The following is a 49,839-nucleotide window of genomic DNA, read 5'->3' as shown; positions in this document are numbered from 1 at the left end:
AAGGTACAAGTATAGATAATTATACTTGATTGAGGGTGTGTGCCACCATGATAGGGGAAGACCCCTTCATAACCACGAATAAATTGCTCAATATCGTAATATTCTCTAATTATACCCCGTATTTTTTTGGCAAATGCCTTACCAAAAGGGGTCAGAGAGAATTGGCACGTCGTGCGATTTATCAGTTTCTTTTCTGTTTCCTGCTACAGGCGCGCTATCTCCTGCGAAAGAAACGCCTGGGAAATATTCAGCATTTTCGCTGCTTTAGTAAAACTGCTAATGCGAATCAGCTCATGATAGTAGACAAGGCGTTTAATATTTATCATTGATGCTTTAATTTATAATTAATAAATATAACTATTATATTAACACACAAAAAAACAAATGTGACAAGAGACACAAATAGCATGTTGCCGAACGTGCTTAAATGAATTCCCCATAACAACACAATATATATTATTTATATGTGAATTCCAGGTTGCATAAATGGCATAGGAAACGTGCATCTCAATAAAACTATGTTAGCAGCATAAAGCTATTTTTCATTATTTACGTTATGCACACGAGTGTAGCGCAAAGACACATTGCCGCATTGCTGCATTCATCTGCGAAAAAGGTATTCGCCTCTTTACGTGAATAGCGCCAACCTCTTTTTTGGATGCGCTATTCGCGCACGCCCTATTTCTGGGGTTACAGGGGTTGGGAAATAATGTTTGTTAATCACTAAGGAATGATGATGTCTACCAACAATAAATCGATGGCGCTGTGCCTGCTTTGTACCTTAGGTTGCTTATCCGCTACTGTCGCTATCGCAGATGCGCCGTTACATACGTTGTCTATAAAGAAGAGTATTCCATCGGTAAAATTGATCTCCAACGTGGTTTTCTCTCAGGTGCAAATGCGCGGCTATTCCAACGTGGCGCTGAAAATGGATATTTTGCAGCCTGAATCGCCCAAAGCCCTGCCCGCCGTGCTGTTTGTCACTGGTGGCGGTTTTATCAACGCCAACAAAGATAACTACGTTCAACAGCTCCTGGCGATGGCCGAGGCAGGCTATGTGGTTGCCAGCATGGAATATCGTGTAGCACCGACAGTGCTGTTTCCCGCACCGCTTGAAGATGTGAAATCGGCAGTGCGTTACCTGCGGGCACAATCAGGTAAATTTGGCATTGATGGCGCGCATATTGCGGTGTTCGGCGCGTAGGCTGGCGGCTATCTGGCTGCCTTTACCGGCACATCGAACGGCGACAAACAGTTTGATAAAGGGGAAAATCTGGATCAAAACAGTCAGGTTCAGGCCGTGATCGATTTCTACGGACTCTCCGATTTGCTACGCGTCGGCGAGGGCTTCCCCGATGATGTGGTACAAAAACACACCTCCGCGTCAGCAACCGAGGCCATTTGGGTGAACGGGACTTCCGTGTTCAACGATGGTGGCCCGATCACCCGCTATCCTGAACGCGCTGCCGCCGCTAACCCCATCAATTACATTAACAGCAATACCCCTCCGTTCCTGATTATGCACGGCACCAAGGACACCATTGTCTCGCCGCGCCAAACGGAAATACTGCATCAGGCATTATTACAAAAGGGCATTGATTCTACTTATTACTCGATAAACAACGCGCAGCACGGCGGTGATTACTGGATGCAGCCAGAAATCATGAAAATTGTGATCCAGTTCTTAGATAAGCATTTAAAGGGCTAATATTCACAATATTTTAACGCATTCCCCACCTGCGCGCCTGAATATTCAGGCGTGCTTTCCCCCGTATACGCTGATACTCGCACATCACAGTTTTCATCATTATTTATAAGCCGATCACACTATTTCCCGTTAATAAAAATGATTCTCAATTGACTCTATTACATTATTTACTTTTCATTCACAGTCGCTCATGATATTTAATTACACGCTATATTTATCTTCCTGAAATTGATAATAAATCTAGATAACTTTTATATTAATCTTCAAACCCGCAAATGTGATTTACTGCACACTCTAATCACTATGAGGTATGGTCAAATAAAACCCATAGGAAGCTCATGGTTTACGTGCGTTTTATATTTTTTATCGATAAAAAATTTCTGATGCCTGCTGGGTACCGATATAAAAAAGTTTTTGTTCACTGTCTCAGGGGAGTTCTTCCACACTGCGTCGCAACGAATCAGACATTACAAAAGCCAATCACCCGACGATTTTTCGGTACCGACATCAGCATGACTACATCAACTAGCATTCAATACTGAAGGTGATGTTATGGAAGATCATTCCCGCCGCCGATTTCTTGCCTACATGGGGAGTGCCATTTTTGTGACTGGCAGTTCCTCATTGGCATTAGCAAATGAGGCTGCACCGCAAAACGCAATACCCGCTACCGGCGCTCCGAAAGGGGTACGTTATGGTATGCTGCACAACGAGTCACTGTGTATCGGCTTTAAAGCCTGTATCGGTGCCTGTAAAGAGACCAACAATGTCCCCGATGGCGTTACCCGCCTCGAGATCCTGACCTCGGTTAATATTCCATGCACTTCGACCAGTCGTGCTGTACGCCAATATTTCCGTAAATCCTGTCAGCATTGTGAAAACCCGCCGTGCATTTCCGTGTGTCCGACCGACGCTTCCTTTAAGGATGCGCTTGCCGGCATCGTCGACGTTAACTACAAGCGCTGCGTGGGCTGCCGCTATTGCATCGCGGCCTGCCCTTACCACGTACGCTTTATCAACCCGGTGACCAATACCGCCGATAAATGTAACTTCTGCCGTGAGACCAATCTGGCCGCAGGCAAAAAACCAGCCTGCGTCGAGATCTGTCCAACCCACGCACTGGTGTTCGGTGATTTGAACAATCCGGCCAGCGATATTTCTCAAATGATCCTAGCGAACCCGACCTATCGTTCCAAGGTGTATCTGGGCACCGAACCGCAGCTCTATCGCATTCCTGGCAAATGCGGGGTAATCGACAATGCTTAATGCTTTCCACTTCGACACGCTGGTATGGGACTGGCCCATTGCCATCTATCTGCTTTTGGTGGGCATTTCCGTTGGCATGATCACCCTGACGATGCTGCTGAAATATTACGTGCCCTCCGAGTACAGCGGCAAAAACCCCATCGTTATCGCGACGGCGATCGTGGCACCGTTGGCCGTGATGGTCGGTCTGATTATTCTGATCTTCCACCTGACGCGCCCGATGACCTTCTGGTATCTGATGGTCTTCTATAACCCTGGCTCCATCATGTCGCTCGGTGTGATGCTGTTTCAGGTCTACTTCGTGTTTATCATCCTATGGCTGGTCAGCCTGTACCGTGATGAACTGCTGACGCTGGTGAGCAAGTTCAACAACGGTGGCCTGCTCTCTCTGGTGCGTAACCTGAGTGCCATTATCCAGAAACGTATCAGTTGGTTTGAAAACACGCTGTTGGTGTTGGCAATCCTGTTGGGCTGCTATACCGGTTTCCTGCTGTCAGCGCTCAAATCCTTCCCGATGTTGAACAACCCGTTGCTGCATATGGAGCTGATTGTTATCTCCTATGTTGTCACCGTGGTGGCTTTCACCCCCGTTAATGGCTGGATGGCAGAGCGACTGGGTGAACGCAACACCTACCTTGTCGCTATCGCCATTTTTATGACCGGCTCGCTGCTGTGTATCACCGCGACGTCTATCGTCAGCCTGAGCGCGTTTCGGTTTATACAAGAGATCGGCGGCGCGTTAATGCTGCCGATAATCAGAACCATCATTTTGAGGACCACGCCAGATACCATGAAACTCCTATTCCTCAACCGCATTACCCTGCTGGGGTTACTGGGCACCATGATTGGCCCAGTAGTGGGGAGTTTGATGGTCAATATGCTGTCGTGGCGTCTGATCTTTGTACTTAATATTCCTCTGTGCCTAATCTGTCTGTGGCTTGCCAGAACGCATATTCCCGCCAGTATGTAGGTTCCGCATTTTCGCGGGGACACCTACAAACTGATGCTGCTGATCGGTATGCTATTCCTGGGCACCTTTCTGCTGACTGCGATGCCGAAAAACATCATCAGCCTGCCACTGAGCGCCGCATTGGCCCTCAGCGGATTCGGCCTGGCATTCCTCTATTTCAAAAGGGATATGCTTACCACGCGGCCTCAACCGCGTGAAAATCTGTTTACCATTAAAACGTTTTCCATCGGCGTGACCAGCGGTATCGTCACGCGCATTTTACTCTCTTCGATTCCGGTAGTGATGTCGCTGATGTTACAAACCCAATTAGCGTATGAGCCCGCCACCGTCAGCTTGATTTTGCTGCTGTTTTCCAGCGGTGCCCTGCTCTCTAAACTGGGCTTTGAGCCACTGATCAAACGGATTGGCTACCGCAAGCTGCTGCTGCACACCACGGTCTTTACCTCACTGTGTATTTTTGCCATGGGTGCCGCAGTGCAGGAGAACGCCACCATCTTCATCGGTATTATTGCCGTGCTGCTCGGGGTTCTGATTTCGACGCTGCATTCCGCAGAGAGTACACTGGCCTTCAGCAACCTGAGTCACCATACCTATAACAACGGCAATAACATTATGACGGTGACTCAGTTGCTCTCCATTATGGTAAGCATGGCGTTAACCTTTCTCATGCTGCGTTTTCTTACCCGCATGGAGAGCGCCATTAATTTAAACAGCTTCAGCTTGTTATTTATTTTACTCGGTATCGGATTACCCATTTGTTGTTTTATATTCATTCATCTCAATGAAGATGACGGCCATCATTTTATTCATGGGAGATAAAGGAGAGCACGCGCAATAATTTTTCCGTTCAATATTACATTGAATATTTATACACTTTTTATTGGAACCGTTGATATGAAAACATTTCAGGGTACGGCAGCTTTTTGTCTGCTGATTGCATCAAGCTTCGCTTTTGCAGACGGCGATTTTAAAGCAGGCACCTATTCTTCCGCTAGCACCGGTATCGGTGGTGACGTAACTGTCACACTCTATGTGTATGCACAAGGAAAAATCAATAAAGCCACGGTTGACGAGCCTTCTGAAACCCCAGAAGTGGGTGGAGAAGCGGCAAAAGTGTTGGCTAAAAGCTTCGTTGAAAAACAGAGCGTCAACATTGATGGCGTGTCTGGCGCTACTTTAACCAGCGAAGCTGCATTAGAAGCGGCAGGCAACGCGTATAATCAAGCAAAAGTCACTAAATAACTGTTATTTATTTCTCGCAGCCTCGCTGCAAAATTAATATTTAAATTAAACATTCCTGCTGAATAATACCGGCAGGATAGCGACTACGCGTTATTTCTTTTTTACCTTAAAAATGATAACGCGAGCATGGCCCCCTTTTACCAAAAACAAGGTGGGGAATAATAAGAGTAAAACCATCGCATCAATATTTTTATTACAACCATTGAGAGTGGAGAGTATATGAAAATAGTCAGGAGAACGCTGATTGTAGCCGCCTGTTTATCCCTGTTGGGTACCGGCACTGTCAATGCAGAAACTATCGTAAAAACAGCTGACGTGGTGATTATCGGTGCCGGGGCTTCAGGCACATCCGCCACCATGGCTGCAGCCGAAAAAGGCGCGAAAGTGATTCTGTTGGAAAAACAAGGTGTGGTCGGCGGCACCGGGAATTTTGCGGAAGGGATCTTCACCGCAAACAGTTCCATGCAAAAACGTCAGGGTATTATCGTTACCCCAGACATGGCGTTCAAAACCATCATGGAATAAAGCCACTGGCTGGCTAACCCGTTCGTGGTTCGCGCGTTTGTTAACCGTTCTGCCGATACCATCGAATGGGTGAAATCCAAGGGTATCAAGTTCGAATACATCGGTCCTGGTGGACCAGGTGGGATGTTGACCTGGCACGTTATTGACGGACCGGGCCACGGTCGTTTCCTGATCAAAACCTTCCATGAGCAGTTTAAAAACATGGATGTCACCACCATGGTGAAAACCGCTGGTAAAGACCTGATCGTGAAAGACGGCAAAGTCACCGGCGTGACGGCGCAAGACGAGCAAGGCAACACCATCCAGATCGATGCCAAAGCGGTTATCGTCGCCACCGGCGGTTATGCCAACAACAAAGAGATGCTGCAAAAATACGTCGCCTTCCCGGATACCATTATGGTGGGCAACGTCGGTAAAGATGGCGACGGGATCAAAATGGCCTGGAAAGCCGGCGCCAAAGATGAAGGCATGGGTGTATGTACTGCAAGCATACCGCCCTGGTCTGCCAGACTACGCGCCAAACTCCCACATGCTGGCCGCTGCGCGCCAACCCTATCTATGGGTAGATACCCATGGCCGTCGTTTTACCGATGAATACAACGTCATCATTTGGCCTCACTCCGGTAATGCGCTTTCCAAAGCGGACGGCATCATGTACTCCATCTTTGATGAAACCTCACGTAAACATTACGTGAACGACGGGATCGACGTACCAATCGGCGAATGGGTGATCGCCAACACCAAGCTCACCAAATTTGACGATGAGTTTGATAAAGAGCTCCAGAAAAACCGCGGTTTTGTCTACAAGGCACAAACGCTGGACGCACTGACTAAAGCCATGGGCGTTGACGCCAGCGTGCTGAAAGAGACTATCGATCAGAACAACGTCTTTGCCGCGCAAAAACGTGATGAAGTGTTCAACAAGAACATGGATTACCTGCGTCCAGTGAAAACCGGGCCGTTCTATGCCGTTAAAATGCAGCCTGCCGCACTCGGCACGCTGGGAGGCGTGAAAATTAACGAGAAGATGCAGGCCATCAACAAGGACGGCAATGCCATCCCAGGTCTGTATGTCACCGGTAATGACGCAGGCGGCATGTACGGCGACACTTACGATCTGCTGTTAGGCGGCGGCACCTTCGGTTTCGCCCTGAACTCAGGCCGTATTGCCGCAGAAAGCGCATTGGATTACATGCACTTCAAAAAACAATAATCCTGCTCGCCAGCAACCTGCGCCTTTAAGGACAGGTTGCTCTTTCACTATCCCGCCTTACGAAACGTCAGATTAAACCGGTAATCTTCCGTTCCTGCTTTGATAGCCTGCACACCGTGAAAACGCAGGCGTGACGGCCCGCCCCACACCAGCACATCACCCTGCGTCAGAGGGATACGCTGCACAGCATCACTGCGCTGCATACCGCCAAACTGAAAGATGGCCGGTAACCCAAGAGACACGGAAACAATCGGCTGCGAGAAATCCCTCTCATTTTTATCCTGATGCAACGACATCCGGCTGCCCACCGCATAGCGGTTCATCAAGCACGCATCGGCAACAAAGTCAGGAAACCCCGCCTCATGCTCGGCCTGTTGCGCCAGTTGAGCAAACAGCAGCGGCATCGCGGGCCAGGGCGATCCCGTGAGGGGATCGTGGCGCGCATAGCGATAACCCTGTGCATCCGTCACCCAGCCCAGTGAGCCGCAATTGCTCATGGCGGCCGACATGACAAAACCGCCCGGCGTGGTCATCTGTCGAAATGGTGTCACGCGCGTCAGTTGGTCAATCATCTGCATTAACGTTGGCGCACTCTCAGCGGCGAACCCGCGCAGCACCACTGCGCCCGGTGCCAGCGTCTGCGTCCAGCGCGGTGTGCCCTCGTGCGCAAACAGATCATCCATCATGGGATCCTTTAGCCTCGTTCTCCAGCAGTTGGCGTTTACGCGCGATGCCCCACCGATAGCCCGACAACGCCCCATCGGTGCGAATCACCCGATGGCAAGGGACAATCACCGCCAGACGGTTGGCGGCACATGCGCCAGCTACCGCGCGCACCGCGTCCGGCTGACCAATTTTTTCAGCAACATCGCGGTAGCTGAGCGTGGTTCCCCGAGGAATGTCTCGCAGAGCCTGCCAGACACGCAGTTGAAACGCCGTGCCACGAATATCGAGCGGTAACGTCAACGGAGCACCCGGTGAATCAATAGCGCGGATGACCAGCGCCGTGCGTTGCTCAAACGCCGCATCGCCTTCAACCAACGTCGCATTGGCAAACAGAGAGTGTAGTTCGTTTATCAATGCAGTGGCATCATCTCCCAGTAAAACGGCGCAGACCCCGCGCTCGCTCTCCGCCACCAGAATAGCCCCCAGCGAGCATGCGCCAATAGCAAAATGAATCGTCATGCCCTGCCCCTTGTGTTTAAAACTGCGCGGCTGCATGCCCAGCAGTTGATGAGATTCCTGATAAAATTGCTCGCTGGAATGAAAACCCGCCGCCAATGCCGCTTGCGTTACCGGCGCATCACCGTTCAGCAAGGCGCGCACACGCTGACCACGCAACGCGGCAGCATAACGTTTTGGCGTCACACCAACCTGGGCTTTAAACAGCCGGTGAAAATGGTAGGGGCTGATACCCACCGCCGTTGCCACCTGCGCCAACGTCAGCGATGTCTTGGCCTGCGCCATCAGTTGGCAGGCGTGCTCAATAGCCGCACATTGCCGTTGCTCACGGGACGGGTTTCCTGGGCAGCAACGTTTACAGGGCCGGAGCCCGGCCTGCTGCGCCGCATCCGCATCCGCAAAGAACTGCACGTTTTCCCGCAGCGGTAATCGGGATGCACAGGAAGGCATACAAAATATCCCCGTGGTTTTAACGCCATAGACAAAGCGACCGTCAGCCTGTTTATCGCGTCGGCACAAGGCATCCCACCATGTATTTTCACGTAGAGTACGTTCTTCCTCAGGAAAAGCGCGTGCGTTTGTCGACATCACTCACCTCGCAGTCTCTGGTCACAACAGAGATCACACCCTACCGGTTACGTCTGATGAATACCTGACTGATTCTTGCTTTCTCATTCCAGAAACGCATCGCAGGGTGACAACCCCGATTCACTCTTTTATGCTGAAAGCCCACCCTTTTTCTTTCACGTTCAGGATCAAGTATGTCACACCCGCAGCCGGTATTATGGAACTCGGCGCAAAGCGTGCATCTGGCATGCGAACATCTGCGCACGCTTGGGCCACGCTGGCAAGCACTGTTGGACCACATCGGCGAATGTCAGCACCAAACGCACCCGCATCGTGAACCCTATGAAGCGCTAATGCGTGCCGTGGCCTACCAACAGCTCACCACTCGAGCGGGTGATGCCATGATCCGCCGCCTGTTGGATGCTTTTAGCCCTGACGGGCAGGTATTCCCTTCCGCAGAGCAGATTGCTGCCAGTGAGAAAGACGCGCTGCGCCAATGCGGCTTCTCAACGCGCAAGGCAGAGACGCTGCACTTAATTGCACAGGGGCACGCGACGGTTTGGTGCCCACCCGAGAACAGGCGCTAACCATGGGCGACGACACGCTCATCGAACGGTTATCGACGTTGAAAGGCATTGGCCGCTGGACGGTCGAAATGTACCTGATTTATGGATTGGAGCGAATGGACATTATGCCGCTGGACGATCTCGGCATCCGCTTAGGGTTATGCTATTTGCATCAGCGCGATGCGATACCCTCGCGCCGTGAATTGGCGGAACTCAGTCTGCCGTGTCAGCCGTTTCGCACCGTCGCCGCCTGGTATTTGTGGCGCAGCCCGATGATGCCAGACTACGCCGATTTCAAAAGCCGCCTGAAAACCAGCAACCGCAAAGGCTGATGGCATTAGTGGGGGAGTGATGCGGCGGGCGACTTCCCGCGTTCGCCGTCTCTGCGCGCCATAAACCGGGCGCGCAGTTTGTCATATACCCAGTTATACACCACGCTATACGGCAGGAAAAACAGGAAAAAGCCGATATCGACCATCAGAGCCTGCCACAGAGTAAGCCCCAGCATCCAGGCCGCAACGGGCAGACCAATCAGGATAAAACCGCCCTCAAAGCCTAATTCGTGCAAGATACGCACCTTAGCACCACGCGCCACGCGTGATACAGGCCACAGGCGATCGAACAAGGCGTTATAGATGATATTCCACACCATGGAGATGCTGGAGAGCATAATCGCCAATGCGCACATGGAAAATAGCGGTTTGTTAAACAGCCAGGCACCAATGGGTGCCATGATCAATAGGGCAACCACTTAATAGCTGACAGCATGAAACACACGCTCACCCACGCTTCGGCGTTGTACCGAGGTTGTTTGTCTCTTTGCTGTGTTAGATTGCATACATCACCACACTTTTATTCATCAATTTGGTATTGGGTCAATTAACAAAACAGGCGGTGGAGAAGGCCTCTCACCGCTTGACGTTAGCAGGATATATCGTTATTACTGGAAGAATAAAATTAATATCCATCGATAAAAGCGATGGACTTAAGAAGAGAGCGGTGATGCGCTATTCTCTCGAATCCCTGATTGCCTTTGTTACCGCAGCGCAAACTGGCTCTTTCTCGGCCGCAGCGCGTCAGCTACGTAAAAGCCAGTCCACCGTGAGCGCGGCCATTGCTAACCTCGAAGCCGATCTCGGACTGGTGCTGTTCGATCGTTCCGGGCACCAGCCGCAACTGACGGATGATGGTCATAAGGTGCGCGTGCACGTAGAGGCCATTCTTGCTGCCAGCGACACGCTGGATGCGCTGGCGGTCCGTCTGGCTAACCGTATTGAGCAACGCCTGACCTTTGTATTGTCGGATATGTGAAAAGCGGCGCATTACGATCCCTTGCTGCACGCGTTCTCTGCCCGTTTTCCTGATATTGAGTTCGAGTGTCTGATCGCCGAAGATGAGGATGCCATCGACCTGCTTAAGGCACAGCGCGCACACATGGGGGTGATTCGCACCCAACCACACTATCCGACAGAAATCAGCGCCTTACGGCTACACGTAAAAACTGAAATGGCCATCTTTGTTGCCGCACAGCATGCATTGGCGCAGCAACAGTCTGTCTCACCGCAACAGTTGACGACGGTACGCCAGCTTTATCTGAATACCTATACGCGCACAGAACGTCAGCCAAAAGAAGGCATTATCTGGTCTGCCCCCTCTTACCTTATGCTGCTGGAAATGGCAGAACAGGGGTTTGGCTGGAGCATCCTGCCACGCTGGTTGGTCGCCCAGTTTGGTCATCAGGTGTTGGTGGAACTCCCGGTGGCAGGTTGGCCGCAACTGATTGAAATGGATGTGGTGTGGTCAAAACAGTATCCGCCAGAACCGGCAGGGTTTTGGATGATTGATAATTTGCTGATGCAAAAAGATCCGACATTGTCTTGAAATAGATGAGACCTTGATAGATCGCTACAGACCCACTATTTTCATATCGGCACGATAAAAAACTACATTATTTAAAGGGAAAATAACTCGATAAATTTACTTATTTTTATTAAACAAGTTACGCAATGTAATAAGCATCAATACCTACGTGGCGCATTATTGCTTTTTTGCCATTTTCACTGCGTTTTTTTATCGCCCAGGATGTAAAAATCCGCCAATTGGATGCAAAAACTGTGATATACCAAAGTGGTACTTGATGCCAGAAACCCCTACCATGGTCAGGATAATTGTGCTACAGCATAACTGAATATTTTCCAATAAAAATGATAACCATATGTAAGACAGAAAGTCTTCCAAGGAATACTGAATCTTTCTTTTAATTTGTTGCAAGTGAGAAAAACATGTCGAATAAACCATTTTATTATCAAGAACCTTTTCCGCTAAGCAAAGATAACACCCAATATCGCCTGATCAGCAGCGATTTTGTTTCCACCGCCCAGTTTGAAGGTGAAGAAATCCTGAAGATCGACCCGCAGGCATTAACCCTGCTGGCACAACAGGCCTTCCATGATGCATCGTTTATGCTGCGTCCGGCTCACCAACAGCAAGTGGCAGATATCCTCCACGACCCTGAGGCGAGTGAAAACGACAAATACGTGGCGCTGCAATTCCTGCGCAACTCGGAAATTGCCGCCAAAGGTATTTTGCCGACCTGCCAGGATACCGGTACGGCGATTATCGTCGGTAAAAAAGGCCAGCAGGTCTGGACGGGCGGCAATGACGCCGAAGCGCTGTCCCGGGGCGTGTATAACACCTTTATTGAATATAACCTGCGCTATTCAAAGAACGCTGCGTTGGATATGTACAAGGAAGTCAATACCGGCACCAACCTGCCGGCCCAAATCGATCTGTACAGTACGGAAGGGGCGGAATACAAATTCCTGTTTGTCACCAAAGGCGGCGGCTCTGCCAACAAAACCTACCTTTATCAGGAAACCAAAGCGCTGCTGACGCCGGAAAAACTGAAAAACTTCCTGGTAGAAAAAATGCGCTCACTGGGCACCGCAGCCTGCCCGCCGTACCACGTTGCCTTTGTTATCGGCGGTACTTCAGCGGAAAGCACGCTGAAAACAGTGAAGCTGGCTTCCACCAAATACTATGACGCGCTGCCGACCAGCGGCAATGAACATGGGCAAGCCTTCCGCGACGTTGAACTGGAAAATGAGCTGCTGAAAGCCGCACAGGATCTGGGGTTAGGCGCGCAGTTCGGCGGTAAGTATTTCGCTCACGATATCCGCATTATACGTCTGCCGCGTCACGGTGCTTCCTGCCCGGTTGGCATGGGTGTTTCCTGTTCCGCTGACCGCAACATCAAGGCCAAAATCAACCGTGACGGCATCTGGCTGGAACAGTTAGAGCAGAATCCTGGCAAATACATTCCTGAGCAGTTGCGTGAGGCAGGAGAAGGTGAAGCGGTCAAGATTGATCTTAACCAACCGATGGAACAAATCCTGAAAACGCTGTCTCAGTATCCGGTTTCCACGCGTCTCTCCCTGTCAGGCACCATCATTGTGGCGCGCGATATTGCTCATGCCAAACTCAAAGAGCTCATCGACAACGGAGAAGGATTGCCGCAATATGTCAAAGATCACCCGATTTACTATGCAGGCCCGGCCAAAACGCCGGAAGGCTATGCTTCGGGTTCACTGGGGCCAACCACCGCAGGACGCATGGATTCCTACGTGGATCTGTTGCAAGCCAACGGCGGCAGCAAAATCATGCTGGCGAAGGGCAACCGCAGCCAGCAGGTGACCGACGCCTGCCATAAACACGGCGGTTTCTATCTCGGCAGCATTGGCGGCCCGGCAGCGATTCTGGCGCAGAACAGCATCAAGAGCCTGACCTGCGTTGAATATCCCGAACTGGGTATGGAAGCGATTTGGAAAATCGAAGTGGAAGACTTCCCGGCGTTCATTCTGGTAGATGACAAGGGGAATGATTTCTTTCAGGTGATCCAGTCCAATAAGTGCACTCGCTGTGCCTGATACTTCTGGTGTTAATCTGCGTTGAATGACGCACACACCAGACATCTGTTGGTGTTAACCCGCGTTGAATGACGTACGCACCAGATATCTTTTGATGTTAACCCGCGTTGAATGACGCAGAGGAAACGGGTATCGCGGGCGGTCCGTCAGCGATACCCGTTTCCGAAGGCATCGCGTAGCGACGTCATTCCGCAAAAAGCGTGGGGTCGAGGGGGTGGGCGACTGCACCCCCTCGTCGGGCGCGTGCTACGCTAGTAGCAAAGAAACGCTGTTAGCTTCGCGCACGAAACCTTACACCAATCTCAACATACTCCCCCTGAGAGTATGCTCTCATCAAAAAAAAGATGTATTTTAAATACGCCTTATAACTATTCTTTGTCAGGCTTTATAAACTACCGGCAACGCGGTAAAACGCGATAAGAATGTATAAGCTCTCCGAGGTGTATGATGCAAAACCTGAGTCTGTTATAAAACCCTGCCGCAGTGGAATGCGCAGACGCTGCCCGCCGCGTTTCAAGAAAAACACAACACGCAAGTGGGCACCTGGGCGAAGTTGACCGTTCTGAAAGGAGAGCTGACCTTCGCCATGCTGCACGAAGATGGCTCGGTGATTGAGACTTATCAGTTTACTGAACAGAATCAGCCACCGTTTGTTGAACCGCAAGCCTGGCATCGTATCGTCAGTGCCTCAGCGGATTTGGAGTGCCAGTTAGCGTTTTACTGCACCGCCGAGGATTATTACGCTAAAAAATACGGCCTAACAGCAACCCACTCCGAAGTAGTGGCCGCACTGGAGCAAATACCGGCTGGCAAAGCGCTCGATCTTGGCTGCGGTGGCGGCAGAAATGCCCTTTATATGAACCTGCGCGGCTTTGACGTTACCGCCTATGACAAAAACCTAAACAGCATATCGTCGCTGAAAGATATCATCAGCAGCGAAAACCTCTCCGGCATTCGCGCCAGACTGTACGATATCAACAAAGCCGCGTTAGACGAACAGTTTGACCTCATCATCTCTACCGTGGTGTTGATGTTTCTGGAACGCGAGCGCATTCCTTTCATCGTACGTAACATGCAGGAGTGCACCGTAAAGGGCGGCTATAACTTGATCGTGGCGGCCATGTCCACCGAGGATTTCCCCTGCCGGCTGCCTTTCTCCTTCACCTTCCAGCACGATGAATTGCGCGAGTATTACGCAGGATGGGACATCCTGAAATACAACGAAGAGGTGGGTGAATTGCATAAAACCGACGAGAATGGCAACCGCATCAAACTGCGCTTCGCCACCTTACTGGCTGCGTTTTTAAGGGCCGGTATCACCGGCCCGAGAAGAGAACGATCAGCTCGCTTTGCGTTCTGCTGCCTGACGGTAGGCGACCAAGTCTTCGATGGTCAGTACCGGCATGCCGTGCTGTTTAGCGAAGGCGATCACTTCCGGCCCACGCGCCATGGAACCGTCATCATTGGTCAGCTCACACAGCACAGCGGCAGGTTTGAAACCTGCCAACGTTGCCAGATCGACAGACGCTTCGGTATGACCACCGCGAGTCAGTACGCCGCCCGGTTGAGCACGCAACGGGAAGACGTGGCCAGGGCGATTCAGATCGCTTGCACGAGCGTCATCAGCAATGGCATCGCGAACGGTTGTCATACGGTCAGACGCAGACACACCGGTCGTTACGCCTTCAGCAGCTTCGATGGTAACGGTAAAGCCGGTTTGATAGTGGCTGGTGTTGTGCTCCACCATCATGGGCAGTTCCAATTGACGGCGACGCTCTTCGGTCAGGCACAGGCAGACGATGCCACTACCGTAGCGAATAGTCATCGCCATTTGCTCAACGGTCATGTTCTCGGCGGCAAATACCATGTCGCCTTCGTTTTCACGGTCTTCGTCGTCCAACACCATAACACCAACGCCTTGACGCAGCGCTTCAAGCGCACGTTCAACGCGTTCAGATGGCGTGCCAAATTCAGAAAGTAATGTCTGATTCATGGTAAAAAACCTCATGTTTATTATGGATTACCAGAACCAGGGCGAGCTTGAGGAGTAACCATTACAACAGATGCGGTTCAATGCGCACCGGGCAATGACTAACAAAATAACGCGAGTGGGCATATGCCCAACAGGATACCGTTACTCTCTCCCATCCGGACTATAACCGTCGGCCCCGGAATTTCACCGGATCTGCTGACCTCGCCACGTACATCGATAATAAATTATTGATAACGTTACGGCGAGCGCTCGCGGGCTTCCAGACGAAAGCACGATGTTTTAGCACCCTGCGCTGTCTGGTTTACCGCCGGTGGGGAATTACACCCCGCCCTGAGAAGTAAGCGTGGTAACTATAACGCTATTGCCTGAGTGGGGCAATTAGCGCAATGGATAAAATGTGACATCTGCTGGCCTATTGATAAAAATTTTCTTTAGGAATCCGACACAAAGCATTACAAGGCGAGTTTTGGTTTATCCCTTTTCATTCACGCATTACACTGACAGTACAGATGACAGAAACCGAGCAGGAAAACGGCATGATTGACCCGAAAAAGATTGAGCAAATTGCACGTCAGGTGCATGAATCCATGCCTAAAGGCATACGTGAACTGGGCGAAGACGCCGAGAAAAAAATTCGCCAGGTACTGCAAGCACAGTTTACCAAGCTGGATCTGGTAAACCGCGAAGAGTTCGATGTACAAACGCAGGTTCTGCTGCGCACCCGTGAAAAACTGGCGCGGCTGGAACAGCGTTTGAGCGAATTGGAAGCCAAGCTGGACGCAGACAAAACGGCTACGTCTGAACAGCAGCCCTCGTAGGCGGTACCCCCTCATCGCGGGCACCGGCCACCCAAGGGCCGGTGCAACGACGATTATTCTGCCGCCAGTTGCTGTGACTTATGCGGTAACCCCCACCACAGCACTGCCAGCATAATCAGTGCATAGAGCGATTTAGCCCCCACCATCACCAACAGTGCGCAGCACAACACACTGCCGATAATCGCCATCAGGCGGGCCCGACCTTTCAACAGCCGACACCCTGCCAGCATGCACAGCAGATAAACAAGAACAAAAATACCGTTAGCGTAAACGATCAACGTCGATAATGGCAGTGACAGCCAGTAAATCAGCAGGCAACAGACCATGCTACAAAGCACCACCGCCAACAGCGCACTCAGGGGAACCTGGGCACGTGAAAGCCGCCCCAAACGACTCCCTGGCGTTGCCTGTGACCACACCAGTCGCGCAAAACCTTGCGTATAAATGTTCACACTGGCAAAGCACGCCAGATAGCCAATCAGGCACGCTCCCCAATAGATCCATTCGTTGCCAAACAAATCTGCGACGATACTCAACAGCTGCGAGGTCGGGGCGATATCACTGCCATAGGCGTTCAACTGCAAAATCGCGACGGTACAGCCCCAATAGACGATGCCAGCAATCAGCATGCCGATCATCAAGGCCCGAGGAAAATCACGCTCTGGGTTACGAAACTCGGTAGAGAGGTGAGCAAACGCTTCCAGTCCAACAAAACACCAAAACATCACGGCAAGTGAATCAAAGGTGTTCGGCCAAGAGAGGGTACTCAGTGCAGGCCAGGCGATATGCGTGGGATTGATCTCTACCCCCCACCAAATGGCGGCGACCAGCAGCACCACCAGCACGGCAATACCCGTTTGAATAGAAGCACTTGAGCCCGCACTGCGTGACCCGAGCAGCCAAATGGCGACCAGCGTCAACATTTGCACCACCAATATACCTACCCTGCTATGGCCGATAAACGGCGCCCAAAACTCAGCGGCAATTTGCAACGCAGCAGGCAACCCCAAGGGGATCACGGAAAGAAACAGCCAGCGGGTCACGCGTGCCAGGCGTGGGCCAAACGCCAGATTGACAAAGTGGGCTGCCCCACTGGCATTGGGAAAATGCTGTCCTAACGCGGCAAAGCCAATGGCAATCGGAAACACCAATACAATCAGCAGCGGCCAAGCCCACAGGCTGTCATTACCCGACAGTTGCGCCACAATAGCTGGCACCGCAAACACACCAGTTCCCAGTAGCGAAGTGGAAAGCAGCCCCACTCCCTGAACCACGCCCAGATCCTGCTTTAACCCATTGCTACTCGCCACGTCAGTCCACCCTATCCCCTAAAAAAACAAAGCCTCCATGTAGGAGGCTTTGCGGTTACAAAATCACGTCTAGCCATTAGCCCGCAGCACATCGCGAATACGGCCTTTGTAAGCCTCAACTTTCTGCGGCGTCATTAAACGACGCTCATCATCCAGTACCACTCCGCCGACGTCGTCAGCAATGCGCTGTGCAGATTGCAGCATCAGTTTGAAATTCTGGCTTGCGTCACCGTAGGAGGGCACCATCATGAAAATGGAGACGCCCGGCGTGGAGAACTCGGCCATGTCGTCGATACTGAAAGAGCCGGGTTTCACCATGTTGGCCAAGCTGAACAGCACCGGTCCTGCACCCGCAGGATTAACATGGCGATGGAAAATATTCATTTCACCGAACTGGAAGCCGGCCTGCAATACGCTCTGCAACAGCACTTCACCGCCAATGATACTGCCTTGATGAGCGGCAACGTGCAGTACCAGCACTGTTTCTTGCGCTGCGCTGCTTGCGCTTTGCACTTGCGGCTGGTCAGCATCTCGCTCAGGCAAGTGTTGCTCCGCGGCCTGCTCTTCAACGTGCACCTCAGGTGCAGATTGCGGCGCGGTGATCGCTCCTAACAGCGGATCGTAATCGGTACGAACGTGTTCGGCAGCAGAAGCGAAAGGCGATGAGGATGCAGGCGGCGGCGCAGGCTCACTGAACCAACCCAATGCAGGTTCTTCCTGCGCACGAGTCCGCGTGACTCTGACTTCGCCGACCCCTTCATCAAGCTCCTCAAGCGGCGCAGTCTCTTCTCGCTTCTGCTTTTGCTTAAGCCGCTTCACCGGACGGTCACGAAAAAGGGACGAGCGCTCTTTACGGCTCGTCCACAAGCCGTGAAGCAGTAGCGCAATTATAGCGATCGCGCCCACAACGATTAATATCAGACGCAAGTCCTGCATCATTGCTATCCCAGTTAATTCAATTTATTGCCACCACGGCAACTTTTTCATACCCCTAACTCTATTTGCCTGCGTACACAAGTGCAAGCCTGAACAGTATTTTATAGGAATAAAGATATACCGGGCGCACTTTTTTGCTTTTTTTCGTCCAAAGGGTCACTGGTCAGCAGAAAATCATCCCGATATGATGCAGATCACACAAACGATCCGGATCACCCCACAATGAGGAACAGGATGTCATGGTAACCCCGTCCCCCGCTACGCCACCGCGTTCAGGCATTTACTATTTCGCACAAGGTTGGCAACTGATGTCGCTGCCGGGCATACGGCGATTTGTCATCGTTCCCCTGCTGCTCAATGTGCTGTTGATGGGCGGTGCCTTTTGGTGGCTGTTTTCCCGCATAGGTGACTGGATTGCCCAACTGATGGGCCACGTGCCAGAGTGGCTGTAATGGTTAAGCTACCTGCTATGGCCGTTCGCAGTCATCTCTATCCTATTGGTATTCCGATATTTTTTCAGCATCATTGCCAATTTTATCGCGGCACCGTTTAACGGCCTGCTGGCCGAGCAGCTTGAAGCGCGACTGACCGGCAAGGCCCTACCGGACAGCAGCGTCATGGGCATGGTCAAAGATATCCCGCGGATCATGAAGCGCGAAGTGCAGAAACTCGCCTATTACCTGCCGCGCGCCATCGTGCTGCTGTTGCTGTATCTTATTCCCGGTATCGGACAAACCGTGGCACCGCTGCTGTGGTTCGGGTTTAGCGCCTGGATGCTGGCCATTCAATATTGCGATTATCCCTTCGATAGTTCAGCAATCCGGCTAACCCGGAAATTCACGAAAAAACCACCGGTCCGGAAATCTGGAAAGATATCGATGGTGAAGTCGACGTGTTTATCTCCGGTGTCGGCACCGGCGGTACGTTGACTGGCGTCAGCCGTTTTATCAAGAAAACCAAAGGCAAAGCTATCACCACTGTCGCGGTTGAACCCGTTGATTCACCGGTGATCACCCAAGCGCTGGCTGGCGAAGAGATCAAGCCTGGTCCGCACAAGATCCAAGGGATCGGCGCCGGTTTCATTCCCGGTAACCTCGATCTGTCTCTGGTGGATCGCGTTGAGCGCATTTCTAACGAGGATGCAATTTCAACCGCGCGTCGCCTGATGGAAGAAGAAAGGTATTCTGGCTGGGATCTCTTCCGGTGCAGTCGTGGCTGCCGCACTGAATTTGCTGAAAGAGCCCGCCTTTGAAGGCAAAACCATCGTGGTGATTCTGCCCTCTTCCGGTGAGCGTTATCTCAGTACTGCGCTGTTTGCCGATCTGTTCACAGAACAAAAATTGCAGCAGTAATACTTCGTTACATTGACAGTATAAAAGCACCTTCACAGGTGCTTTTTTTTGTGGTCAAGTTCAAAGTTTATACCCATCAATAATTGCTTTTTTTGTCCAGGTTTAGTATTTAACCGAACAATTATTTTGATACGCGGAATTAATAACCGTAACATCGTACCCTGTTCCTACTGATGACAATGTCCCCGTTTTTTACCACAGAGGCAGCAAGGCCATCTGACACTGGGCTGGAATACGGTGCTATTTGGCGTATATATTCAGGGGAGGCGTTTCGTCCTTACCTTACCGCATCAAAGGCGACCCCGTAACATAAATGGGGCTGAACTAACAGACTAAAGTTCGGTAAATACACTAAACTTTAGTTCCACAACACGAATCCAAACCATAGTTGGGGAAAACAGAATGTTCCAGCAAGAAGTTACTATCACCGCTCCGAATGGCCTGCACACCCGTCCTGCGGCTCAGTTTGTTAAAGAAGCCAAAGGATTTACCAGCGAAATTACCGTCACCTCCAACGGAAAAAGTGCCAGCGCGAAAAGTTTGTTCAAGCTTCAGACCTTTGGCCTGACGCAAGGCACTGTCGTTACCCTTTCTGCAGAAGGTGAAGACGAGCAAAAAGCCGTTGAACATTTGGTTAAGCTGATGGCCGAACTTGAGTAATCGGCAGGCTTTTCGTGTGAACATCAGTTTCGAGTGAAGGTAGAGTTATGATTTCAGGCATATTAGTATCACCCGGTTTTGCTTTCGGTAACGCGCTGTTATTGAAGGAAGACGAAATCGTCATCAGCCGGAAGAAAATTACTGCTGAAGACGTTGAACAAGAAATCGAACGTTTTCTGAGTGGCCGGGCCAAGGCTTCTGCACAGTTGGAAGCCATCAAGACCAAAGCAGGTGCAACCCTGGGCGCTGAGAAAGAGGCCATCTTCGAAGGGCATATCATGCTGCTTGAAGATGAAGAGTTCGAGCAGGAAATCATAGCCCTGATCAAAAAGGACCATCACTCTGCCGATGCAGCAGCCTACTCGGTTATCGAGAATCAGGCGAAAGCGTTGGAAGAACTGGACGATGAGTACCTGAAAGAGCGCGCAGCGGACATGCGCGATATTGGTAAACGCCTGCTGAGAAACATTCTCGGTATGCCGATTATCGATCTGGGCGATATTCAGGAAGAATCGATCCTGATCGCAACCGATTTGACGCCATCAGAAACCGCACAGCTGAACCTGGACAAGGTGCTGGGCTTTATTACCGATCTCGGCGGCCGGACCTCCCACACCTCCATCATGGCGCGTTCTCTGGAGCTGCCCGCGATTGTCGGCACCACGGATGCCACCCAGCAGGTGAAAAACGGCGATTATCTGATTCTGGATGGCGTGAACAACAAAATTTATCAGAACCCGACGCCGGACGTTATCGAACAACTGAAAGCGCTGGAAGCACAGTACTACGCTGAAAAAGATGCGTTGGCAAAACTGAAAGATTTGCCAGCCATCACGCTCGACGGGCATCAGGTAGAAGTGTGCGCCAACATTGGTACCGTGCGTGATGTTGCAGGTGCCGAGCGCAATGGCGCAGAAGGTGTTGGACTCTATCGTACCGAATTCCTGTTTATGGATCGCGATGCGTTCCCGACAGAAGAAGAGCAGTTCCAAGCCTACAAAGCCGTGGCAGAAGCCGTAGGGGCGCAGGCGGTTATCATGCGCACCATGGATATCGGCGGCGATAAAGATCTGCCTTACATGAACCTGCCAAAGGAAGAGAACCCGTTCCTGGGCTGGCGAGCAATTCGTATCTGTCTCGATCGTAAAGAAATTCTTCATACACAGCTGCGTGCTATTTTGCGTGCGTCGGTGTTTGGCAAGCTGCGCATCATGTTCCCAATGATCATTTCCGTAGAAGAAGTTTGTGCGCTGAAAGCCGAATTGGAACTGCTGAAATCGCAGTTGAGAGCAGAAGGGAAAGCCTTCGATGAGAGCATCGAGGTGGGCGTAATGGTTGAAACACCTGCTGCGACCGCCATTGCCAACCATCTGGCGAAAGAAGTGGACTTTTTTAGTATTGGGACAAATGACTTAACCCAGTATACTCTGGCAGTTGATCGCGGTAATGAGCTTATCTCTCATCTCTATAACCCGATGTCTCCAGCGGTATTGCGTTTGATCAAGCAGGTCATTGACGCATCTCATGCCGAAGGCAAATGGACGGGGATGTGCGGCGAGCTCGCTGGTGACGAACGTGCTACACTGCTATTATTGGGTATGGGTCTGGATGAATTCAGCATGAGTGCAATCTCAATTCCTGGCATCAAGAAGATCATTCGTAATGCAAATTACGACGATGCCAAAGCGTTGGCAGAACAAGCGCTCTCCCAACCCACAGCGCAAGAACTGAGCGATGTAGTGAGCCGATTTATCAAAGAAAAAACGCTCTGCTGATTCTGCTATGCTGACCCAATATTAATGATTAGGAGAAGATCATGGGTTTGTTCGATAAACTGAAATCTCTGGTATCTGATGACAAAAAAGATACTGGCAGCATTGAAATCATTGCACCGCTGTCTGGTGAAATCGTCAATATCGAAGACGTTCCTGACGTTGTTTTTGCTGAAAAAATTGTCGGGGACGGTATTGCCATTAAACCGACTGGCAACAAGATGGTGGCGCCGGTTGATGGCACCATCGGCAAGATTTTTGAAACTAACCATGCTTTCTCTATCGAATCCGACAGCGGTATTGAACTGTTCGTTCACTTCGGCATCGATACCGTTGAGCTGAAAGGTGAAGGCTTCAAACGCATCGCGGAAGAAGGCCAACACGTGAAGAAAGGCGATCTGGTCATTGAATTCGATCTGGCGCTGTTGGAAGAAAAGGCCAAATCAACGTTGACGCCGGTGGTTATCTCCAACATGGACGAAATCAAAGAGCTGACCAAATTGAGCGGCACCGTGGTTGTCGGTGAAACACCGGTTATCCGTATCAAAAAGTAGCGCTTTTCTGAGTACAGCAACTCATACCAGCCCCACGGTCAGGGTCCTGACTGTGGGTTTTTTATTTATTGTCCCACCCTAATCACTGTAAGCGCGGGCGTTTTTCCGCACCGGCAGAGGCCATTTCGAGGGCTGCCAGCACCTTTACCGTCCCACTGTCCAATGCAATCCCCAGCGACAGGGCGACGAGTGTGCACCACTCCCCGTTTTTCACCCGTTCAGCCCCGAAGGTCTCCACAGCAACCATCTCCAGATTATGCATCGCATTATGGCAATGACTAATTCCGTGATCCCACGCTACCAAGTAACAGAGCTCCCCCTGTCGCACTCGCGCTCCGGCAACCGTTTTCACGGCGATGTTTTCCAGCTCGCACATCGCCATAAATAAAGCACTGATGCCATGTTCTCGGGCGACCAGTCGGCAGGATTCACCGTTACGTACCCGTTCTCCGGCACAGGAGTTAACGGCGATCATCTCTAACATATCCATCGCCTCGTACTGCATGCAAATACCATGATCCTGTGCCACTTGCAGGCATGACTCCCCGTTGCGTACCCGTTCCCCTGCCCGCCCCATCACCGCACGCTTTTGCAACTCGTTGAAGGCGAAGCTATCAGATTCAATACCGTAGATATCCGCCACGGCATAACAGCATTCACTCGCACAGACCCGCGTACCCGCCTCACCATCAACCGCCAGCATATTCAGCCAATGCATGAGTATGCTACGTTCAGGAATACCATGCGCCTCGCCAACCGTCTTGCACGATTGCCCCGCCAATACGCGCTCTACCGCAACGCCACGTGCCACACACGGCTGCCGTTTAAAAAAACGTGCTAATCAATGGCTCTACGCTGCGGTTTCTTGCCAACGAGGAATAAAGATACGCACGGTCAACCCTCCCTGAGGGCCGTTATCGGCCTCACCGTGCGCCATCACCACTTTGCGGGCAATCGCCAGCCCTAATCCATAGCCCTTGCCGGACTGCGGCGATTCGATGCGAATAAAGGGATCAAAGATGCTGGATAGCTTATTTTTCTCCACCCCCGGCCTCTGATCGGTGACACAAAGCAGCCACTCGCGCTCCGTGCCACGCAGGTCTACCAGCACCGTCTGCTCGCGGGTTGAAAAACGCAGTGCATTGTTGCACGATATTATCCAACGCGCGCCGCATCAGCTCCGCATTGCCTTTTACCGTGTGATCCTGCTCGATATCCGCCTCCAACAGAATGGTTACCCCCGGTACTTGCGCCTCATAGCGCGCATCGTTTACCACCGCGTCGACCAACCCGTACAAATCGAAGTAGGACTCATCGACCACCTGATGCTCGGCACGTGATAGCGTCAGCAGTTCACCAATCATTTTGTCCATGCGCGCCGCTTCACCTTCGATGCGCTGCAATGAGGTATCGATATTATCGCGATTTTGGTGCGCCAACCCGATGGCCAACTGTAAACGCGCCAGAGGGGAACGTAACTCATGAGACACATCATGCAGCAGTTGTTCGCGGGAACTCACCAACACCTCCAACCGCTCGACCATGGCATCAAAATCTCGCGCTACGTCGCTCAACTCATCGTGCCGTCGTTTCATGTCCGGCAACAGCCGAATGGATAAATATCCCTGTGACACACGGTCAAAACTGGCGCGCAAGCGATTGAGCGGCCGGGTCAGGTTCCAGGCTAATACCCCACTGAAGAGCAGCCCGCCTAATCCCGCAATCCATACCAACGGTTCAGAAATATTGAGTATCAACATCGGACGCGGTGCATAGGTTTCATCGCGCAAACGTAGGACGTCAAAAGAGACCCAATAGCGCTCGCCATTAGGCCCATTGACCGCGTTGACAAGCGGCATTTGGCGATCGCCCCGGTGATGTTCCTCATTCGCTGGCGGCCTCAGGTCACCGGGAGGCGGGATATCACTGGCTGGCGGTTCACGCCACGGCTCAGGCGGTGGAGCCCATTTCTCGGCATCGGTTACCGTGGTAGAAACGCGCAGAAAACCGCGTTCCTGTGGCGGCCACTGAGCTTCCAGTGCGTCCAGCGCGGGCTGCCCACCCTGTTGCAACGCAGATTGCGCCATCGACAGTTGTAACGACATCAAGCGCTGGATCATCGCCTCTTCCGGCGGTGCGCGGTGTCCACCGTCATACAACGTGAACCCCAACCACAGCAGTTGCGATATCAATAAAAACGTCAGCCAGAAGCCAAACAGAATTTTCCAGAACAAGCGTCCCTGCATCATCAACGAATCCGATATCCTACGCTGCGCACAGTTTCAATGGTCATGCTGCTGGCCGGCAGTTCGGCTAGCTTTTGCCGAATGTTGCTGATATGCACATCGAAGCTGCGATCGTAGGCTTCACGCTGCCGCCCCAGACATTTTCCGACAGCTCATCTTTGGAAACCACGCGCTAGTACGCGCCCACCAGCAGTTCCAGCAAATTGAACTCGGAGGCGGTTAAATCAAAGGGGTGTCCTTTCCATTCGCTGGTGCGTGTAGCGGGGTTCAACACCAGTTCACCCAATGTGGCAGTCCCTTCGCTTTCCTGCTTTTCCGGGCGCTCATCATAATAACGGCGCAGCACCGCACGCAAGCGTGCTACCAGTTCACGGGGGAAACAGGGCTTCTGCATATAATCATCGGCCCCCATTTTCAGACCAATCACCCGGTCGATATTGTCACCCTTGGCCGTCAACATGATAATCGGCAACCGGCTCGATTTACGCACCTGGCGTAACACATCAATACCGCTCATATCCGGCAACATAACGTCCAGAATCATGGCGGTGTAATTTCCTGACAGCGCGCTTTCCACACCCTCTTTCCCTGTCAACACTCGCGATGCGGCAAATTCCTCAGCGCTGAGATACTCACAAAGCAGGTTTCCCAACTCCACATCATCATCAACCAGCAACAGCTTCATACCTTGCTCCCCTTGGCGGTTCTGGCGGTTATTTTCTCGTTTAATACGTATTTTCGCAGCCATCTTTACTGAATTCTTACCTTCCATAGCACTAAATAGGCGAGATCGGGTCATAGAGTCAGGGTAAAGTAACGGCTTTGCTCTACGCGGTTAGCATCACCCCGTCAGACGTCAGTACCCTGCTGAGACGTCAACACTCGATAAGGATATTCAACTGCTCATGCCTGCTCGTTTTTTGTCATTACGTACGTCGCTACTGGCACTGGTTGCCATCGTTGCCCTTTATTTTGGCTATAAGCACTTTTTCGCCGCCCCACCACCGGTGAACTACATTACCGCGCCCGTAGAAACCCGAGATATTGAGCAGACTGTCTTGGTAGATGGCACCATCGTCGCCATTTCGGTGGAAGCAGGGCAGACCGTCAACGCGGCGCAAACTACCCCCACCATCGCCAAAGTGGCGAACCTGAACACCATGACAGTGAAAGCGCAGATTTCCGAAGCCGATGTGGTCAACATGAAAGTCGGCATGCCGGTCTGGTTTACCATTCTTGGCCAGCCCAACAAGCGCTATCAAGCCACGCTGCGCGCTATTGAACCGGCGCCGGATTCCATCAACGACGAGACCACCAGTTCATCCAGCAGTTCCAGCAGCAGTAGTAGCTCTTCAACGTCTAAGGCGATTTATTACAACGGCCTGTTTGATGTTGATAACCTGGATGGCACGCTGCGTATCTTGATGACGGCGCAAGTGTATATTCTGCTCGCTGCGGTAAAAACGCGCTGGTGGTGCCCGCCACGGCCGTAAAGCAGCTTAATGGAAAAACCGTGGTGCAAGTGGTTAATGCGCAAGGTCAACGTGAATCCCGTGACGTGACCATTGGTATTAACGACAACGTGCATACCCAATTACTCACCAGCGTCAGCACGGGTGAACAAGTGATCATCAGCCAGCAACCGGGTTCTTCATCATCAACGGCGCGCCACCCCGGCCCACCGCCAGTGTAAGGGGAGCTAACGTATGACTCAACCTTTATTAACGCTAACGGGAATTTCACGCCGTTTTACCAACGGTGACCAAACGGTCAACGTGTTGAAAGCGATAAACCTGACGATTCATGCGGGTGAGATGGTCGCTATTGTTGGGGCTTCCGGCTCCGGCAAGTCGACATTGATGAATATTCTCGGCTGCCTGGATAAAGCCTCGGAAGGAGAATATCGGGTTAACGGGCAAGCGGTAGCGACGCTTGACAGCGATAGCCTGGCCGCGCTGCGTCGGGAGTATTTCGGGTTTATCTTTCAACGCTATAATCTGTTGGGCGATCTTTCCTCGCAGGGCAATGTCGAAGTCCCCGCCATTTACGCCGGGCGCGACCGCACCTCGCGCCAACAGCGCGCAGCGGCACTGCTGCACCGCCTTGGATTGGGTGAACGCCTGAACTATCGCCCCAGCCAACTTTCTGGCGGGCAACAACAGCGCGTCAGTATCGCCCGCGCGCTGATGAACGGCGGTCAGGTGATCCTCGCGGATGAGCCAACGCGCGCCCTGGACACGCACAGCGGTAACGAAGTACTGGCCATTTTGAAAGATCTGAACGCGCAGGGGCACACCATCATTATCGTGACCCACGATATGCAGATCGCGCGCCATGCTGGGCGTATCATCGAGTTGCGTGATGGCGAAGTGATCGCGGATTCAGCCGGTACAACGGCTCCTGCCGAGACTGCGCCGCAAGAGAACGCCAGTGCCAAGCACGCTTCACGGCTGCTGCAAGCGCGCGATCGTTTTATCGATGCCTTCAAAATGGCGCTGCTGGCGATGAACGCTCAGCGCATGCGCACCTTTCTAACCATGCTCGGTATCATTATCGGTATCGCCTCGGTGGTCTCTGTGGTTGCGCTAGGCAAAGGCTCGCAACAGCAAGTGCTGGCCAACATCAGTGCAATGGGTACCAGTACGCTTGAGATCTATCCTGGCAAGGATTTCGGTGACCAACGTTCGAGCGCCATTCAAACGCTGCGTGCGACCGATATCGAACCTTTGGCGCAGCAACCTTACGTTCACAGCGTGACGCCGTCCGTCGCCACCAGCGTCACACTACGCTATGGCAATATTGCCGTCACGGCCAATGCCAACGGTGTAGGAGAACAGTTTTTCACCGTGCGCGGCTACAGCGTGGCACAAGGGATGATTTTCCCACGCGCCAGCGTGGATAATCTGTCGCAGGAAGCGGTTATCGATCAGAACACATTGCAGAAACTGTTTCCCAACGGGGAGAACCCTATCGGCAAGGTGATCCTGCTAGGATCGCTCCCCGTGCGAATTATTGGCGTGGTGGAAAAAAACAGCAGTGGCTTTGGCAGCGATGAAAACCTTAACGTCTGGGTCCCCTACACCACGGCGATGAAACGCATGATCGGGCAGTCCTACCTGAGAAGCATCACTCTCAGGGTCAAAGACAACGTGGATTTGAGCGTGGCAGAACAGGGCATTACCCAGATTTTGACCCAGCGCCACGGCAAGTAAGGATTTCTTTGTTTTCAACACCGACAGCATTCGTCAAACCATCGAGAAGGCCACTACCACGCTAGCGCTGCTGGTCTCCGCCATTGCATTTATTTCGCTGCTGGTCGGAGGTATCGGCGTGATGAACATCATGCTGGTGTCGGTGACCGAGCGCACGCGAGAAATCGGCGTGCGCATGGCGGTTGGTGCGCGTGCCAGCGATATCATGCAACAGTTTTTGATTGAAGCGGTGCTGGTGTGCTTGCTGGGCGGCGTGTTGGGGGTTTCGCTGTCGCTGTTGGTGGGAGCGGTATTTAGCCACTTCTTCAGCAGCTTCTCGTTAATCTACTCACCAGCATCTATTGTTGCTGCGTTCCTGTGCGCCAGCCTGATTGGGGTGATTTTTGGTTTCTTCCCCGCCCGGCGCGCCGCCTACATGGAACCAATACACGCGCTGGAACGGGAATAGCATTAACCAAATACGCCGGTGGACAGATAGCGATCGCCGCGATCGCAGACAATCGCGCTGCCGGGGTTTTCCCGCGCCACGCGCAGTGCTCCCGCCACCGCACCGCCGGAACTGACGCCGCAGAAAATGCCTTCTTGATGAGCCAAGCGTCGCAGCGTGGTTTCCGCCTCTTGCTGGGTAATATCCATTACACGATCAACGTATTGTGGCTGAAAAATCTCCGGCTCGTATCCCGGCGCCCAGCGGCGGATTCCGGGAATATGGCTCCCCGACGCGGGTTGTAAACCGATGGTACAGACGGATGCACGTTGCTGTTTCAGGAAACGACTGACGCCGGAAAGCGTGCCGGTGGTGCCCATTGAAGAGACAAAATGGGTGAGTGCGCCTTGCGTTTGCTGCCAGATTTCCGGCCCCGTGGTCATAAAATGCGCCAGCGCGTTATCCGGATTATTGAACTGATCGAGCACCTTGCCCTCCCCGGATTCTGCCATCTGGCGCGCCAAATCGCGCGCGCCTTCCATGCCACACGCAGGACTGACCAGCACTAGCTCTGCACCGTAGGCGCGCATCGCCAGTTGCCGCTCACGGCTCATGTTCTCCGGCATCAACAACCGCAAGCGATACCCTTTCACGGCGGCAATCATCGCTAGCGCAATACCAGTATTGCCACTGGTGGTTTCAATCAGCCGATCGCCAGAGGTTATTTCTCCGCGCCGTTCAGCCTGCTCCACCATAAAACGGACCGGACGATCTTTTACCGAGCCAGCCAGATTATTGCCTTCCAACTTAAGCCAGATCTCACTGCCGGTATCCTGTGCCAGCCTTTGCAGCTTGATGAGTGGCGTATTGCCAATGGTGTTATCCAGCGTACTCAACTCGTCTCCCCTACCTACTCAACGTGAAAATGTTACAACGCGAGCAGTTTTTCCAGCGAAGAAGCGAAGAAATAGCTGCCGCTAACGGCGCGCGTGAAGCGCAGCATCTCGTCACGTTTGCCGTCACGATCGCCAAACATGCTCAGTAATTGCTGTTCAATATTATGCAAGCGCGCGCAATAGGCAATAAAGTAAAGACCATGTTTGCCGCTGGCCGTGCCATAGGACATGCTCTGACGCAAAATTTTCAGCCCTTTGCCCTCTTCCTTAAGATCAACCCGGCTCAGGTGCGAGGTGATCGGGCGCTGCTCTGCCGGAATCTCTTCGTTGTCCTGCTTGGTGCTACCGATCATCTGCTCTTGTTGCTCCACGCTAAAGCGCTGCAACTGCTTGAGATTATGTTCCCAGCGCTGCACAAACACATAGCTGCCGCCCGCATCCGGCCGATCGTCGGCGATAATCGCCACGTCGCGTCGCGCATCGTCCTGCGGGTTTTCGGTGCCATCGACAAACCCACTCAGATCGCGATCTTCAACCCAGCGAAAGCCGTATGTCTCTTCTTCAACGTGGATCGCGGAACCAAACGCTGTCAATGCCGCCTGAGCCAAGCTGAAATTGACATCGTGACGCAAAGATTGAATATGCAGCAGCAGATCGCGCTGCGTTGCCGGTGCCAACCCCTTACCCAGCGGCGCAAAAGGTTTCAGCTCAGCCGCTCCTTGTTCGCAATCGAGATCGCGCCACACATCATGACCAAACGCCAGCGTCGCCCCCAGCCCCGCATCGAGAAAACGCGCCTGCAACTCCTGCAACGACTGGCAAAACTTTTTGCAGCCTTGGCGGATAGCGTCGAACTCGCCCTGAATCATGGCTTCAATAAAAATGGCAAAACGACGGTGCTCAAGCAAAATTCCGCTCTGTATCTGTGTCATTTCAAGCTTCCTCATGTTTTAATTATCTGCTTTTATCGTTTTTTGGCATTACGTAGCCTAAGGCACCCATCATACCGCATTCACGACAATGTGCTTTGTTCAAAAACAAAGGATAAAAATAAACGATGAGAGAATGGAAACGCTACGACGTTGGCGCGTTACCGCGCCAAGCCTAGAAAGGTCGAGACGATAAAATCAGTCACGCGCTTGCGCGTGCCAGATGATTTTGCTGACGTGCCAGGTTTGCAGAATATCATCAGAGGGCATTAAGCCTTCCGGACCGTTCCAGTCACCGGAATAGAGATAACTGACGTGCTTGCTCTGCGATTCAACGCACTCTACGTTGCGGGCATCATCCCCTTGAGCAAGCTGGCAGACCTCAAAGGCTTTACTGTAATGGGCGCTGAATGCATCCCCGATTTTCACGCCCCATACGCTGGCAATTTTCGCATCCATAACCTCAACGCAATTGACCTGCGCTTTGGGCTTACCGCTGATCAACAACTTGATCTCATTACCATCCAGCGCCTGATAGAACGCCGTGATTTGGCCGTTAGTGGTGCCCATGCCGCTGCGCAAACGATAATTACCGTTCAGCGCCTGGTTTATCGGCTATTGTGCCAGCGGCGTGCCGCCATTAAGCCCGCCGACACCGGCATCCGACACCTCGATTTTGCTGCCAAACCAGTTGAACGGCGACAGGCTGGACCAGGAAAAGTTGGAGAGCGCGTTACATCCCGTCAACAAAAAGGCGGCCAGCACACAGGGAAAAACCAACTGAACGGAGCGAAACCTCATAACATAAATTCCTTTAACAGTGAGCGACACCTGTGCCACCCCACGATCGCATGCGTGAGAGTTTGAGTCTCAGGCCTGAGAAAAGTGCCGTAAAAAACGGTCAAGTGGGCAAGATTATCGTTGATTCTCACGGCAAGGGGAAGTGAGCGACCTAAGACGTTGGCGGTACAAACAAACTCCCTATCAGTGAGCCTACTGCCGAGTTATAGCGGCAAGGCGGACTCAACCTCATGTTGAAAAACATAAGGATCGGACAACAGGCCAAACTGTTCATCGTCAGGATAGGTGACGGCAACATGGTAATCTTCACCCGCAAACGCTTTTACTGCCTCAATATCTTGCCAATAGGTGGCGAGAAAGAAATGCTCCCAATCGCCTTGCGTAACCCTCTTTACCGCTGCCCCCAAATTGCCCGGTATACTTTGGGAATGTTGAATGCCCGTGACATCAAGGTGTGCCGCAAACCCCGCTGCATGCGAAACGGGAACGCATCCATGCCATGTTCTTACGATCATTACTCTGCTCCAGCAAACGTGATTCAGATAACCTAACCTAACCGAAGCGGCGGACCACAGAAAGGAATAATTACCTTCACATCAGCGATCAGAACGAGATGACAGAAGGAAGGCCACACAGGCCTTCCTTCTGATTGATGGCGTTATCCCGCCGTCACCGCGCGAAATGTGGTAAGGTCGTAGTGATGCGGGAACAGATCGTCCAGCTCGCGCTGGTGGGTAATGGCGATCACCGTACACGCCGGCAGCGCCTGTTTAAGCTCGCTCAGCAACACACGCACCGTGATCGAGACGGCTGGTGGCTTCATCCAGATAGAGCGTATCCGGTTTAGCGATCAACGCGCGCGCGAAGGCCAGCCGCTGCTGTTCACCACCGGAAAAGATACGATCCCAGTTATGTCGCTCAGCCAAACGATCGCACCACTCACCGAGGCCAACCCGTTCCAGGGTGCGCTGCATGGTGCTGACATCCTTGAGCGGTGGGTGCGGGTAACACAGCACCTCCGCCAGTGTCCCCTGCCCCAAATAGCTTTTCTGTGGCAACAATAGCGAGCGGCCCGCTTGCGCTTGCCACTGCCCACGATAGTAGGGCCACAGTCCGTTCAAGGTGCGCAACAGCGTCGATTTACCCAATCCACTTGGCCCGGACAGTTTGCTCGAGCTTCCCGGCGCACAGTGCAGCGACACATCGTTTAACAGCGGGGTGCCCTGCGGCGTAGCAAACGACAGGTTCTCGATATTCAGGCATTCGCCGACGTCCGGTGCCGCCTGCTGTGGCTGATGGCGATCAATTTCCTGCTTGAACTGGATCAAACGCTGGATGCTGGCGGAAAGCATGGTTATCTCCACGTACATGTGAATAAACCAGCTAAGCACACCGTGCACCTGAGCAAACGCACTGCGGATCTGTATTAAACCGCCGAGCGTGACCGTTTTCGATAAAAAGGCAGGCAACGCGGCAAAAACGGGCATAATCAGACTGACACTCATATAGCCGGAGGTGAAGAACCCCATATTACGCTTCGTGTCCATCAGTTGACGCCAACTGTGTGCGGCCTCGCTAAAATGGCGCGTCAGATAGGTTTTTTCCTGAGCCTCACCGCCATAGAGCGCAATCTGTTCCGCATTGTCATGTTTGCGCAGCAGCGCGGCGCGGAAATCCGCTTCTGAGCGCTGTCGGGCATAGCTGATGCCGTGCAGTTTTTTCCCCACCAAGTGCGTAATCAAGGTACCCACCACGGTGTAGATAACCACCACCCACACCAGATAGCCGGAGATCTCCCACTCACGAGCAAACAGGGTAAAGCGTTGCACGCCAGAGAGTGCCAGAGAATGATCATAAACGACGATAGTCGACCCGCATTGATGATAAAGGCGACCACCATGCTGACCAGCTTATCGGTGAACAAATTGATATCTTCGGCGATACGCTGATCCCGGTTGTCGATTTTTCCGGTTAGCGACATGCGATAAAAGGTGCGTTTTGCCAGCCAGCTATCAACAAATTGCGCGGTCAAGGCGCTACGCCAACGGATCACCAGCAAGCTGGTAAACCAGTCCTGAGACACAAAAACGCCGATATAGAGCAGGATGTAGACCGTGTACTCTTTCATCAAGCCAAACAGCTTGCTGCTGTAGTATGTGCCGAGCGTGTCATAAAACACCCGGCTCCATTCGTTGATCTGCACGTTGAGATAGACGATGCCGAACCCCATGGAGACAGCAACGGCCAGCAGCGACCAGGCGCGCCAACTGCGCCATCCGCCCCAGAAGGGGCGGCACAGTTTCCATAATGCGCTCATAGGGTGACGTCTCCATCCGTTGCGCTGTCCGCTGTTTCAGCACCTTCTCGCGGCAATGACAGTAACAGCGCGCGATTAGCTGGGTTGAGCAGCTTGCTCACCATCGCGCGTACCCCGTCTAACGTCACCGCCTGCGCGAGGTTCGACACTTCACTCAAATAACGCGGATCGCCGTAGTGGCGATCGCTCAAAATCAAGCGCCGCTGCTGGGTAGTGAAATCATTGCTACGCCCTTGCTCCGCGCGGATAAATTGCTGGCGCTGCTGTTCAACATCGTCTGCGGTAATCCGTTGCGGCAAGTTGGCCAGCAGCTGTTCAGCGCGCTGCCACAGTTCATGACCCCGCTCAGGAGAAGCGGTAAAGCTTATCTCGGCCTCGATGCGCTGGGCCTTGTCTGCCAACTCACTGTCTAGGCGCATACGGTAAATACCCAGCGCCTCATCGCGCAGGCTGTTTTTCAGATATTTATTTGCCAGGTTGCGAGCAATGCTGACATGCACAGCGGCCTGCGGCGTCCAGGGTTGTTCGGTATAACTCCAGGCCCGCACCTCTGAACGCGGTTCGATATTCAACGCCACGGTTGATTCGCGTGTGCCTGCCAGTGCCAAATGTTGCGTGATGGCCGGCTGGGTAGCACGCGGCAATGACGCCAGATAACGCTCAACCAGTGGCAAGAACCTGTCCGCCGGTTCGTTCGCCATCAGGTAGTAGGTTACCGGTGCGCTTACTGTCTGTTGCCATTGGGTGAGCAACATCGGCGCAGTCACCCCACGAAATTGCGCTTGATCAGGTTCCTGGTATGCGGGTTGCCCAAAGCGCTAACGCGTCACTTCACGCTGACGCAGATCGCCTGCCGACTGACTGCGATTGGCGCGTTGGCGCATCAGGGACGCCAGACTGTCTTTCATGACGCAGGCATCAATGCCTGCCTGCGTGTTCATTGCATGATAAAGCTGGAACAACGACTGCACCTGTGTCAGCGTGGATTGCCCGGTAATTTGCAACTCATCCGCGCTTTGGCTGACGTTGAACGACACCGCTTGCGCTTGTTTCCAGTCGCGCAAATTCTCCGCACGCCAGCCCTGTGGACCACTCTGTGCCACAATCTGGCTGCCAATTTGCGCCTGCCAGGGGGTGAGCGTTTTCGCCATAAACCCGGCATTGCTGTAGGACGACAGGTAAAACTTGTCGCGCGCCAGCGGCGTGCGCAGGTAAACCACGCGATCGCCGTTCGCAAGTTGCCATTGTTCCACCTGCTGCGGGAAGTGCTGCACCGCAGTGCGCTTACCCGTCGTGGTAACCACAGACAGTTCCGGCACCACTTTCGCTAACGGCAGTGGCGCAGGCGCAAGATTAACCGCACGGGCCTTTTGTAGCTCAGTGGTTATCGCCATTACCGTCGGTAGAGTAAACGGCGCATTGCCAGGCACGCTGAATTGCACCAGCGTATCCGACGCGGCCAGCCAACGCTGCAAATGACGATTCACGTCTTGCGGCGTGATGGTCGGCAACAGCGTCAGGGCATCACGGCCAATCTGCTGCGCGCTGACATAGGGTTTGCTTTGCAGCCAGCCCACCGAAAGTTGCTGAACCCAATCGGCAAATTCGCGTGATTACACATTGTCAGCCATGCGATTTGCCGCTTATCGAATATCGTTTTTAAGCTCGACAATGTCGCGCACGCTGTAGCGCGTGCCCAGCGCTCGGGCAGAAACCTGTAAGCAGCGAATCACAAATGGGCGTCCGGCAGGATCTTTTGCCACCTGTGCGTAGGCTTCCCCTTGCACCAGTTCCACCGTGCGTTGTCGGGTATCAAAGTGCAGGTTAACCGCAGAGTCGGTGTTTAGCGTCAGTACGCTACCATCATGCAGCGTCAGACGGCCGATTTCACCGATTGCCGTGCGCTGATCTGCCAACCAGTAGCGATAAGGCAGTTGGCTGGCAAGCATGCCCACCACCCCCAGCACCAAGGCCAAAGAGAGGAAACGTTGCGGGCGCGCCTTACGCTGCGTGGTGGCTGGTGTCAGCGCCGCGCTGGACCAGAGTTGCTGCATCTGGTGATAAACCCTCTCATGGCGCGCATCCTGTTCGCACCAGCGCTGCCATTCGGCAGCACGTGCGGCATCCGCAGCCTCGTCTTCCTCAGGTTCAGAAAAGCGGATGAGCCACTCAGCGGCCTGCTGCTGGATACGCGCTAATTCAGCTTTCTGGTTCATCGCTTTCCAGACTGAAGATACGGGTGTGGAAATGGATCATGGCTTTTGCCAGATACTGTTTAACGCTGCTTTCGCTTACACCCAACGTAACGGCGATATCGCGATAGGAATGGCCTTCAACGCGCGCCATGATGAACGCGCGCTGCACTTTTTCATCCAGCTCTTCATTGAGGATATGCAGCGCCGTGGCTACCAATTGACTGATTGCCACGCGCTGTTCGGCAGATTGCGCCTCTGCACCTTCCGCTAACTGCGCCAGCGCCGCCAATGCATACTCTTCCAGTTTGAGCTTGCAGAACTGGTCGATCATCACATGGTTGGCAGTGACCATCAGGTAAGCGAGTGGATTACGGATTGCTTCCGGCTCCGCCAGGGTCAGTAATTTGAGGAAAGTATCGTGGGTAAGATCGTCCGCCAGATGGCGACAACCGGTTTTTTTTACTGAGCCATCCGCGCAGCCATCCCTGGTGGGAGTGGTAAAATACGCTCCAGAATGTCGTTAGCTGCGTCATAGTCGGTGGCAATAAAAATACCGCAAAGATCAATTGATACTCATTATCATCTAAGCGAATCACAAGACGCAACAGTTTTTAAACAACAAGCCAAAAAACCAACAATAGCGATCAATATTCTTGATCTTCGATGAGACGTTTCCCAAGCGTTACAGAATCCACGATATCGTAGTTCAGCTTTTCATACATGCCGATCACCGCATCATTGTCCTGCCGCACCATCAGGTGGATTTTGGGGCAACCGCGTGCGATAAGTTTTTTCTCCAGACGGCTAATCAACGCGTTAGCGATGCCACACCCGCGAAAATCCGGATGGACGCCCAGATAGTAGGCCGATCCGCGATGGCCGTCATACCCGCCCATCACCGAACCCACGATTTCGCCGCCCACTTCGGCCACCAAAAACAGGGAGACGTCATGATTCACTTTGCGCTCAATATTCATTTCTGGATCGTTCCAGGGGCGCAGCAGATCGCAACGTTCCCATAGGGTAATCACTTCTTCAAAGTCATCTTGTCTGAATACGCGGATTTCCATTGGATCCCCCCGTTGATCGCTAAGGAAAATCTGATTATCGCGTGATCTCGCGCAGACGCAATATCAATTTGCTGTCATCCCCTCTGTCGCAGTCGCTCAGCAGCAGGAAAACCAACACATCGCCGTTGTGACAGGCTATACTGGTAGCCCTTTATTGTTATAATGGATTTGCTAACACCGTTATGAGTCAGCCTGATATTTCCGCCGTAAAGTCCTTTTTACTGACGCTGCAAGACACTCTGTGTCAGCACCTTGCCGCCGCAGATGGCAAGAACGGCTTTAATGAGGAGTGTTGGCAACACGCCGCTGGCGGCGGCGGGCGCAGCCGGGTGATGACTCAGGGCGCGGTATTCGAACAGGCGGGCGTCAACTTCTCTCACGTGATGGGCGCTACGCTGCCCCCTTCGGCGAGCGCGCACCGGCCCGAACTTGCCAGACGACGTTTTCAGGCCATGGGGGTTTCGTTGGTTATCCATCCGTTAAACCCGTATGTGCCCACCAGCCACGCCAACGTGCGTTTTTTCGTTGCGGAAAAAGAGGGTGAAGCGCCGGTATGGTGGTTTGGCGGTGGGTTCGATCTCACCCCGTTCTACGGCTTCACCGAAGACATCGTGCACTGGCACCAAACCGCGCACGATCTTTGCCAGCCGTTCGGTGATGACGTTTATCCGCGTTACAAAAAATGGTGTGATGATTACTTTTTTCTCAAGCACCGTAACGAGGCACGCGGCGTCGGCGGGCTGTTTTTTGATGACTTGAACACGCCGGATTTCACCACCAGCTTTGCGTTTATGCGCGCAGTCGGAAACGGTTTTCTCGACGCTTACCTGCCGATCGTCGCGCGACGCGCGGCATTGCCCTGGGGAGAGCGCGAACGCCAGTTTCAGCTCTACCGTCGCGGGCGCTACGTTGAGTTTAATCTGGTGTGGGATCGCGGCACGCTGTTTGGCCTGCAAAGCGGCGGGCGCACCGAATCGATCCTGATGTCGATGCCGCCGCTGGCGCGTTGGGAATACCAATACCAACCGGAGCCGGACAGCCCGGAAGCCGCACTTTATCGTGATTTTTTACCGGTAAAAGATTGGTTAGCGAAGGAGCTTGCATGAACGACAATACCGACGCAGAACCGCAAATTTGGGTGGATGCTGACGCCTGCCCCAATGTGATTAAAGAGGTGCTGTATCGCGCAGCCGATCGCACACAAACCCGTGTCGTTCTGGTCGCCAATCAGTCGCTACGTACGCCACCGTCACGTTACATCTCGTCAGTGCGCGTTGCCGCCGGGTTTGACGTGGCGGATAACGAAATCGTGAAACGCGTCAACGCCGGGGATTTGGTGATTACCGCCGATATTCCGCTGGCAGCAGAAGTGCTGGAAAAAAAAGCCGTAGCGCTTAACCCGAGCGGTGAAACCTACACGCCCGCCACCATCCGTGAACGACTAACGATGCGCGATTTTATGGATACGCTGCGTGCCAGCGGTGTGCAAACCGGTGGACCGGATGCCCTAAATAAGAAAGATCGCCAGCGCTTTGCCAATGAGTTGGACAAGTGGCTGCGCCAACGGCGTTAATTCCCTGATAAAAAAACCAGCCATTCCCACGCACCTCCGTCATTTTCGCGAAAGCGGGAATCTCTAACAGAAGAAACGCGTTTATTCTTACAGAGATCGCCGGCTTTCTCCGAGGACGACGAAGGGGTAAAGCGGTTTTGTCATCAGTCTGAAACAGCCCACAAGTGGGCTGTTTGCTGTACAGCGCACAAATCGATTTACAGCGGCTGAGTCTGCTCTTCCACCACGGCCAGCGCCACCATGTTGACGATACGCCGTACCGAGGCGATCGGCGTCAGGATGTGCACCGGTTTGGCAACGCCCATCAGCACCGGTCCCACCGTCACCCCTTCAGACGAGGAAACGCGCAGCAGGTTATAGCTGATACGCACCGCTTCCATGTTCGGCATGATGAGAATATTGGCAGAGCCTTTTAAAGGGCTGTCCGACATTTGCTCGCGGCGAATCGCTTCCACCAGCGCGGCATCGCCGTGCATCTCACCATCCACTTCCAGCTCCGGTGCCAGCGTGTTGATCAACGCCAGCGCCTCACGCATTTTGCGTACGGTGGGCGAGTTCGAAGTACCAAAGTTGGAGTGCGACAACAGCGCGACTTTCGGTTCGATACCGAAACGACGCACGGTGTGCGCGGCCATCAAGGTGATTTCTGACAGTTGCTCTGGCGTTGGGTCTGGGTTGACATAGGTGTCAGCGATAAAGGTGTTGCCGCTCGGCAGCAATAGGGCATTCATGGCACCCGCCACGTGTACCCCCCTCGCGGTAACCCAGCACCTTCTCGACCACCTCGAAATGCTCTTCATAGCTGCCGATAGTGCCGCAAATCATCTCATCCGCTTCACCGCGTTGCACCATGATGGCGGCAATCACCGTCGGGTTGCGGATCACTTCACGCTGCGCGGTTTCCTGCGAGACGCCACGGCGTTTCATCAACGCGTAATATTCCGACCAGTACTCCTTGAAGCGCGGATCGGATTCGTTATTCACTACCTCAAAATCTTTACCGATAGTGATTTGCAGGCCAAGTTTTTGCAGACGCTTCTCGATAACACCGGGACGCCCGATCAGAATAGGGAAAGCCAGCCCCAGCGTCACCAGTTCTTGCGTGGCGTGCAGCACGCGCGGATCTTCCCCTTCGGCAAATACTACGCGTTTCGGCTGCTGGCGCGCCTGAGAGAATATCGGCTTCATAAACAGGTTGGTTTTATAGACAAACTGCGTCAGTTTCTCGATATAAGCATCAAAGTCGGCAATAGGACGCGTCGCCACGCCTGAATCCATCGCTGCTTTTGCCACCGCTGGCGCAATCTTGATTATTAAGCACGGGTCGAAAGGTTTCGGGATAAGGTATTCAAGGCCAAATGACAATTCCTGATCGCCATACGCCGAGGCCACCACTTCACTCTGTTCCGCCAGCGCCAAATCAGCAATCGCTTTCACACACGCCAGCTTCATCTCTTCGTTGATGGTAGTTGCACCTACATCCAATGCGCCACGGAAAATAAACGGGAAGCACAGCACGTTATTAACCTGATTCGGATAGTCAGAACGTCCGGTGCAGATGGTGCAGATAATGGCGTCCGGGCGCACCGCTTTGGCTAACGGCGGCAGGATCTCCGGTTTCGGGTTTGCCAGCGCCATGATCAGCGGACGCGGCGCCATGGTTTTCACCATGTCCTGCGTCAATACGCCGGGGCCGGAACAGCCCAGGAAGATATCGGCATTAGGGATCACGTCACCCAGTTTGCGCGCACCGGTGTCTTCCACCGCGTAAATCGCATTGTTCTCTTCCATGTTGGCGTACGACCTTTGTAGATCACGCCGCGTGAGTCACACACCACGATGTTGTGTTTCTTCAGCCCCAGCGCCACCAGCAAATTCAGGCAGGCAATGGAGGCAGCACCCGCGCCGGATACCACCAGACGCACGTCAGAGATGTTTTTCTCCACCACGCGCAGGCCGTTCAATACTGCCGCAGTACAGATGATCGCCGTGCCGTGCTGATCGTCATGGAACACTGGGTCTTCATGCGTTCACGCAGTTTCTTCTCAATATAGAAGCACTCCGGCGCTTTGATATATTCCAGGTTGATGCCACCAAAGGTCGGCTCCAGCGTGGCAATCACATCGATCAATTTATCCGGATCCAGTTCGTCCACTTCGATATCGAACACATCGACGCCGGAGAATTTTTTAAAGAGAACGCCCTTGCCTTCCATTACCGGCTTGCCAGCCAACGCACCAATGTTACCGAGGCCAAGCACCGCCGTTCCGTTGGAGATCACCGCGACCAGATTGCCGCGTGCTTTGTATTTGTAAGCAGCCAGCGGATCTTCGGCGATTTCAAGATAAGGTGCAGCAACGCCCGGAGAGTAGGCCAACGCCAAATCGCGTTGGGTCGCTAGCGGTTTGGTGGGGGACACCTGAATCTTCCCCGGCACCGGATACTGGTGGAAATCCAATGCGCTCTGTTTGAGTTGTTCATCCATTGTTGCATCGCTTATAGGCTTTTGTTGTCGTGACGTAGGGCTGCGAGTCTATCCCAAGCAGACAAGGAGAGGTGAACGCTGACAGAAGTTCAATCATTACTGCTTGTATCCCCGTCATACTTCAAGTTGCAGGTGCGTTGGCTGTGCTCGCTCACCCGAATCACTTGCTTGAGTAAGCTCATCTGGATTCCCTCTCTTGCCGCCTTCCTGCAACTCGAATTATTTAGGGGAGATAGCCGTGAAGTATGGCAAAAACCGATAGTGAATGCAGGTTAATATAGTTAATTTATCTGCTTGTTTTTTTGCGCATAATGTCACGTTATCGCGAACTGGATAACGTATTGCTAACCTGCGGGAAAAAAGCAGACGTAAAAATCAACTAAAAGTGGTGATAAATCATTCAAATGCCGGACAGCAAAGTGCTGCTGTCCGGCAGAAAAAAGTATCCTATTGGGTCATATTGAGGATGGTGCGGATGTTCGAGGCGCTGGTGGCGATAATATCGATAGCACCGGTGCGCAACGCACCCAATATCGCCAGCGCTTTGGTATTTTCTGAAGCAATGGCAATAACAAAGGGGATGTTGCGTAGCTCTTCGATGCTGACACCAATCACCCTGTCGTGCATCACGGTATCGATGTACTGCCCCTGCGCGTTAAAAAAGTCATAGCCAGCAATGTCGCCAATCACGCCCTGGTTAAGGCTGGCATCAACAATTTCCTGTGGCGTGAACCAGCCCAGTTTTACCATGTAGCTGTTTTCGTTCATGTCGCCAATGCCCACCAGCGCGATATCCGCCTTACGCGCTCGATCAAGCGTCTCCTTGATGGTGCCGTTCTGCATAAACGCTTGCTTGAGGGCACGGTTTTCCACGTAAGCCGGGGCGTAAAGCGTTTCGCTACTGCCGCCAAATTTCTTCGCCAGACGACGGCTGATATGATCGGCGTTGATCGCATCGCCGGGACGGTGCACACCGCCAATCCCGCAGATAAACTTGCAGTGGTGTTCAGTCACGTTTCCTACGTGATCTGCCACGCCGGACACATTGCGCCCCTGACCGACCGCAACCACGGTACCATCTTTCAACGTTACTGCCAGATGGTTGGAAACCAATGCCGCTACCTGACGCCGCTGTTCTTCTTCATCAGGGTGATCAAGCGCGATCAGCGCGCGTTTGATGGGAAAACGCTCCAGCAGTTGCTGCTCCAACCGGGTGCTGAACACCGGGTGATAGCGAACGTTGATCTCGACAATGCCCTCTTCTTTAGCACGCTTTAGCAAACGCCCTACTTTGATGCGCGAAATGCCGAATTTCTTCGCGATCTCCTCCTGGGTAATCTCGTCCTGGTAATACGCCACGGCGATTTCCGTCAGTAGTTCGTTATCCTGAGATCCTGATTGTTTTTCCATTCGGTAATATTATCCTTACGCAAAGGGTAAGCGTGCCTGGGCAGACACGGCCCTGTCGGCAACAGCCGATCATCATTAACAATTGTTGCACGCCGCAAGTCAGGGCTCAACTCCGGCAACCAATCTCCTGATAATAGCCCCGTCATTGCCTAAAAACAGTGATGCCGCAAACCCGCATAAACAGGCTTGCGGCGGTTCTGCGTCATTGATGCGCGACAGGCATTAGCGCTCAATGGCATCAATCTTCAGCATTCTGGCGATCACCAGATCGAGCTCTTTTTGATCGAAAATCTTTTTCCAGTCCGGTTTGATAATGTTTTCTTTGCCGTACTCGATGGCGATCATGCAAGCATCCGAGAACGGGTTGGTACTGCGGAACGCCACTGCCAGCTTTATTTGAATGTGGCCATCGAGCATCGCTTCCGCTGCCGCTTTCGGCACGCCGATGGTATTGACAGTTTCATCCAGCGCTTCTTTCATCAACGTACCCACCATACAGGCCACGGTTTCAACCAGCGTCGGTTCGAGATAGGCCAACTGTTTTACCGTCACCCAGTGCACGTCAATCACCGGGCCATACATTACTTTTACCACCTCGACCAGCACGGCTTTCTGCTGATCGCTGCCTTTTTCATAGGAAGCAGCAACGTGCTGAGGTGCGGCGACGCCGCCAAACGCGTCGGCATGTTCTTCTGGTGTGAAACGATCGAGGAATACCGAAGGGTGGCATGGGTGTGCGACCGCGTAATCGATATCATCACGTTTGGGGATCAAATTGGCGTAGGCCGCAGCCGGGTCGAGCGTTAACAGAATCGCACCGCGTTTCATTTGCGGCACCACCTGCGCGGAAACCACTTTCAGCGCAATATCAGGGACCGCAAGGATCACCACATCGCTGTCCGGAATAACCTGCTCAGCCACCGCCAGCTCGCGCCCCGCAGCAATCACCTGCTCCTGCGCGCGCGGGGAATTCTCACAGTAAAACACCTGATAGGCACTTTTCTGGAAATTGGCAGAGATACGCATGCCCATTTTGCCACCAGCGCCCAGTACCGTAATCGTTTTTAATTCTGTTGTCATGATCGTTACTCCTCGGATTTGGAATGCATTTTCGTTCAATAAAAAAGGTTATCGCTGCCCCGCCTGCGGATTACGGGCAAAAAGAAAGTTCAGGCTTTGTGTGGTCCAGGCAGCTTCCTGACGGCAGGTCTCCTCCGGCGTGGATTGCCACGGCAGCCAGTGCTCAACCACCTGATTGATGTGTCGCTCATTAGGACGAACCGCTTTATGCAGGTGGTCGTAGTCGAGCAACCCGGTGCCGAGCGGGCTGCCGGAATAGGTAAACCCAACCCAGCCATTCTGGCGCGCAAAGGCAAAATCCTTGATGTGCAGGTTCACCACGCGTCGTGCCGTCATGTCGATAACGTCACACGGATGCTCCAACGCCGCCACGCAGTTTCCCGGATCGAGACAAATGCCCAACGCCGGACTGTCGATCGCATCAACCACCTCCAGCAGGGTGCGGGTTTTTACCTGCTCGTACGTTTCCAGTCCGAACTGAACGCCCTGCTGCTCTGCCTGCGGCAAAATGATCTGCAACAGTTCGCGAGCTTCATCCGGTGTGGGTTGGTGCGTAACACTGTTAAACATGGTGCGAATAAAACAGACATCCAATACCTGAGCCAGCGCCAGATAACGCGTTAAATGCGCTGTCTCCAGTCCACGCGTTCCGAGTTCCAGTTGAATGGATTAAGTCCTCGGCGCGCTGACGCAGCTTTTCCAGCTCAGCGGATGACAGCGTTTCCACTGCTGGGTAACCACAAATCTGAAACACAGTCGCGCCCGATTCTGCCGTGTGATCCGGCATCGCCTCCAGCCCCATTGGGTCAGGGACGCGGGAGGACATGCGCCAGAAAAAAGCGTAAGTGCTTAAACCAATAGCCACGGTAATATCTCCTTTCTGCGTATTTTTACTGCTGCGGGCACAGCGCCAACGCTTCATACATAATGGCGTTAAACGCCGCCGGATCGTGGGAGAAGCGCCCTAAAAACAGGCCATCAACTGCAGGCCCGAGCTGACTCAGTAGCCCCGGTCCAGCGCTGCCGCCATAAATCACTCTGCCGTCGCGTACGCCTGCTGCGGTGAATAACTGCTGCTTCAGCGCCTCACAGACAAGGCTGATAGCTTCGGTTGGTGCGGGTTCTGCGCTGCCAATCGCCCATTGAGGCTCATAAGCGACAACAACCTGTCCCGTTAACTGCTGTTGCTGCGCGCGGTTGAGCGAGCTGGTGAGCTGGGCCTGACAGATTGCTATCGCCTGCTGCACGCTGCCGCGCTGCTCTTCGCCAACACAGAGCACAGGGGTAAGCCCGTTGCGCCAGGCGGCTGCTGTTTTAAGGGCAATATGCTCATCGGTTTCACCAAAATAGCGACGCCGTTCCGCATGCCCGACTTCTACATAGCGGCACCCCATTTCGTGCAACAGCGTGCCGCTGACTTCCCCAGTGAAGGCGCAGTTATCCGCCCAATGCAGGTCTTGCGCCCCGACATCGACGGCAGAATCAGCGAAAAGAGAGACAGCAGGGGCCAGCGCAGGAAAGGCTGGCAACACAAACAACCTGACCTGCACCACCGACGCCAGAGGATGGCGCTGCACAATGCTGTGGATGCGCTGGCACCAGTCCACGGTTTGCTGGTAGCCGAAATACATTTTCAGGCTGACGCCCAGCGTGATAACGCCTTCGTGACTCCCCGGTTGGCTCATTGTGCTTGTGTCTCCTGTACCGCAGCGTGCTCGGTCTGAACCTGATTCAACACGGTCGCTACCGCATTCAGGATCATTGCCAGCGAGATGGCGCCCGAATCCGGTGTACCCAGACTTTTTTCTGCCAAAGGGCGCGCACGACCAATTTTGGGACGCAGTTGCGCAGTGGCATCCGCCGCTTGTTGTGCCACCTGCGCGGCTTTCAACCAGGCCTGCGGCAACGCTTCCCCGGCATTGACACGCTGCGTCAACGCATCACTGAAAAGCAAAAGAGCATCGACCAGCGTTTTGTCACCCGCCTTCGCCTTACCGAAATGCATAATGCCCTCTGCCGCTTGGCGAATGCCGAGAGCAACGCGTGAGCCATCCGATTTTGCGATGTCCCCCAGCGCGGTGCCCAGCGCATTAAGCGCTACCCCCCAATGGCGCCTGACGTCCCCCCCGCCCGATCGGCCCAGGCATCCGCCGCACGTTGCAATAAGGTGGCAGCGCCCGCCTGCCTCTCCAGCATATTGACGGCGGTTTCCGCCGCCGCCACTATCCCGGGCTCCATGCCGATACCGTGATCGCCATCGCCCGCTACCGCATCAATGCGGCCCAGTTCATCGACATTCGCCACAACAACATCACGCGCCGCCGCCAGGGCAGCGGCAACACACTGCGCCGCCTCGCGCGATGCTGGGGTTGCTTCAGGAATACTGTCCTGCTCGACGTTGAATTCGCACTCTTAGCGAGGTTCAGCAGCCGTCATGCTGCCCTTGCGAAACGCGGGCGTATTGGCTGACGCACGCCAGAAGCGCTCCAGCTCTTCATCCAGCCAGAACAGGGTGAGTGAGAGTCCGGCCATATCAAAGCTGGTCACCAACTCGCCCACCTCTGGTTCAACGATAGTGAGCCCTTGCGCCGTCAGCAGTTGAGCAACGCGGCGATACACCACAAACAGCTCTTCATACTTCACGCTACCCAGCCCATTGAGCACGACGCTGAGGCGCTGCCCGGACAGTGCGCTCACCGCCTGCGGCACCTCTTTTAACAGCGCGTTGACCAACAGTTCGGCCAGTTCATCCGCACTGGAAATCGGCGCATCTTTTATACCGGGTTCTCCGTGGATGCCCATCCCGACCCCCATCATGCCCTCCGGCACAGTAAACAGGGGGTGATCGACTCCGGGTAAGGTGCAACCCGAAAAAGCCACGCCGAAAAAGCGTGTGCGCTGGTTGGCACGCTCAGCCACCGCCAGCACCTCCGCCAGATCGTATCCCACTTCCGCTGCTGCCTTGAACACCGCCAGCAGTTCGCACGGGATCCCTTCGGCATTCAGACGCGCTTTTGCCTGACCAAAGTGGAGCACATCCCCCGCATAGTTGCCGAACGTCAGCAGAACACCGCCGCCGTTGTGCGCCGCACGCGCCACGGAACAGATTTGCTGCGCAGAAGGGGAAGCAAACAGGTTGCCCATCTCGGCACCGTGTGCCAAACCTTGCCCAACCAACCAGGCAAACGCCGGGTAGTGTCCAGAACCGCCGCCGACCACGATAGCGACACAGCCTTCAGGACTGCAAGTGCTTCTGACCACGCCCCCCGGCACCTGACGCACCTTATCGCTGTGCGCAGCAACAAAACCTTCCGTTAATTCACGTGCAAAATCAGACGGCTGGTTAAACAAATAGGTCATGTCAATGCTCCTGTGTGGCTGATGCAGCTTGGGATTCCTGCCCGGAACGACTCAATAACACCATCAAGATTGCAGAGAGCAGCATCAGGCCGCCGACAATCAACATCGGGAGAACGTAGGTGCCGGTAACCCCTCGCACCGCCCCGGTGATATACCCCGCAGAGAACCCGGCAACGTTACCGATGGTATTGATCAGGGCAATCGCCGCCGCCGCAGAAGCCCCGGTCAGGAACTGCGTAGGCAATCTCCAGAAGTTAGGTAACGCCGAGAAAATGGAACAGGCGGTTACGGTAATCACGGCGATGGTGGCAGCCGGTTAATCCATGTACAGCGCCAACGGAATACTGATGGTACCGGTTAACGCCGGAATGGCAATGTGCCAGGTACGGCAGCCACGGCGGGTTGCGTCACGTGACCAGAAGTGCATCACAATGGCTGCCGGCAGATAGGGCACTGCCGTAATCAACCCTTTTTCCAGCACGTTAAAGGTGGTGCCAAACTGCTGTTGGAACCCGCTGATAATGGTGGGCAGGAAGAACGCCAATGCATACAGGCCGTAAATAAAACCGAAGTAAATCAGGCACAACACCCACACCCGCTTGTTGAACAGCACGGTGTGCACGCTGGGGGGTGTTTGCTGTGCTGTTTGGCGGCATGTTCGCTTTCCAGTGCGCCGAGCACGGTGGTCATCGGCTGTGCCAGATAAAACAGCGCCAGAATCTTGCTGCGATAACGCGCTGGCCCCCATAAGCTGAGGAACAAAATGGCCCCGGGGAAGAAGCCCGCCTCGGCAATCCCCAGCAGGAAGCGCAGGATATACAGTTCTTGCACACTGCTTACCCAGGTAAACAGCAGCGACACAATCCCCCAGGAAACCATGATGCGCGCCAACCACTTGCGCGCGCCAAAACGGTGTAGTGCCAGGTTGCTGGGCACTTCTAACAGAATGTAACCGATAAAGAAAATGCCGGATGCCAGCCCAAACTGCGCGACGGTCAGCGCCAGATCGGTATTCATACCGTTCGGGCCAGCAAAAGAAATTGCCGTACGATCGAGGAAGTTAATAAAGAACATCAGTCCGACGAACGGTACCAGACGCAAAGAGATCTTGCGGATGGCGGACTGCTCTGCAGAGGATGGCGCTGCGGCTTTCTGTTGCGCCGCTTGTGTAGCCGATATCTTGCTCATACTTACCCCCCTGCCGTTCGCGATAGAGTACCTGGTGTGACCTTTATGTTCTATCGTCGTTGTTATCGTTTGCGTATCGGTCTGAGACATTGTTATGCCCTCTAAAGAGTCAAATCAATAATACACACAGCGAACATATGAACGATATGATCGCGCCGATTTTTTGCCTACCACTCTGTTTTAAAATTGTGAGCATGATCCAAACATCTGTACAAAAGGTAAAATATCGCTCAAAAAGCGCAATTAGTGACCTTTATCACCTTTCAAAGAAGATCATGCACACTCTCTGGTACAAAACAAATAATCACATATTGAATATTTGAAACGGTCAGTATATGTTAGCCATGAAACGCCGGATCTGGCGCTATGTTGACCTTTAGTCAGGCAGGAGATGGGTATGCACGCAATTGCGATTGGCGCTGACAGCGCCGCGATCGATTTGAAAAACATCATTAGTGAATTTTTACAACAGCAGGGGTTGCAGCTTACCGACTACAGCTACGATCTCTGTGGAGAAAATCCGATCTACCCCGATGTTGCACACACCGTTGCCGTCTCCATCAAAGAAGGGAAACACGAGCGCGGGATCTTGATCTGCGGCACCGGTATCGGCATGAGTATTGTCGCGAACAAAGTTACAGGGATTCGGGCAGCCCAATGCCATGACACCTATTCCGCACAGCGCGCCAGAAAAAGTGATAATGCACAAATTATCTCGCTGGGCGCACGGGTTATCGGGCCAGAGCTGGCAAAAGAAATCGTCTCAGCCTGGCTGGCTTCTGAATTTGAAGGTGGGGGATCTGTACCCAAAGTGGATCGCATCGGCTACTACGAGCAGCAGGAAAATGGGCGGTGACATGATGAACCAACTCAATGCCCTAAAGCAGTTTACCGTTGTCGTCGCAGACAGCGGTGATATTGATGCGATTCGTCAGTTTGCGCCCGAAGATGCGACCACCAATCCCTCGCTGATTTTGAAAGCGGCCACGCTGCCCCAATATAGCCCGCTGTTCGAAGAAGCCATTACCTATGCCCGCCAACAAGGAGGGAACCGCGCTACCCAGTTGATCAAAGAGGGCGACCGTCTGGCGGTCAATATCGACGCCGAGATCCTCAAATCGGTGCCGGGACGCATCTCCACCGAGGTGGATGCTCGTCTGTCATTCGATCGCGGCATGTGTGTCGCCAAGGCGCTTAAGCTGATTGGTCTATATGAAGAGAAAGACATTCCGCGCTCGCGCATATTGATCAAACTGGCTTCTACCTGGGAAGGCATCGGCGCGGCGGAAGCGCTAGAACGCGAGGGGATCAACTGGAACCTGACGCTGCTGTTTTCCTTTGCGCAAGCGCACTCCTGTGCCGAAGCAGGCGTATTTCTTATCTCGCCGTTTGTTGGCCGTATCTACGACTGGTATCAAGCCAAACAGCCTGCGGAACACTATCAGGCCGAGCAGGATCCCGGCGTGCTGTCGGTGCAAAAGATCTATGACTATTACAAACGTCACCGCTATAACACCGTGATCATGGGTGCCAGTTTCCGTAAAGTGAAACAAATTCTGGCGCTGGTAGGCTGCGATCGCCTGACCATCTCACCGTCACTGCTCGATCAGTTGAAAAACAGCAACGCCCCGGTAACACGCCAGCTAACGCCGTCGGTGGAAGCGCTGCACCGCCCTTCTCCGCTGAGCGAAGCCGAGTTCCACTGGGAACATTGTCAGGATGCCATGGTGGTGGAGAAGCTGGCGGAAGGCATTCGCCTGTTCGCTATCGATCAGGAAAAACTGGAAGCGATGCTCGCAGCGCAACTGTGATTTGGAGAGCCCATTATGTCGTTGTCTGATACGCCGCACGTACGTCGTCAACGTGCCAACGCCATCCGCGCACTCAGCATGGATGGCGTGCAAAAAGCCAAATCCGGTCACCCAGGCGCACCCATGGGTATGGCAGATATCGCCGAAGTCCTGTGGCGCGATTACCTTAATCACAACCCGGCTAACCCGCACTGGGCCAACCGTGACCGTTTCGCCCTCTCCAACGGTCACGCTTCCATGCTCATCTACAGCCTGCTGCACCTCACCGGCTACAACCTG

The 49,839-nt window shown here is 53.3% G+C and carries 36 protein-coding genes, 18 pseudogenes and 1 riboswitch; of the genes and pseudogenes, 24 read left to right on the top strand and 30 right to left on the bottom strand.

From position 1 onward, the window contains the following. Positions 1–65: 65 nt before the first annotated feature. Positions 66–326 (bottom strand): annotated as a pseudogene (locus CS369_RS21095) (LysR family transcriptional regulator); the annotation flags it as partial. Between the two features lie 431 nt (positions 327–757). Here CS369_RS21095 and CS369_RS21090 point away from each other — a divergent pair. From CS369_RS21090 to CS369_RS21070, 6 genes and pseudogenes are all read left to right on the top strand, one after another. Next, positions 758–1,708: pseudogene (locus CS369_RS21090) on the top strand (alpha/beta hydrolase fold domain-containing protein). A gap of 552 nt (positions 1,709–2,260) precedes the next feature. Next, positions 2,261–2,974 carry a 4Fe-4S dicluster domain-containing protein gene (locus tag CS369_RS21085; protein ID WP_196908579.1) on the top strand — a complete coding sequence of 238 codons (714 nt, stop codon included), beginning with the start codon at positions 2,261–2,263 and terminating at the stop codon, positions 2,972–2,974. Continuing rightward, complete coding sequence (locus CS369_RS24190) at positions 2,967–3,944, top strand: MFS transporter (RefSeq protein ID WP_244665154.1); 978 nt, start codon at positions 2,967–2,969, stop codon at positions 3,942–3,944. Before CS369_RS21085 ends, CS369_RS24190 begins: the two co-directional genes overlap by 8 nt. Before the next feature lie 33 nt (positions 3,945–3,977). Further along, entirely contained in the window at positions 3,978–4,763 is a 786-nt protein-coding gene (locus tag CS369_RS24185) for a hypothetical protein (protein WP_244665153.1), read from the top strand. 75 nt (positions 4,764–4,838) lie between these two features. Next, positions 4,839–5,186, top strand: coding sequence for an FMN-binding protein (locus tag CS369_RS21075; protein ID WP_196908578.1), 348 nt, complete (start codon positions 4,839–4,841; stop codon positions 5,184–5,186). A gap of 219 nt (positions 5,187–5,405) precedes the next feature. After that, positions 5,406–6,924: pseudogene (locus CS369_RS21070) on the top strand (FAD-dependent oxidoreductase). 47 nt (positions 6,925–6,971) lie between these two features. Here CS369_RS21070 and alkB read toward each other — a convergent pair. Together alkB and ada are read right to left on the bottom strand one after the other, a co-directional pair. Next, on the bottom strand, positions 6,972–7,607 hold the full coding sequence (gene alkB / locus CS369_RS21065; RefSeq protein ID WP_196908582.1) for a DNA oxidative demethylase AlkB: 636 nt from the start codon (positions 7,605–7,607) through the stop codon (positions 6,972–6,974). After that, complete coding sequence (ada, locus tag CS369_RS21060) at positions 7,600–8,694, bottom strand: bifunctional DNA-binding transcriptional regulator/O6-methylguanine-DNA methyltransferase Ada (RefSeq protein WP_196908577.1); 1,095 nt, start codon at positions 8,692–8,694, stop codon at positions 7,600–7,602. The genes alkB and ada overlap by 8 nt, the downstream gene beginning before the upstream one ends. A 173-nt stretch (positions 8,695–8,867) precedes the next feature. Here ada and CS369_RS25385 point away from each other — a divergent pair. Next, positions 8,868–9,571: pseudogene (locus CS369_RS25385) on the top strand (DNA-3-methyladenine glycosylase). A gap of 5 nt (positions 9,572–9,576) precedes the next feature. Here the strand turns inward: CS369_RS25385 and CS369_RS21050 are convergent. Next, a complete protein-coding gene (locus CS369_RS21050; protein WP_280514839.1) occupies positions 9,577–9,990 on the bottom strand; it encodes a multidrug/biocide efflux PACE transporter in 414 nt (137 codons plus the stop codon). 251 nt (positions 9,991–10,241) lie between these two features. Between CS369_RS21050 and CS369_RS21045 the strand changes: the two are divergent. The 3 genes and pseudogenes from CS369_RS21045 to tehB form a co-directional block, all read left to right on the top strand. Continuing rightward, positions 10,242–11,120, top strand: a pseudogene (locus CS369_RS21045) (LysR family transcriptional regulator). Between the two features lie 401 nt (positions 11,121–11,521). Next, a complete protein-coding gene (fumA, locus tag CS369_RS21040; protein WP_196908576.1) occupies positions 11,522–13,165 on the top strand; it encodes a class I fumarate hydratase FumA in 1,644 nt (547 codons plus the stop codon). Between the two features lie 475 nt (positions 13,166–13,640). Beyond that, positions 13,641–14,462 (top strand): annotated as a pseudogene (gene tehB / locus CS369_RS21035) (SAM-dependent methyltransferase TehB); the annotation flags it as partial. A gap of 42 nt (positions 14,463–14,504) precedes the next feature. Here tehB and ribB read toward each other — a convergent pair. Beyond that, entirely contained in the window at positions 14,505–15,158 is a 654-nt protein-coding gene (gene ribB / locus CS369_RS21030; RefSeq protein ID WP_196908575.1) for a 3,4-dihydroxy-2-butanone-4-phosphate synthase, read from the bottom strand. Positions 15,159–15,297: 139 nt separating this feature from the next. After that, a riboswitch (FMN riboswitch) is annotated at positions 15,298–15,501 on the bottom strand. Positions 15,502–15,694: 193 nt separating this feature from the next. On the opposite strand from ribB, the gene CS369_RS21025 reads away from it, so the two are divergent. Continuing rightward, positions 15,695–15,976, top strand: a complete 282-nt coding sequence (locus CS369_RS21025; protein ID WP_196908581.1) for an accessory factor UbiK family protein — start codon at positions 15,695–15,697, stop codon at positions 15,974–15,976. Positions 15,977–16,029: 53 nt separating this feature from the next. On the opposite strand, the gene yjeH is transcribed toward CS369_RS21025, so the two are convergent. Further along, positions 16,030–17,286: an L-methionine/branched-chain amino acid transporter gene (gene yjeH / locus CS369_RS21020; RefSeq protein ID WP_196908574.1), complete on the bottom strand. Its 1,257-nt coding sequence runs from the start codon at positions 17,284–17,286 to the stop codon at positions 16,030–16,032. Between the two features lie 69 nt (positions 17,287–17,355). Continuing rightward, positions 17,356–18,225, bottom strand: coding sequence for a cell division protein ZipA (zipA, locus tag CS369_RS21015; protein WP_196908573.1), 870 nt, complete (start codon positions 18,223–18,225; stop codon positions 17,356–17,358). A gap of 236 nt (positions 18,226–18,461) precedes the next feature. Between zipA and cysZ the strand changes: the two are divergent. The 5 genes and pseudogenes from cysZ to crr all read left to right on the top strand — a co-directional run. Then, positions 18,462–19,043, top strand: a pseudogene (cysZ, locus tag CS369_RS25380) (sulfate transporter CysZ); the annotation flags it as partial. After that, a pseudogene (locus CS369_RS21000) lies at positions 19,034–19,574 on the top strand (pyridoxal-phosphate dependent enzyme); the annotation flags it as partial. The pseudogenes cysZ and CS369_RS21000, both read left to right, overlap by 10 nt. A gap of 402 nt (positions 19,575–19,976) precedes the next feature. After that, on the top strand, positions 19,977–20,234 hold the full coding sequence (gene ptsH, locus CS369_RS20995) for a phosphocarrier protein Hpr (RefSeq protein WP_196908571.1): 258 nt from the start codon (positions 19,977–19,979) through the stop codon (positions 20,232–20,234). A 47-nt stretch (positions 20,235–20,281) separates the two neighbouring features. Continuing rightward, positions 20,282–22,009, top strand: a complete 1,728-nt coding sequence (ptsI, locus tag CS369_RS20990) for a phosphoenolpyruvate-protein phosphotransferase PtsI (protein ID WP_196908570.1) — start codon at positions 20,282–20,284, stop codon at positions 22,007–22,009. 41 nt (positions 22,010–22,050) lie between these two features. Continuing rightward, the gene (crr, locus tag CS369_RS20985; RefSeq protein WP_196908569.1) at positions 22,051–22,560 is read left to right on the top strand and encodes a PTS glucose transporter subunit IIA; all 510 of its coding nucleotides are present in this window, start codon (positions 22,051–22,053) and stop codon (positions 22,558–22,560) included. A gap of 82 nt (positions 22,561–22,642) precedes the next feature. Here crr and CS369_RS20980 read toward each other — a convergent pair whose 3' ends face one another. The 3 genes and pseudogenes from CS369_RS20980 to CS369_RS20970 all read right to left on the bottom strand — a co-directional run bounded on the left by CS369_RS20980 (position 22,643) and on the right by CS369_RS20970 (position 25,491). Further along, positions 22,643–23,371 carry a hypothetical protein gene (locus CS369_RS20980; RefSeq protein WP_196908568.1) on the bottom strand — a complete coding sequence of 243 codons (729 nt, stop codon included), beginning with the start codon at positions 23,369–23,371 and terminating at the stop codon, positions 22,643–22,645. Positions 23,372–23,410: 39 nt separating this feature from the next. Beyond that, positions 23,411–24,806: pseudogene (locus CS369_RS20975) on the bottom strand (ATP-binding protein). 2 nt (positions 24,807–24,808) lie between these two features. Continuing rightward, positions 24,809–25,491, bottom strand: a pseudogene (locus tag CS369_RS20970) (response regulator transcription factor). A gap of 376 nt (positions 25,492–25,867) precedes the next feature. On the opposite strand from CS369_RS20970, the pseudogene CS369_RS20965 reads away from it, so the two are divergent. From CS369_RS20965 to CS369_RS25375, 3 genes and pseudogenes are all read left to right on the top strand, one after another. Continuing rightward, positions 25,868–26,499: pseudogene (locus tag CS369_RS20965) on the top strand (HlyD family efflux transporter periplasmic adaptor subunit); the annotation flags it as partial. Positions 26,500–26,512: 13 nt separating this feature from the next. Continuing rightward, entirely contained in the window at positions 26,513–28,018 is a 1,506-nt protein-coding gene (locus CS369_RS20960) for an ABC transporter permease (protein WP_374191098.1), read from the top strand. A 121-nt stretch (positions 28,019–28,139) separates the two neighbouring features. After that, on the top strand, positions 28,140–28,466 hold the full coding sequence (locus CS369_RS25375; protein ID WP_374191100.1) for an FtsX-like permease family protein: 327 nt from the start codon (positions 28,140–28,142) through the stop codon (positions 28,464–28,466). A gap of 2 nt (positions 28,467–28,468) precedes the next feature. Here the strand turns inward: CS369_RS25375 and cysM are convergent, their stop codons facing one another. From cysM to CS369_RS20910, 10 genes and pseudogenes are all read right to left on the bottom strand, one after another. After that, positions 28,469–29,341, bottom strand: coding sequence for a cysteine synthase CysM (cysM, locus tag CS369_RS20955; protein WP_196908567.1), 873 nt, complete (start codon positions 29,339–29,341; stop codon positions 28,469–28,471). 32 nt (positions 29,342–29,373) lie between these two features. Beyond that, complete coding sequence (locus tag CS369_RS20950) at positions 29,374–30,273, bottom strand: Dyp-type peroxidase (RefSeq protein ID WP_196908566.1); 900 nt, start codon at positions 30,271–30,273, stop codon at positions 29,374–29,376. 195 nt (positions 30,274–30,468) lie between these two features. Continuing rightward, positions 30,469–31,071: pseudogene (locus CS369_RS20945) on the bottom strand (RpoE-regulated lipoprotein). Positions 31,072–31,274: 203 nt separating this feature from the next. Further along, positions 31,275–31,586, bottom strand: coding sequence for a hypothetical protein (locus CS369_RS20940; RefSeq protein WP_196908565.1), 312 nt, complete (start codon positions 31,584–31,586; stop codon positions 31,275–31,277). Positions 31,587–31,729: 143 nt separating this feature from the next. Continuing rightward, positions 31,730–33,388 (bottom strand): annotated as a pseudogene (locus CS369_RS20935) (ABC transporter ATP-binding protein/permease). After that, a complete protein-coding gene (locus CS369_RS20930; RefSeq protein WP_196908564.1) occupies positions 33,385–34,143 on the bottom strand; it encodes a hypothetical protein in 759 nt (252 codons plus the stop codon). The pseudogene CS369_RS20935 and the gene CS369_RS20930 overlap by 4 nt, the downstream one beginning before the upstream one ends. A 63-nt stretch (positions 34,144–34,206) precedes the next feature. Next, a complete protein-coding gene (locus tag CS369_RS20925; protein ID WP_196908563.1) occupies positions 34,207–34,965 on the bottom strand; it encodes a hypothetical protein in 759 nt (252 codons plus the stop codon). Between the two features lie 66 nt (positions 34,966–35,031). Further along, positions 35,032–35,604, bottom strand: a complete 573-nt coding sequence (locus CS369_RS20920) for a FecR domain-containing protein (protein ID WP_196908562.1) — start codon at positions 35,602–35,604, stop codon at positions 35,032–35,034. After that, positions 35,588–35,983: a sigma factor-like helix-turn-helix DNA-binding protein gene (locus CS369_RS20915; RefSeq protein WP_244665156.1), complete on the bottom strand. Its 396-nt coding sequence runs from the start codon at positions 35,981–35,983 to the stop codon at positions 35,588–35,590. The genes CS369_RS20920 and CS369_RS20915 overlap by 17 nt, the downstream gene beginning before the upstream one ends. A gap of 244 nt (positions 35,984–36,227) precedes the next feature. After that, entirely contained in the window at positions 36,228–36,653 is a 426-nt protein-coding gene (locus CS369_RS20910; RefSeq protein WP_196908561.1) for a GNAT family acetyltransferase, read from the bottom strand. 182 nt (positions 36,654–36,835) lie between these two features. Between CS369_RS20910 and hemF the strand changes: the two genes are divergently transcribed. Both hemF and CS369_RS20900 read left to right on the top strand, forming a co-directional pair. Next, entirely contained in the window at positions 36,836–37,759 is a 924-nt protein-coding gene (hemF, locus tag CS369_RS20905) for an oxygen-dependent coproporphyrinogen oxidase (protein ID WP_196908560.1), read from the top strand. After that, the gene (locus CS369_RS20900; protein ID WP_196908559.1) at positions 37,756–38,226 is read left to right on the top strand and encodes a YaiI/YqxD family protein; all 471 of its coding nucleotides are present in this window, start codon (positions 37,756–37,758) and stop codon (positions 38,224–38,226) included. The genes hemF and CS369_RS20900 overlap by 4 nt, the downstream gene beginning before the upstream one ends. Positions 38,227–38,423: 197 nt before the next feature. Here CS369_RS20900 and CS369_RS25370 read toward each other — a convergent pair whose 3' ends face one another. The 10 genes and pseudogenes from CS369_RS25370 to CS369_RS20865 form a co-directional block, all read right to left on the bottom strand. After that, positions 38,424–38,957 (bottom strand): phosphate acyltransferase, encoded by a 534-nt coding sequence (locus CS369_RS25370; RefSeq protein ID WP_374191097.1) that lies wholly within the window; start codon positions 38,955–38,957, stop codon positions 38,424–38,426. Continuing rightward, positions 38,914–39,414: a phosphate acyltransferase gene (locus tag CS369_RS25365; protein WP_374191099.1), complete on the bottom strand. Its 501-nt coding sequence runs from the start codon at positions 39,412–39,414 to the stop codon at positions 38,914–38,916. Before CS369_RS25365 ends, CS369_RS25370 begins: the two co-directional genes overlap by 44 nt. 270 nt (positions 39,415–39,684) lie before the next feature. Further along, a pseudogene (locus CS369_RS25360) lies at positions 39,685–40,172 on the bottom strand (malic enzyme-like NAD(P)-binding protein); the annotation flags it as partial. A 14-nt stretch (positions 40,173–40,186) separates the two neighbouring features. Continuing rightward, positions 40,187–40,711, bottom strand: a complete 525-nt coding sequence (locus CS369_RS25355) for a hypothetical protein (protein WP_244665145.1) — start codon at positions 40,709–40,711, stop codon at positions 40,187–40,189. Between the two features lie 447 nt (positions 40,712–41,158). Then, positions 41,159–42,121 carry a sugar-binding transcriptional regulator gene (locus CS369_RS20890; RefSeq protein WP_196908558.1) on the bottom strand — a complete coding sequence of 321 codons (963 nt, stop codon included), beginning with the start codon at positions 42,119–42,121 and terminating at the stop codon, positions 41,159–41,161. A gap of 222 nt (positions 42,122–42,343) precedes the next feature. Next, entirely contained in the window at positions 42,344–43,201 is an 858-nt protein-coding gene (locus tag CS369_RS20885; RefSeq protein ID WP_196908557.1) for a phosphogluconate dehydrogenase C-terminal domain-containing protein, read from the bottom strand. A 48-nt stretch (positions 43,202–43,249) separates the two neighbouring features. Further along, positions 43,250–44,066, bottom strand: a pseudogene (locus CS369_RS20880) (sugar phosphate isomerase/epimerase family protein). Between the two features lie 25 nt (positions 44,067–44,091). Beyond that, positions 44,092–44,886 (bottom strand): triose-phosphate isomerase family protein, encoded by a 795-nt coding sequence (locus CS369_RS20875; RefSeq protein WP_196908556.1) that lies wholly within the window; start codon positions 44,884–44,886, stop codon positions 44,092–44,094. Continuing rightward, positions 44,883–46,561 (bottom strand): annotated as a pseudogene (locus CS369_RS20870) (dihydroxyacetone kinase family protein). Before CS369_RS20870 ends, CS369_RS20875 begins: the two are co-directional and overlap by 4 nt. 1 nt (position 46,562) lies before the next feature. Beyond that, a pseudogene (locus CS369_RS20865) lies at positions 46,563–47,749 on the bottom strand (MFS transporter). 397 nt (positions 47,750–48,146) lie between these two features. Here CS369_RS20865 and rpiB point away from each other — a divergent pair. The 3 genes and pseudogenes from rpiB to CS369_RS20850 all read left to right on the top strand — a co-directional run. After that, complete coding sequence (rpiB, locus tag CS369_RS20860; RefSeq protein WP_196908555.1) at positions 48,147–48,605, top strand: ribose 5-phosphate isomerase B; 459 nt, start codon at positions 48,147–48,149, stop codon at positions 48,603–48,605. A gap of 4 nt (positions 48,606–48,609) precedes the next feature. Continuing rightward, entirely contained in the window at positions 48,610–49,560 is a 951-nt protein-coding gene (gene tal, locus CS369_RS20855) for a transaldolase (RefSeq protein ID WP_196908580.1), read from the top strand. A gap of 15 nt (positions 49,561–49,575) precedes the next feature. Then, positions 49,576–49,839: pseudogene (locus tag CS369_RS20850) on the top strand (transketolase); the annotation flags it as partial.

Origin of the sequence: Candidatus Symbiopectobacterium sp. 'North America' (genome assembly GCF_015762685.1) — a bacterium.
Classification (GTDB): domain Bacteria; phylum Pseudomonadota; class Gammaproteobacteria; order Enterobacterales; family Enterobacteriaceae; genus Symbiopectobacterium.
Note: the sequence above shows the minus strand (reverse complement) of the source record. Positions and strands in the feature narration are given on the sequence as shown.

Coding starts and splice junctions, on each gene's coding strand:
- CS369_RS21085 (WP_196908579.1), top strand. CDS start 2,261: ATGGAAGATCATTCCCGCCGCCGATTTCTTGCCTACATGGGGAGTGCC.
- CS369_RS24190 (WP_244665154.1), top strand. CDS start 2,967: ATGCTTAATGCTTTCCACTTCGACACGCTGGTATGGGACTGGCCCATT.
- CS369_RS24185 (WP_244665153.1), top strand. CDS start 3,978: ATGCTGCTGATCGGTATGCTATTCCTGGGCACCTTTCTGCTGACTGCG.
- CS369_RS21075 (WP_196908578.1), top strand. CDS start 4,839: ATGAAAACATTTCAGGGTACGGCAGCTTTTTGTCTGCTGATTGCATCA.
- alkB (WP_196908582.1), bottom strand. CDS start 7,607: ATGGATGATCTGTTTGCGCACGAGGGCACACCGCGCTGGACGCAGACG.
- ada (WP_196908577.1), bottom strand. CDS start 8,694: ATGTCGACAAACGCACGCGCTTTTCCTGAGGAAGAACGTACTCTACGT.
- fumA (WP_196908576.1), top strand. CDS start 11,522: ATGTCGAATAAACCATTTTATTATCAAGAACCTTTTCCGCTAAGCAAA.
- ribB (WP_196908575.1), bottom strand. CDS start 15,158: ATGAATCAGACATTACTTTCTGAATTTGGCACGCCATCTGAACGCGTT.
- CS369_RS21025 (WP_196908581.1), top strand. CDS start 15,695: ATGATTGACCCGAAAAAGATTGAGCAAATTGCACGTCAGGTGCATGAA.
- zipA (WP_196908573.1), bottom strand. CDS start 18,225: ATGATGCAGGACTTGCGTCTGATATTAATCGTTGTGGGCGCGATCGCT.
- ptsH (WP_196908571.1), top strand. CDS start 19,977: ATGTTCCAGCAAGAAGTTACTATCACCGCTCCGAATGGCCTGCACACC.
- ptsI (WP_196908570.1), top strand. CDS start 20,282: ATGATTTCAGGCATATTAGTATCACCCGGTTTTGCTTTCGGTAACGCG.
- crr (WP_196908569.1), top strand. CDS start 22,051: ATGGGTTTGTTCGATAAACTGAAATCTCTGGTATCTGATGACAAAAAA.
- CS369_RS20960 (WP_374191098.1), top strand. CDS start 26,513: ATGACTCAACCTTTATTAACGCTAACGGGAATTTCACGCCGTTTTACC.
- CS369_RS25375 (WP_374191100.1), top strand. CDS start 28,140: ATGAACATCATGCTGGTGTCGGTGACCGAGCGCACGCGAGAAATCGGC.
- CS369_RS20950 (WP_196908566.1), bottom strand. CDS start 30,273: ATGACACAGATACAGAGCGGAATTTTGCTTGAGCACCGTCGTTTTGCC.
- CS369_RS20940 (WP_196908565.1), bottom strand. CDS start 31,586: ATGATCGTAAGAACATGGCATGGATGCGTTCCCGTTTCGCATGCAGCG.
- CS369_RS20930 (WP_196908564.1), bottom strand. CDS start 34,143: ATGTTGCTCACCCAATGGCAACAGACAGTAAGCGCACCGGTAACCTAC.
- CS369_RS20920 (WP_196908562.1), bottom strand. CDS start 35,604: ATGAACCAGAAAGCTGAATTAGCGCGTATCCAGCAGCAGGCCGCTGAG.
- CS369_RS20910 (WP_196908561.1), bottom strand. CDS start 36,653: ATGGAAATCCGCGTATTCAGACAAGATGACTTTGAAGAAGTGATTACC.
- hemF (WP_196908560.1), top strand. CDS start 36,836: ATGAGTCAGCCTGATATTTCCGCCGTAAAGTCCTTTTTACTGACGCTG.
- CS369_RS20900 (WP_196908559.1), top strand. CDS start 37,756: ATGAACGACAATACCGACGCAGAACCGCAAATTTGGGTGGATGCTGAC.
- CS369_RS25370 (WP_374191097.1), bottom strand. CDS start 38,957: ATGAATGCCCTATTGCTGCCGAGCGGCAACACCTTTATCGCTGACACC.
- CS369_RS25365 (WP_374191099.1), bottom strand. CDS start 39,414: ATGAAGCCGATATTCTCTCAGGCGCGCCAGCAGCCGAAACGCGTAGTA.
- CS369_RS25355 (WP_244665145.1), bottom strand. CDS start 40,711: ATGGATGAACAACTCAAACAGAGCGCATTGGATTTCCACCAGTATCCG.
- CS369_RS20890 (WP_196908558.1), bottom strand. CDS start 42,121: ATGGAAAAACAATCAGGATCTCAGGATAACGAACTACTGACGGAAATC.
- CS369_RS20885 (WP_196908557.1), bottom strand. CDS start 43,201: ATGACAACAGAATTAAAAACGATTACGGTACTGGGCGCTGGTGGCAAA.
- CS369_RS20875 (WP_196908556.1), bottom strand. CDS start 44,886: ATGAGCCAACCGGGGAGTCACGAAGGCGTTATCACGCTGGGCGTCAGC.
- rpiB (WP_196908555.1), top strand. CDS start 48,147: ATGCACGCAATTGCGATTGGCGCTGACAGCGCCGCGATCGATTTGAAA.
- tal (WP_196908580.1), top strand. CDS start 48,610: ATGAACCAACTCAATGCCCTAAAGCAGTTTACCGTTGTCGTCGCAGAC.